The organism is Amycolatopsis orientalis DSM 40040 = KCTC 9412 (assembly GCF_000478275.1).
Taxonomy (GTDB): Bacteria; Actinomycetota; Actinomycetes; order Mycobacteriales; family Pseudonocardiaceae; genus Amycolatopsis; species Amycolatopsis orientalis.
Genome location: NZ_ASJB01000074.1, coordinates 1 through 56,526 on the forward strand (window position 1 = coordinate 1; position 56,526 = coordinate 56,526).

Annotated in this window: 53 protein-coding genes (1 of these 53 only partly in view); 21 read left to right on the forward strand and 32 right to left on the reverse strand. The window is 70.0% G+C overall.

All coding sequences use genetic code 11. The annotated features are described in order from the left end of the window. Window positions 1-70 precede the first annotated feature (70 nt). A complete protein-coding gene (locus L324_RS26375; RefSeq protein WP_037314260.1) occupies window positions 71-511 on the reverse strand; it encodes a hypothetical protein in 441 nt (146 codons plus the stop codon). 173 nt (window positions 512-684) lie between these two features. Between L324_RS26375 and L324_RS26380 the strand changes: the two genes are divergently transcribed. The 6 genes from L324_RS26380 to L324_RS26405 all read left to right on the forward strand — a co-directional run bounded on the left by L324_RS26380 (window position 685) and on the right by L324_RS26405 (window position 7,614). Beyond that, window positions 685-1,743, forward strand: a complete 1,059-nt coding sequence (locus L324_RS26380) for an RNA polymerase sigma-70 factor (RefSeq protein ID WP_235783656.1) — start codon at window positions 685-687, stop codon at window positions 1,741-1,743. An 85-nt stretch (window positions 1,744-1,828) separates the two neighbouring features. Beyond that, entirely contained in the window at window positions 1,829-3,013 is a 1,185-nt protein-coding gene (locus L324_RS26385; protein ID WP_037314264.1) for an NAD(P)/FAD-dependent oxidoreductase, read from the forward strand. 58 nt (window positions 3,014-3,071) lie between these two features. Next, window positions 3,072-3,914 (forward strand): NAD(P)H-binding protein, encoded by an 843-nt coding sequence (locus L324_RS26390; protein WP_037314267.1) that lies wholly within the window; start codon window positions 3,072-3,074, stop codon window positions 3,912-3,914. Window positions 3,915-4,302: 388 nt separating this feature from the next. Then, window positions 4,303-5,748 (forward strand): DUF4331 domain-containing protein, encoded by a 1,446-nt coding sequence (locus L324_RS26395; protein WP_037314270.1) that lies wholly within the window; start codon window positions 4,303-4,305, stop codon window positions 5,746-5,748. 157 nt (window positions 5,749-5,905) lie between these two features. Beyond that, window positions 5,906-7,186: a tetratricopeptide repeat protein gene (locus L324_RS26400; RefSeq protein ID WP_235783658.1), complete on the forward strand. Its 1,281-nt coding sequence runs from the start codon at window positions 5,906-5,908 to the stop codon at window positions 7,184-7,186. 92 nt (window positions 7,187-7,278) lie between these two features. Next, a complete protein-coding gene (locus tag L324_RS26405; protein WP_235783659.1) occupies window positions 7,279-7,614 on the forward strand; it encodes a hypothetical protein in 336 nt (111 codons plus the stop codon). Between the two features lie 17 nt (window positions 7,615-7,631). On the opposite strand, the gene L324_RS26410 is transcribed toward L324_RS26405, so the two are convergent. Together L324_RS26410 and L324_RS26415 are read right to left on the reverse strand one after the other, a co-directional pair. Further along, window positions 7,632-10,580 carry an AfsR/SARP family transcriptional regulator gene (locus L324_RS26410; protein WP_037314276.1) on the reverse strand — a complete coding sequence of 983 codons (2,949 nt, stop codon included), beginning with the start codon at window positions 10,578-10,580 and terminating at the stop codon, window positions 7,632-7,634. 147 nt (window positions 10,581-10,727) lie between these two features. Continuing rightward, window positions 10,728-12,311, reverse strand: a complete 1,584-nt coding sequence (locus L324_RS26415) for an FAD-dependent oxidoreductase (RefSeq protein WP_037314280.1) — start codon at window positions 12,309-12,311, stop codon at window positions 10,728-10,730. A 79-nt stretch (window positions 12,312-12,390) separates the two neighbouring features. Here L324_RS26415 and L324_RS26420 point away from each other — a divergent pair, with 79 nt between their 5' ends. Next, on the forward strand, window positions 12,391-12,798 hold the full coding sequence (locus L324_RS26420; RefSeq protein WP_051174108.1) for a MerR family transcriptional regulator: 408 nt from the start codon (window positions 12,391-12,393) through the stop codon (window positions 12,796-12,798). A gap of 27 nt (window positions 12,799-12,825) precedes the next feature. Here the strand turns inward: L324_RS26420 and L324_RS26425 are convergent, their stop codons facing one another. From L324_RS26425 to L324_RS26450, 6 genes are all read right to left on the reverse strand, one after another. Further along, window positions 12,826-14,031, reverse strand: a complete 1,206-nt coding sequence (locus L324_RS26425) for a PP2C family protein-serine/threonine phosphatase (RefSeq protein WP_037314282.1) — start codon at window positions 14,029-14,031, stop codon at window positions 12,826-12,828. Next, complete coding sequence (locus tag L324_RS26430) at window positions 14,031-15,032, reverse strand: SpoIIE family protein phosphatase (protein ID WP_235783660.1); 1,002 nt, start codon at window positions 15,030-15,032, stop codon at window positions 14,031-14,033. Before L324_RS26430 ends, L324_RS26425 begins: the two co-directional genes overlap by 1 nt. Window positions 15,033-15,040: 8 nt before the next feature. Next, window positions 15,041-15,478, reverse strand: coding sequence for an ATP-binding protein (locus L324_RS26435; protein ID WP_037314286.1), 438 nt, complete (start codon window positions 15,476-15,478; stop codon window positions 15,041-15,043). After that, window positions 15,468-15,866, reverse strand: a complete 399-nt coding sequence (locus tag L324_RS26440; protein ID WP_037314288.1) for an STAS domain-containing protein — start codon at window positions 15,864-15,866, stop codon at window positions 15,468-15,470. Before L324_RS26440 ends, L324_RS26435 begins: the two co-directional genes overlap by 11 nt. Next, window positions 15,863-16,732, reverse strand: a complete 870-nt coding sequence (locus tag L324_RS26445; RefSeq protein WP_037314290.1) for an STAS domain-containing protein — start codon at window positions 16,730-16,732, stop codon at window positions 15,863-15,865. Before L324_RS26445 ends, L324_RS26440 begins: the two co-directional genes overlap by 4 nt. 71 nt (window positions 16,733-16,803) lie before the next feature. Then, on the reverse strand, window positions 16,804-17,292 hold the full coding sequence (locus L324_RS26450) for a MarR family transcriptional regulator (RefSeq protein WP_081736476.1): 489 nt from the start codon (window positions 17,290-17,292) through the stop codon (window positions 16,804-16,806). 134 nt (window positions 17,293-17,426) lie between these two features. On the opposite strand from L324_RS26450, the gene L324_RS26455 reads away from it, so the two are divergent. Continuing rightward, the gene (locus tag L324_RS26455) at window positions 17,427-18,647 is read left to right on the forward strand and encodes a PP2C family protein-serine/threonine phosphatase (RefSeq protein ID WP_037314293.1); all 1,221 of its coding nucleotides are present in this window, start codon (window positions 17,427-17,429) and stop codon (window positions 18,645-18,647) included. 15 nt (window positions 18,648-18,662) lie between these two features. Here the strand turns inward: L324_RS26455 and L324_RS26460 are convergent, their stop codons facing one another. After that, entirely contained in the window at window positions 18,663-19,607 is a 945-nt protein-coding gene (locus L324_RS26460; RefSeq protein WP_037314296.1) for an anti-sigma factor RsbA family regulatory protein, read from the reverse strand. Window positions 19,608-19,958: 351 nt separating this feature from the next. Between L324_RS26460 and L324_RS26465 the strand changes: the two genes are divergently transcribed. Next, window positions 19,959-20,786: a class I SAM-dependent DNA methyltransferase gene (locus tag L324_RS26465; RefSeq protein ID WP_051174109.1), complete on the forward strand. Its 828-nt coding sequence runs from the start codon at window positions 19,959-19,961 to the stop codon at window positions 20,784-20,786. Here the strand turns inward: L324_RS26465 and L324_RS26470 are convergent. After that, entirely contained in the window at window positions 20,749-21,195 is a 447-nt protein-coding gene (locus tag L324_RS26470; protein WP_152547006.1) for an ANTAR domain-containing protein, read from the reverse strand. The two genes, L324_RS26465 and L324_RS26470, sit on opposite strands and share 38 nt — an antisense overlap. 561 nt (window positions 21,196-21,756) lie before the next feature. On the opposite strand from L324_RS26470, the gene L324_RS26475 reads away from it, so the two are divergent. Further along, on the forward strand, window positions 21,757-22,500 hold the full coding sequence (locus tag L324_RS26475; RefSeq protein WP_063624620.1) for a GAF and ANTAR domain-containing protein: 744 nt from the start codon (window positions 21,757-21,759) through the stop codon (window positions 22,498-22,500). A gap of 71 nt (window positions 22,501-22,571) precedes the next feature. Here the strand turns inward: L324_RS26475 and L324_RS26480 are convergent, their stop codons facing one another. The 3 genes from L324_RS26480 to L324_RS26490 all read right to left on the reverse strand — a co-directional run bounded on the left by L324_RS26480 (window position 22,572) and on the right by L324_RS26490 (window position 24,784). Next, window positions 22,572-23,003: an Hsp20/alpha crystallin family protein gene (locus L324_RS26480; RefSeq protein ID WP_037314298.1), complete on the reverse strand. Its 432-nt coding sequence runs from the start codon at window positions 23,001-23,003 to the stop codon at window positions 22,572-22,574. Window positions 23,004-23,126: 123 nt separating this feature from the next. Beyond that, the gene (locus L324_RS26485; protein ID WP_152547007.1) at window positions 23,127-23,474 is read right to left on the reverse strand and encodes a hypothetical protein; all 348 of its coding nucleotides are present in this window, start codon (window positions 23,472-23,474) and stop codon (window positions 23,127-23,129) included. A gap of 98 nt (window positions 23,475-23,572) precedes the next feature. Continuing rightward, complete coding sequence (locus L324_RS26490) at window positions 23,573-24,784, reverse strand: saccharopine dehydrogenase family protein (protein WP_037314306.1); 1,212 nt, start codon at window positions 24,782-24,784, stop codon at window positions 23,573-23,575. A 30-nt stretch (window positions 24,785-24,814) separates the two neighbouring features. On the opposite strand from L324_RS26490, the gene L324_RS26495 reads away from it, so the two are divergent. Continuing rightward, window positions 24,815-25,417 (forward strand): TetR/AcrR family transcriptional regulator, encoded by a 603-nt coding sequence (locus L324_RS26495; RefSeq protein WP_037314310.1) that lies wholly within the window; start codon window positions 24,815-24,817, stop codon window positions 25,415-25,417. 308 nt (window positions 25,418-25,725) lie between these two features. Here L324_RS26495 and L324_RS26500 read toward each other — a convergent pair whose 3' ends face one another. The 4 genes from L324_RS26500 to L324_RS26515 form a co-directional block, all read right to left on the reverse strand. Beyond that, window positions 25,726-26,631 (reverse strand): hypothetical protein, encoded by a 906-nt coding sequence (locus L324_RS26500; protein WP_235783661.1) that lies wholly within the window; start codon window positions 26,629-26,631, stop codon window positions 25,726-25,728. Between the two features lie 126 nt (window positions 26,632-26,757). Next, window positions 26,758-30,213, reverse strand: coding sequence for a thiol reductant ABC exporter subunit CydD (gene cydD, locus L324_RS26505; protein ID WP_037314315.1), 3,456 nt, complete (start codon window positions 30,211-30,213; stop codon window positions 26,758-26,760). Further along, window positions 30,210-31,229, reverse strand: a complete 1,020-nt coding sequence (cydB, locus tag L324_RS26510) for a cytochrome d ubiquinol oxidase subunit II (protein WP_037314318.1) — start codon at window positions 31,227-31,229, stop codon at window positions 30,210-30,212. Before cydB ends, cydD begins: the two co-directional genes overlap by 4 nt. A gap of 29 nt (window positions 31,230-31,258) precedes the next feature. Next, the gene (locus L324_RS26515) at window positions 31,259-32,662 is read right to left on the reverse strand and encodes a cytochrome ubiquinol oxidase subunit I (RefSeq protein WP_037314321.1); all 1,404 of its coding nucleotides are present in this window, start codon (window positions 32,660-32,662) and stop codon (window positions 31,259-31,261) included. A gap of 243 nt (window positions 32,663-32,905) precedes the next feature. Here L324_RS26515 and L324_RS26520 point away from each other — a divergent pair, with 243 nt between their 5' ends. The 5 genes from L324_RS26520 to L324_RS26540 all read left to right on the forward strand — a co-directional run bounded on the left by L324_RS26520 (window position 32,906) and on the right by L324_RS26540 (window position 38,971). Then, complete coding sequence (locus L324_RS26520) at window positions 32,906-33,877, forward strand: Acg family FMN-binding oxidoreductase (protein WP_037314324.1); 972 nt, start codon at window positions 32,906-32,908, stop codon at window positions 33,875-33,877. Further along, a complete protein-coding gene (locus L324_RS26525; RefSeq protein WP_051174112.1) occupies window positions 33,874-34,452 on the forward strand; it encodes an Rv1733c family protein in 579 nt (192 codons plus the stop codon). The genes L324_RS26520 and L324_RS26525 overlap by 4 nt, the downstream gene beginning before the upstream one ends. Before the next feature lie 78 nt (window positions 34,453-34,530). Continuing rightward, a complete protein-coding gene (locus L324_RS26530) occupies window positions 34,531-35,406 on the forward strand; it encodes a nitroreductase family protein (RefSeq protein ID WP_081736478.1) in 876 nt (291 codons plus the stop codon). A 122-nt stretch (window positions 35,407-35,528) separates the two neighbouring features. After that, window positions 35,529-36,437, forward strand: a complete 909-nt coding sequence (locus L324_RS26535; RefSeq protein WP_037314333.1) for a universal stress protein — start codon at window positions 35,529-35,531, stop codon at window positions 36,435-36,437. Next, window positions 36,434-38,971: a cation-translocating P-type ATPase gene (locus tag L324_RS26540; RefSeq protein WP_037314336.1), complete on the forward strand. Its 2,538-nt coding sequence runs from the start codon at window positions 36,434-36,436 to the stop codon at window positions 38,969-38,971. The genes L324_RS26535 and L324_RS26540 overlap by 4 nt, the downstream gene beginning before the upstream one ends. 179 nt (window positions 38,972-39,150) lie before the next feature. On the opposite strand, the gene L324_RS26545 is transcribed toward L324_RS26540, so the two are convergent. The 7 genes from L324_RS26545 to L324_RS26575 form a co-directional block, all read right to left on the reverse strand. Beyond that, complete coding sequence (locus L324_RS26545; protein ID WP_051174113.1) at window positions 39,151-40,389, reverse strand: MFS transporter; 1,239 nt, start codon at window positions 40,387-40,389, stop codon at window positions 39,151-39,153. Window positions 40,390-40,521: 132 nt separating this feature from the next. Then, on the reverse strand, window positions 40,522-41,301 hold the full coding sequence (locus L324_RS26550) for a YwiC-like family protein (protein ID WP_037314339.1): 780 nt from the start codon (window positions 41,299-41,301) through the stop codon (window positions 40,522-40,524). Next, complete coding sequence (locus L324_RS26555) at window positions 41,298-41,702, reverse strand: CBS domain-containing protein (RefSeq protein ID WP_037314342.1); 405 nt, start codon at window positions 41,700-41,702, stop codon at window positions 41,298-41,300. The genes L324_RS26550 and L324_RS26555 overlap by 4 nt, the downstream gene beginning before the upstream one ends. After that, window positions 41,695-42,441 (reverse strand): respiratory nitrate reductase subunit gamma, encoded by a 747-nt coding sequence (narI, locus tag L324_RS26560; protein WP_037314345.1) that lies wholly within the window; start codon window positions 42,439-42,441, stop codon window positions 41,695-41,697. The genes L324_RS26555 and narI overlap by 8 nt, the downstream gene beginning before the upstream one ends. Then, complete coding sequence (gene narJ, locus L324_RS26565; RefSeq protein ID WP_037314346.1) at window positions 42,438-43,145, reverse strand: nitrate reductase molybdenum cofactor assembly chaperone; 708 nt, start codon at window positions 43,143-43,145, stop codon at window positions 42,438-42,440. The genes narI and narJ overlap by 4 nt, the downstream gene beginning before the upstream one ends. Beyond that, window positions 43,142-44,770: a nitrate reductase subunit beta gene (gene narH, locus L324_RS26570; protein WP_037314349.1), complete on the reverse strand. Its 1,629-nt coding sequence runs from the start codon at window positions 44,768-44,770 to the stop codon at window positions 43,142-43,144. The genes narJ and narH overlap by 4 nt, the downstream gene beginning before the upstream one ends. Before the next feature lies 1 nt (window position 44,771). Next, on the reverse strand, window positions 44,772-48,482 hold the full coding sequence (locus tag L324_RS26575) for a nitrate reductase subunit alpha (protein WP_051174114.1): 3,711 nt from the start codon (window positions 48,480-48,482) through the stop codon (window positions 44,772-44,774). Window positions 48,483-48,711: 229 nt separating this feature from the next. Here L324_RS26575 and L324_RS26580 point away from each other — a divergent pair, with 229 nt between their 5' ends. Beyond that, window positions 48,712-49,344 carry a hypothetical protein gene (locus tag L324_RS26580; protein WP_201769690.1) on the forward strand — a complete coding sequence of 211 codons (633 nt, stop codon included), beginning with the start codon at window positions 48,712-48,714 and terminating at the stop codon, window positions 49,342-49,344. Window positions 49,345-49,359: 15 nt separating this feature from the next. On the opposite strand, the gene L324_RS26585 is transcribed toward L324_RS26580, so the two are convergent. The 4 genes from L324_RS26585 to L324_RS26600 all read right to left on the reverse strand — a co-directional run bounded on the left by L324_RS26585 (window position 49,360) and on the right by L324_RS26600 (window position 52,355). Further along, a complete protein-coding gene (locus tag L324_RS26585) occupies window positions 49,360-50,598 on the reverse strand; it encodes an acetyl-CoA hydrolase/transferase family protein (RefSeq protein ID WP_037314352.1) in 1,239 nt (412 codons plus the stop codon). A 124-nt stretch (window positions 50,599-50,722) separates the two neighbouring features. Continuing rightward, window positions 50,723-51,274, reverse strand: a complete 552-nt coding sequence (locus tag L324_RS26590) for a carboxymuconolactone decarboxylase family protein (protein WP_037314354.1) — start codon at window positions 51,272-51,274, stop codon at window positions 50,723-50,725. Window positions 51,275-51,290: 16 nt separating this feature from the next. Next, complete coding sequence (locus L324_RS26595; protein WP_037314493.1) at window positions 51,291-51,878, reverse strand: TetR/AcrR family transcriptional regulator; 588 nt, start codon at window positions 51,876-51,878, stop codon at window positions 51,291-51,293. A 75-nt stretch (window positions 51,879-51,953) separates the two neighbouring features. Beyond that, complete coding sequence (locus L324_RS26600; protein ID WP_235783662.1) at window positions 51,954-52,355, reverse strand: winged helix-turn-helix transcriptional regulator; 402 nt, start codon at window positions 52,353-52,355, stop codon at window positions 51,954-51,956. 28 nt (window positions 52,356-52,383) lie between these two features. Here L324_RS26600 and L324_RS26605 point away from each other — a divergent pair, with 28 nt between their 5' ends. Then, on the forward strand, window positions 52,384-52,965 hold the full coding sequence (locus tag L324_RS26605; RefSeq protein ID WP_235783663.1) for a hypothetical protein: 582 nt from the start codon (window positions 52,384-52,386) through the stop codon (window positions 52,963-52,965). Between the two features lies 1 nt (window position 52,966). Here L324_RS26605 and L324_RS26610 read toward each other — a convergent pair whose 3' ends face one another. After that, complete coding sequence (locus tag L324_RS26610) at window positions 52,967-53,860, reverse strand: LysR substrate-binding domain-containing protein (RefSeq protein ID WP_037314359.1); 894 nt, start codon at window positions 53,858-53,860, stop codon at window positions 52,967-52,969. Between the two features lie 146 nt (window positions 53,861-54,006). Beyond that, the gene (locus L324_RS26615) at window positions 54,007-54,357 is read right to left on the reverse strand and encodes a helix-turn-helix domain-containing protein (RefSeq protein WP_037314362.1); all 351 of its coding nucleotides are present in this window, start codon (window positions 54,355-54,357) and stop codon (window positions 54,007-54,009) included. Window positions 54,358-55,087: 730 nt separating this feature from the next. On the opposite strand from L324_RS26615, the gene L324_RS26620 reads away from it, so the two are divergent. Beyond that, on the forward strand, window positions 55,088-55,348 hold the full coding sequence (locus tag L324_RS26620; RefSeq protein ID WP_037314366.1) for a hypothetical protein: 261 nt from the start codon (window positions 55,088-55,090) through the stop codon (window positions 55,346-55,348). Window positions 55,349-55,379: 31 nt separating this feature from the next. On the opposite strand, the gene L324_RS26625 is transcribed toward L324_RS26620, so the two are convergent. Further along, window positions 55,380-55,790, reverse strand: a complete 411-nt coding sequence (locus tag L324_RS26625) for an ArsR/SmtB family transcription factor (protein WP_037314371.1) — start codon at window positions 55,788-55,790, stop codon at window positions 55,380-55,382. A 124-nt stretch (window positions 55,791-55,914) separates the two neighbouring features. Between L324_RS26625 and L324_RS26630 the strand changes: the two genes are divergently transcribed. Both L324_RS26630 and arsB read left to right on the forward strand, forming a co-directional pair. Then, the gene (locus L324_RS26630) at window positions 55,915-56,319 is read left to right on the forward strand and encodes an arsenate reductase ArsC (RefSeq protein ID WP_037314374.1); all 405 of its coding nucleotides are present in this window, start codon (window positions 55,915-55,917) and stop codon (window positions 56,317-56,319) included. 36 nt (window positions 56,320-56,355) lie between these two features. Further along, a protein-coding gene (gene arsB / locus L324_RS26635; RefSeq protein ID WP_037314376.1) for an ACR3 family arsenite efflux transporter crosses the window boundary here: on the forward strand, window positions 56,356-56,526 show its 5' portion. 915 nt of this gene lie beyond the right edge of the window; 171 of the gene's 1,086 nt are visible here — the first part of the coding sequence; its start codon is at window positions 56,356-56,358; the stop codon falls past the right edge of the window.

The following is a 56,526-nucleotide window of genomic DNA, read 5'->3' on the forward strand; positions in this document are numbered from 1 at the left end:
CCGAACAAAGTCAGGTGTTGCAACCACCACTAGAACCCAAGGGGAAGGGGGCCTTCACGCGCAAGCTCGGTCAGCGGCGGCCGGCGGCCAGGATGACGAGGAACTGGCCGCCACCGGGTTCGACACCGGCGGTCACCGGCAGTCCCGGTAGCAGCCGGGAGAACCGGTCCACCAGCCACTCCGCGGCCTCGCGGGCGTCCCGCTCGGTCGGGCAACGGGCCACCATCTCGCGGCCACCCTTGCGTTCCAGCCTCCCGGCGACCGTGATCAGCGGCGCGGGTTCGACCACGTGCAGGCGATCCGGCCAGGCGATGACCACCTTGACCGCGCCTTCGCGGGTGTTGCACCCGCGGTGCGCGAGCCGCTCGGGGATCTTGGCCTTCCGGTCGGCGGTGCGGCTGTCGACGCTGGGTCCGCGAGGGTCGTTCACCGACATGCCGGGGTCGACCGGTTCGTCGCACACCCAGCAGCGCCAGCCATCGCGCTCGGCCACGTCATCAAGGAGACTCACCCGGGCAAACTAGCCTGCCAGGGCGCCGCCCCGCGCATCGCACCCGCCCGTGCGTCGTCGAAGGCCGTGAAGGCCCCCTTACCTCGGCTCAGCCGAGGAAACTCGACCTTCACACCTTCCCCAAGTACATGATGGCCCCCTTCCTTGCGCTAGGCGCAAGGAAGGGGGCCATCATGTACTCGCCCGGGCCCGAGACGCCGGGCACGGCGGAGCGCGAACGGCAGTCCCTCAAGGAGTCCTTCACGGACTTCGACCACGGTCGCCGGCGAGGATGGTTAACTTCGACCATGCTGATCGGTGCGCGCGAGGTCGAGGTGTTCGAGGGGGCCAGGGGCAGACTGGAGGCGATCGCCTACCGCCTGCTGGGTTCGGCGAACGACGCCGAAGACGCCGTACAGGACACGTTCCTGCGCTGGCAGTCGGCCGACCGGGAGCTGATCGAGACGCCCGAGGCGTGGCTGACGAAGGTGCTCACCAACATCTGCCTCAACCGCCTCACCTCAGCGCGGGCCAGGCGGGAAACCTATGTGGGGCAATGGTTGCCCGAACCGGTCTTCGCCGGGGACCGGATGCTCGGCCCGTCGGACACCGTCGAGCAGCGTGAATCGGTCTCGATCGCGATGCTCGCGCTGATGGAGCGGCTTTCGGCCAAGGAACGCGTCGTGTACGTGCTGCGCGAGGCGTTCGGCTACTCGCACGGTGAGATCGCCGAGGTACTCGACCTCACCGAGTCGAACTGTCAGCAGATCTACCGGCGCGCCAAGCAACATCTGGCCGCGGACAGGCGCCGTGTGCCGGTCGACGCGGCCGCGGCTCGCAAGATCGTCGAGGAGTTCCTCGCCGCGGCGCTCAGCGGCAAGACCGACTCGCTGGTGAGGATGCTGACCGACGACGCGATCAGCGTGGGCGACGGCGGGGGCGTCTTGTTCTCGTTGCCGCACCCGGTCACCGGGGCGACGCGGGTGGCGAGGTTCCTGCAGGGACTGTTCAAGCCCAGTGCGGCGAAGTGGTCGCTCATCGGTGGCCGTCCCGTCCTGTTCGCCGCGGTCGTCAACGAGATGCCCGCGCTGGTGCTGGAGGTCGAAGGCCGGGTCGCCGGGGTCGTCACGCTGGACGTGACCGCCGACGGTATCGCGGCCGTCCACGCCCAGGTGAACCCCGCCAAGCTCGAACGCGCGGAGTTCCACTGGGCCGCTTCCGACCAGGGAGAACCGCTTCCCGACACCTGGTGACCCAGATCACATCATTCCGCTGTCAGGTTTCGCGCCGCTGTCCGGTTCAGGGAGCGACACCAGCCGGACAGGAATGAGGGAAGCCATGAAGCACCAGATCGTCGTCCTCGGGGCCGGATACGCCGGAACCAACGCCGCCGGCCGCCTCGCCAAGCGCCTGCACCCCGCCGACACCGAGATCACCCTCGTCAACGCCGACCCCGAGTTCGTCGAGCGCGTCCGCATGCACCAGCTCGCGACCGGTCAGGACCTGGAGCCGCGCGCGCTGACCGACGTCTTCGCGGGCACCGGTGTGCGAGTGCGGGTGGCGCGGGTGACCGCGGTCGACGCCGAACGCAAGACCGTCAGCCTCGAGGACGCCGACGGACCCGGCGAGATCTCCTACGACACGCTCGTCTACGCGCTGGGCAGCAGCGCCGCCGACTGCGGTGTCCCCGGCGTCGCCGAGCACGCCCACAGCGTCGCCGGCAAGCAGTCCGCGCTGCGGTTGCGCAAGAGCCTGGCCGACCTCGCCGCGGGCGGCACCGTGCTCGTCGTCGGCGGTGGCCTCACCGGCATCGAAGCCGTCACCGAGATCGCCGAGGCCCGACCGGACCTCGACGTCTCGCTCGCCGTCCGTGGCGAGCTCGGCGGCTGGCTGAGCGGGAAGGCCCAGAACCACTTGCGCCAGGCCGTCGACCGGCTCGGCATCACCCTGCACGAGCACACCGACGTCGTGGGCGTCGAGCCGGCGGGCGCGGTCATCGGCGACGGCCGGGCGATCCCGGCGCAGGTGACGGTCTGGACGGCCGGTTTCGCCGTCCACCCCCTCGCCGCAGCCACCACCTTGGAGGTCTCGGCGACCGGGCAGATCGTCGTCGACGAGACGATGCGGTCGGTCTCGCACGAGGACGTCTACGCCGTCGGTGACGCCGCGCTCGCACCGGGCGCGAACGGCACGCCGCTGCGGATGTCCTGCGCCTCGGGAGTTCCCACCGCGCACCAGGCGGCCGACGCCATCGCGGCCCGGCTGACCGGACGCCCGCTCCCCGTGAACAAGATCGGCTACAGCGGCCAGTGCGTCAGCCTCGGCCGCCGCGACGCGCTCGTGCAGTGGGTGACCCCGGACGACCAGCCCAAACCGTCCGCGCTCACCGGCAAGACCGCCGTGCGCGTCAAGGAGATGATCTGCAAGTCCGCGGCCTGGAGCATCTCCCACCCGACGATGCTGATGCCGGTCCGTCGTCGCCGTACCGTTCTGGCCGAACAGCGGCTCGCGCTCCCCGCCTGATCCCTCTCTTATTCCACAGTGGATAGATCTGTCCGCCGAGCAGAAGGACGAACCCATCATGATCCTGATCACCGGAGCCAACGGCGTCGTGGGACGTCGAGTGACGGATATGCTGCTACAGGAAGGTGCTGCCGTCGCCGCGGTCACTCGCGGCCTCGGCGAAGCCCCTTCACCCGACGGCGTGAAAGTCGTCAGCGGTGACCTGTTCAGTCCACAGTGGATCGAACCGGCGCTGGAAGAGGTCGAGGCGATCCAGCTCAGCCCGCGTGCCACCGGCCCTGGTCTCGCCGAGCTGGTGAAACTGGCCCAAAGACAAGGCGTACGGCGGCTGGTGCTGCTGTCGGCCACCACGGTGGAGTATCCGGCGGGAGAGGCCCGGTTCGCCGCGCAGTTCAAGTTCGCCGAGGACCTGGTCACCGGTTCCGGTCTCGAATGGACGGTCCTGCGGCTGGCCGACTTCGCCGCCAACGCGCTGGCCTGGGCGCCGCAGCTCAAGGCCGGTGACGTGGTGCGCGGCGCGTACGCCCAGGCCGCCACTTCGCCGATCCACGAGACCGACATCGCGGCGGTCGCCGTACAGGCCCTCACCGGCAGCGCCCATACGGGGATGGTCCACACGCTGACCGGCCCGCGGTCCTTGGACCAAGCCGAAAAGGTGCGGATCATCGGCTCCGCCGTCGGCCGGGCGTTGTCCTTCCAGGAACTCCCGCCCGACCGGGTGCGGCAGGGCATGCTCGCGCAAGGACTGCCCGAAGAAGTCCCTGCCCGGCTGCTCGGATCCCTGGCCGACTACGCCCTCCGCCCCGGCCCCACCACGAGGACCGTGGAAGACCTGCTGGGCAGGCCCGCGCTCACTTTCGACGACTGGGTACGGGACAACGCGTTCGCCTTCACTGGCTGATGCCCACGCCCTTCCGGAACCAGCTCGCGGGTCGTGAGTGGTAATGACGGTTCTAACCGTCATTACCACTCACGACTATCTGTACCGAAACCCCGCCGCACCGGGCACGTACTTCACCCCGCCACAACACTTCCACAACTTCGCCACTGGAGGTCGCGGGCACCATCGGCGTTCGACGGAGGACGGAAACCCGGCCTCCGCCCCGGAACCGCGGGGCCCGCCGTTCTTCGGTCCGGCGGACGACGCGTTCCGGCGGGGATGTCGTCGATGGTGAACCCGGATCGTGGTCCGGCGCCACAGCGGCCCGCGCCTCCGGTGGGCATCCCCATGATCGGGAACTTTTCGTCCGCGCGTCGCGGGCGAGGTTCTTCCCAGAAAGGGGAGGGAAATGGCACAACCCCATCCCGCTCGCCGTCGTGTCGTTCCACGGCGAAGGGCGGTGATCGCGGTCGCCGCGATCCTGGCGGGCACGGTGGCCGGATTGCCGGCCGACACGGCGCTCGCGTCGAGTCACCGGGAAGCTCCGCTGATCTCGGGCGACCCGCCGGTGGACAACACCGACGTGTACGCGTTCGTCAGCCCCGACAAGCCGGATACCGTGACGCTGATCGCGAACTGGTATCCGTTCTCGGAACCCAACGGGGGACCGAACTTCTATCCGTGGGCGACGGACGCCCACTACGACATCAACATCGACAACAACGGTGACGCGAAAGCGGATCTGACCTACCGGTGGGATTTCCGCACCGAAGACCGGCGGGGGAACAACACCTTCCTCTACAACGACGACCCGGTGACCTCACTGGACGACCCGGATCTGTTGTTCCGCCAGTCCTACACGTTGACGTTGATCGACCGGCCGAACGGGCGGGTCACCACCTTGGCCAGTTCCGCCAGGGTCGCGCCGTCGAACGTGGGCCCGGCTTCGATGCCGAACTACGGGACTCTTCGCGATCAGGCCATCACCGCCATTCCCGGCGGTGGGCGGAGTTTCGCCGGGCAGGCCGACGATCCGTTCTTCCTGGATCTGCGCATCTTCGACCTGCTCTACGGTGGCGATCTCTCCGAGGTCGGGCAGGACACGGTGGCCGGGTTCAACGTCAACACCATCGCGTTGCAGGTGCCCAAGAGCGTACTGACGCTCGCCGGAAATCCCGCCAGGAACCCCGTGATCGGGGTCTGGAGCGACACCGAGCGCTATTCGATCACGCTGCGTTCCCCCGGTGCACAGCAGTCGTTCGGCTCCGAGGTCCAGGTGTCGCGCCTCGGCAACCCGCTGGTGAACGAGGTCGTGGTGCCCGCGGCGTTGAAGGACCGGTTCAACTCGCTTCTGCCGGAGCAGGACCGGACGATACCCGCGCTGGTGAACAGGGTGACCAATCCGGAGGTGCCCGATCTGATCCAGCGGATCTACGGCATCCCCGCGCCCACCACGCCACGCAGCGACCTGGTGGAGATCTTCCTGGTCGGGATCACCAAGAAATTCGGTGACAAGCTCAACGCCGTCGATCTCAATTCGCAGCTCGTCAACGCCGACGTCGATCCGGCGAAATTCGCCCAGTCGGAACAACTGCGGTTGAACACGTCGATCCCGCCGTCCGCGCAGCCCAACCGGCTCGGGGTGCTCGGCGGCGACCTCCAAGGGTTCCCGAACGGCCGGAGGCCGGCCGACGACGCGCTCGACATCAGTGTCCAGGCGTTGGAGGGCGCCGCGGTCAGCGGCATCGTCCTGCCGCTCGCGGCGGGTGACCGGGTCGACCGGAACGACGTCCCCTTCGGCACGGCGTTCCCGTATGTCGCCCTGCCGAACAACAAGGCGGTCAACTCGAGGTAAGGGCGAGGCCGGTTGCTCCCGTGGTGGTCGCCGTCGACCGCGGCGATCACCACCCCCCGACTCCTGGAAGGCGTTTCCGATGTCAGCCGACAATTCCCGAAACGTGACCGATACCGGGCGCCGCCGTACCGGGCCACGTTCCGCTCGCGGTGCGCTCATGGCCGTTCTCGGCGCCGGCCTGCTCGTCGTCGGCGTCGCCGCGTTCCTCCCGCCCGCACCGGAGAGCCCGCCCGCCGTCGCGAGCGGGCCCGCCGGTGGTTCGAGCACCCTCGACCGGGCGATCAGGATGGCGCAGACCAAGTTGACGAAGCGGGACCACGATCCGCGGACCTGGGCCGAACTCGGCGCCGCCTATGTCGAAACGGCCCGGGTCAAGGCGGATCCCGCCTACTTCCCCAAAGCCGAAGTGGCGTTGCGCAAGTCACTGGCGCAGCAGCCCGACGGCAACGGGACCGCGTTGACCGGTATGGGCGCGCTCGCCAACGCGCGGCACGATTTCGGCGCCGCCCGCGACTGGGGCGAGAAGGCCAAGGCGGTACTCCCCGACAACGCGGAGGTCTACGGCGTGCTCAACGACGCCTACACCCAGCTCGGTGACACCGCGGCGGCCACCGCCGCGCTGCAGCGCATGCTGGACCTCAAACCCGGCGTCTCCTCGTTCACCCGCGCCGCGTACGAGTTCGAGATCCACGGCCGGGTCGACGACGCGCGGAAAGCGCTCGACCGCGCGCTCGCGGACGCCATCGACCCCGGCGACATCGCCTTCTGCCGCAACCTGCTCGGCGAACTCGCCTACGACAACGGGGACTTCGACGCCGCGGAGCGCCACTACGAGGCAGGTCTGCTCGCGGTACCGGACGACGGATCGCTGCGGCAAGGGAAAGCGAGGCTCGCGGCGGCGCGGGGACTGACCGAGAAGGCGCTCGCGGGCTACCAGGAACTCGTGTCCCACAAGCCGAGCCTCGGTGGCCTGCAGGAGTACGCCCTCCTGCTGAAGACCGCGGGCCGGCCGGAACTCGCCGCACAGCAGTACGCGCTTTTCGACGAACAGCAACGACTTGAAGCCGCGTCCGGCGCGACCATCGACCTGGAGGCGTCGACGGTCGCCGCCGACCGCGGGAAGGCCGCGCAGGCACTGACCTTCGCGCAGTCGGAGTGGTCACGCAGGCGGCCCGTGTTCGTCGCGGACGCACTGGCCTGGGCGTTGCATCTCAACGGCCGGGACACCGAGGCGCTCACCTACGCCGATCAGGCCGCGAGCACCGGCTGGCGCAACGCCACCTTTTCCTATCACCGCGGCATGATCCTCGCCCGTCTCGGCCGGAACACCGAGGCCGTCGCGGCGCTCACCGAGGCGCTGCGGATCAATCCGGCCTTCTCCGTCGTCGAGGCGCGGGCGGCGCGGGCCGCGCTGGCGAACCTGCGCGGTGCCGGATGAATCCACGCGGGCAGCACCCGATCAGAAGGGCAGCGGACACCATGCGCAATCTGCCGACCGAACCGGCACGGCCCCGGCTCCGGGGCGCCATCGTGAGTATTCTGCTTTTCGGTGCCGTCGCCACGGCGTGCGCCGTGACGGCCGCCGATTCCGGCCCTCGCTTCGACGACGAGTCGACCGACGGTGCGGCAGTCGAGCTGAGCTGCATGAAACACCAGCCACAGGCACCCGGGAGCCGCTATACCGACGCCTCGCACAGGCGGACCGACGAGCTGCTCGCCTTGCTCCGCTATTACACCGCCAACGGCGGCAAACCTTACTGTGACGGCAAGAGCGTCACCGACGTCGACCGGCAGTGGGTCGACCTCTACCTGCAGTTGGGCGCGGACAGGGGAAACGTCACCGCGCTGGTCGACGGGGCGAGATGAGACCCGGCGGGACGGGCTCAGTTCAGCGCCCGCCGTTCGGCTTTGGTGACTTCGGCGGTGGTGAGGTCGAGGCTGCGGTAGATCGCTATGGCCCGGTCGTAGTGCTCGCGCGCCACCTCGACGTCGGTGCCTGCCGCTCTGGCGAGGCCGCGATGAGCGCGGGCGATCTGTTCGCTGCTGCCGGTCCGGGTGGCGACGGCGAGTGCCTCGGCGTGGTTGGCGCGGGCGGTGGCGACCGAGCCGGTCGCCTGGCATGCCTCGCCGAGTCCGTTGAGCGCCCAGGATTCGCCCTCCCGGTCGCCGTGCTCCCGGAACAGGTCGAGGGCACGGCGGTGGTACGCGGCGGCGTCGGACGGATGACCGCCCAGCATTCCCGCCCTGCCGAGACCGTCGATGGCCCACGCCTCGCTGTCCCGGTGCCCGAGGACCCGGAACTGCTCGGCGGCTTCGGCGTGGAACCGGAGAGCCTCTGCCGGGCGGCCGTCGTTCGCCGCCAGTTCGCCGAGCCCGACTTTCACCCACGCTTCGCCGAAGTGATGCCCGGCCAGCTCGTGCAGGTCCATCGCCTGTCCCAGATGGTGGCGCCCCGCCTCGCCCCTGCCGATCCTCGCTTCGACCGTGCCGAGCCGGGTGAGCATATGGGCCTGGCCGGTCACGTCGCCGATCCGGCGGAACATCGCCCGCGCCCGGGTGAAGTAGGCGGCCGCGACCCGGTAACGTCCGGCGCTTTCCGCGAGCATGCCGAGATTGCCGAGTGATCTGGCCTGGCCGAGCAGATTCCCCGCCTGGCTGAACACGTGGTACGCCGTCAGGAAGTCCGATGTCGCGGCCTCGCGGCGTCCGGCCTGCATATGCGCCGCGCCGAGGGCGACGAGTGCCTCGGCCTCGGCCGTGCGGTCGTGGATACCCCGCGCGGCGTCCCGCGCGTGGCCGTGGATCACCAGCGCGGCCGTCCGGTGGTTCCCGTCGAGATAACGGAAGAGGAGAGCGGCCAGCGCCACGGCACGCTCCGGTCTCCCGCGGGTGGCCGCGTGCGCGGCGAGCGCCTGGATCATGCTCAGCTCGGCGTCGAGCCAGTCGCGTGCGCCATCGGCATCGGGCAGTTCCGGCAGCGGGCTCACCGGGGCCGCGACAAGCGGGCGCCGATGGGCTTCGCCGGGGTACAGCCGGTCCATCGCCGCCGCGACGGTGGCCAGGTAGTAGTCGTAGACGCGGTCGAGCGCGGCGGGCTCGCCGACGCTGCTTTCCGCCGCGTATGCCTTGAGCAGGTCGTGCATCCCGAACCGGTCGCCCACGGGCTGGATGAGGCTCGCGCGGGCCAGCGCGGCCAGCTCGGCCTCGGCTTCTTCGAGCGGCAGCGCGGCCAGCGCCGCCAGCACGTAGGCGTCGAACAGCGGAGCCGGGTGCCCGCCGAGGACGGCGAAGGCCCGGACGGTCCCCGGCGCCAGTTGCCGCAGCGACCAGGAGAACACCGCCCGTACGGCGGCCCGCTGATCGGCGCCGCCACTGAGCAGATCGAGCGCGCGCTGTGCCGCACGGAGTTCGTCCACCAGTCTGGACAACCGGGCGGCCGGCCGGGAAACGGCGAGTTCGGCGGCCAGGCGCAAGGTCAAGGGCAGCCGGACACAGCGTTCGGCCAGTTTGGCGGCGGCCTGGGGCTCGGCGTCCACCCGCTCGCCGACCAGCCGTCGCAGCAGGCCGACGGCGTCGGCGGCGGGCAGCTGGTCCACCGATACGCGCCGCGCGCCGTGCAGGGCCACGAGACCGGCGAGCGAATCGCGGCTGGTGACCACGACGACGCAGCCGTCGGTCCCGGGGAGCAGCGGACGGATCTGTTCGACGGTCGCCGCGTTGTCCAGCATGACGAGCATGCGCCTGGACGCGACCTCGGTGCGGAAGCGGGCCGCGCGTTCGGCGGCGCCGAGCGGGATCTCGGCGCCGGACGGCAGCAGCGCGGTGAGGAACGCGGCCAGTGCGTCGGCCGACGACAGCGGCTCGCCGGGATCGTATCCGCGCAGGTCGAGGTACAGCTGCCCGTCCGGGAACCGGTCGCGGGCCCGATGTCCCCAGTGCACGGCCGTGGCGGTCTTGCCCGCCCCCGCCGTGCCGGTGAGGCAGACGATCACCGGGCTGTCACCGGTTCCCGCCGCGAGCCGGTCCAGTTCGGCCAGTTCACCGGCCCGGCCGGTGAACGCGGCCACGTCGGCGGGTAGTTGCGCGGGTACGGGCGTGGGTGCCACGCCCGTAGCGGCCAGGTCGTGCCGCAGTACGGCGGTGTGCACGGCGGAAAGCTCCGGGCCGGGATCCGCGCCGAGTTCGTCCCGGAGTGCCCGGCGGGTCCGTTCGTAGCAGGCCAGCGCTTCGGCTCCCCGTCCGACGGCGTACAGGGCGTGCATCAACGTCGCCGCGGCGGTCTCGTGCAACGGCTGTTCGTCGGTGAGTTCGGTCAGCGGCGCGATCGTCGAGGCCGCGCCGCCGTCGCGGATTTCGGCGTCGGCCCAGGCCACGACGGCGGCCGCGTGTTCCCGGCTCAGTGCCCGGCGGGTGCGCTCCGCCCAGTCGCCGCGCAGACCCGCCAGGGGTTCACCGTGCCAGAGCCCGAGTGCCTCCCGCAGCGCCGCCGCGTCGGTGGAACGGTTCCGGAGCGTGTCGCGGAAACGGAACACGTCGACCTGCTCGGGCCGGACGACGAGGCGATAGCCACCGGGATCCCGCGTCACGTGGGTGCCATCGGGATCGGCTTCTTCGAGTGCGCGCCGGATGCGGGTTATGTGGGCCTGCAACGAACGCTTGGCCTGCTTCGGCGCCGATTCTCCCCAGACCCGGTCCACCAGCATGTCGATCCCGACGGTGTGCCCCGCCTCGAACAGCAGGACGGCCAGCACCGCCTGCCGTCGCGGCTCGCCGATCGCGATGTCCCGCCCGGCAGCCCGCAGCCGAATCGGCCCCAAGACCCGGAAATCCACGTCATCCCCTCACCGGTACGGACCACGTGCCCATACCGCTGACCGGCGAAGTATAAAGCCGGGCTTTCCGCCGTCTCAACAAGTTCGTGGTATATCCGGCCGTATTCTCCCTTTATGACAAGAAAACCGAAAGAAGCGCTACCGGGTTCACCCTTGACGGTAACGGTGTCCGAGCAGGCTGCGCAGGGCGGAGCGGACGGCGCGGTCCGGATCGGCGGGCAGGTCATGCGACCGCCAGGCGACGAAACCGTCCGGGCGAACCAAAAGGGCGCCGTCCGGGCCGGTGCCCGCCATCCGCGCGAAGGCGGCGCGGTCACCGTCGGCCATGGCCCCGGTGATCCGCCGTACGCGCAGCTCTTCCGTTCCCGCGGTGAGCCAGCCGGTACCGCCGTCGCCGGTGATCAAAGTCCATTGTGGACCTAGAAGGTCGAGTGTGGACAGTCGGCGGCCGTCGTCGGTGAGCCATCGGTGGGGCAGACGGTGGCCGGGTGCCGCCCGGTCGTCGAGGACGTCGGGTGGCTCGGCGTCGTCGGTGAGTACCGCGCGGGAGTCGTAGCGGTAGAACATCATCCCGCGCAGATAGTCGGCGGCGGCCTGCGCGTAGAGCTGTTCTGGGTCCTGGTGGGCCTGGTAGCCGCGGAGCAGCCGGCGGGACAGCGCCAGTGACGCCTCGGCGGCGGCGCGGCGTTCGGGCTCGTAGCTGTCCAGGAGGGCCTCGTCGGCCTGGCCGCGCAGCACGGCGGCGAGTTTCCAGGCGAGGTTGTGCCCGTCCTGGATACCGGTGTTCATCCCCAGCCCACCGGCGGAACTCTGCACATGGGCGGCGTCGCCCGCCAGGAACACCCGGCCGCGCCGGAGCGCCGAGGCGATGCCGGCCGCGGCCTCCCACGCGTTGCATTCGATCAGGTCGATCGGCACCGTGTCGTCGCCGATCGCCGCGCGCAGCAGGCTCAGGGTCCGCTCGGGCGACAGCCGGGCGAGTCCGGCGGGTTTGCCGGGGTAGTCCATGAGGTGCGAAGACCAGCGGTCACCGGCCGCATCCTTCGCGAAGAGCGTGCAATAGATCTGCTCGTTGCGGATGAAACAGGCGTGCGTGGCCGATTCCGGCAGCAGCTTCCGCAGGTCGGCCCGGAAGAAGGCGGTGTTGAGCCTGCCGTCGACCCGCCGGTCGGGCAGGTCGACGCCGAGCAGCTCCCGCACCCGGCTGCGGGCACCGTCGGCGCCGATCAGGTAATCGCCGGTCACCTGGTGTTCGCGGCCGGTGGCGACGTCGGCCAGTTCGACGCGCACGGCTTCGGCGTCGGCGGTGAAACCGGTCAACTCGGTGCCGAACCGGAGCTGCCCGCCGCGGCGCCGCAGCTCTTCCCCCGTGAACCGCTGCACCTCGTACTGCGTCATCACGAGGCGGGGATCGGTCGGGCCGCAGGTGTCCAGCCGCTCCGCGTAGCGCGGTGGCGGGGCCGACCGGTGCAGCACGGTCCCGGTGGCGCTGTCCTTGACGATCGAGCGCAACGGCGGCGGGCCTTCCCAGCCGACCCGATCCAGCGTCGGCCCCAGTCCGATGCCCCGGAACAACTCCAGGGTCCGCATCGACGTACCGGCACGCGGCGGGCGATCGAACGGGTCGCGCGCGTCCACCACCAGCACCCGCACCCCCCGGTCCGCCAAGAACAACGCCGTCGACAGCCCCACCGGCCCGGCGCCCGCCACCACTGCTTCGAATCGCTCCACCGTGTCTCCTCACTGATCACTTTCGCCGTCCACCGTGCTCGCTCAAGTGGACTTGAGCGCAACCTGCGATCCTGGTGACGTGGATTACTCGATCAGCGAGGTGGCGCGGTACTTCAAGATCTCCGTCTCCGCGCTGCGCTATTACGATCAGGTCGGCCTGCTTCATCCGGCCGGACGACGGGGGACCGTGCGTACCTACGGCCGCGACGAATTACGCAGGCTCGCGCTCGTCCAGTTGCTCCACCAGGACGGGATGATGAGCGTGGCGAGCACCGCCGCCGCGCTTTCCGGCGACTCGCCGGGTGGTGAGTCCAGGAGCGTCATGGCCGAGTCGATCCGCGTGATGCAGCACCAGATCGAACGGCTCCGCGCGGCACAAGAGGTGCTCGAGCACCTGCTCACCTGTCCTCGCGACGACCCGATCCGGGACTGCACCGTCCTGGGGGCACAGCTGGAGGCCACCGTCGACGCCGCCCTCCACGAGTAAGCCCAAGCAACGTCCTTTGTGGACGCTTCAGGAATTTCGCTTGCCGTGGCCCGGAATCCGGTGGACGGCGAGGGCGACGGTGTCGTCGGCGTGCAGGACGACGTCGTGCATCCTGGTGACCAGTTCGCGAGGGAGGTCCGCGGTGGCCAGGGTGGCGTGTGCGCGGGCGAGCGCGAGGAGCCGGGTTTGCCCTTCCTGGAAATCCTTGCGGCTTTCGACGAGACCGTCGGTGTAGAGCAGCAGGGTGTCACCCGCCGCCAGGACGCAGCGGGCGAGTTCGGGGGTGCCGGGGTCGGGAAAGCCGACCCCGCGGCCGACGACCGGGGACCGCAGCAGTCGTGGTTCACCGTCCGCGGTGAGGTGTACGGGGGCCGGATGGCTGCCGCTCGCGAACGTCGCGTCGCCGGTCGCCGGATCGATCCGCGCGAGGATCACCGTGGCCATCAGATCGGGCTCGATCGTCGCCAGGGTCCGGGCTGTCCTGGCGACGAGATCGCGGAAGGGATGGCCTTCGAGAGCGAGGGTGCGGATCGCGTGGGTCACGGTGAGGGCGTGGCGGGTCGAGGTGACGCCGTGCCCGACGGCGTCGACGAGGGTGATGTGCAGGTGACCGTCGGGAAGGACGAACCAGTCGTAGAGGTCGCCGCCGGTGGGGGAGTCCGGATCGGTCGGGGAGTAGTGGACGGCCAGTTCGAGGTTCGGGACGGCCGGTGGCGGCGGCCGGAGCGCGTCTTCCAGCTCGCGGAAGATGACGGCGTGCGCGCGGCGGAGTTGCTCGTCGCGCTGTTCGAGTTCGACGTACATCGCCAGTACGCCGCTGTTCGTCTCCGCGAGTTCGTGTTTGAGTTCCCGCTGTTCCTGGGCGAGTCCGTCGGCCCGCGCGATGAGCGCGAGCGTCTCCTCCCTGGTGGCCTCGGCGTCGTCGGCCGGAGCGGGCTGCCGGGCCGGAGTCGTGGGGAGATGCCAGGTGAGGCCGGTGCCGTCCCCCGCGTCGGGCAGCAGCGGGAGCCGGTCTCGCCGCGACTGCGCGACCGGACGCGGGAGCCGCAGGGTGACGGCGAGCAGGCCGTCCGCGGTGGAGGTTTCGAGCGTGACCTTCGCGCCCGCGTCGAGGGTGGGTTCGGCGAGCAGGGTCGCGGCGACGACGAGACGCGCTCGCTCGTACGCCGGGACACCGCCCTCGGCACAGGCGGCGCGCAGGAGACGGCGAAGCCGGGCGAGTTCCGGGTGCATCAGGTCAGCCTGTCCGGGTGGAGGGCGAGCATGGCGGCGTCGTCGCGGGGATTGCGGTGGTGGTGGGCAAGGCGGGCGGCGAGGGACAGCGCGTGCGACGGCAGGTCGGTGACGGCCGGGGCGCGCCAGGTGCGGTCGACGCCGTCGGTATGCAGCACGACGACGTCGCCTTCGGCCAGCACCGTGTGCCGGACCTGGACGGCGGGCAGGGTGAAGCCGACGACGCCGGGGATGCTGAGCAGCAGCTGCGACCGGCCGCCGGTGCCGATCGTCGTGCCGCTGACGTTGCCGACGCCGCAGAATTCGAGGCGGTGGGGCGCGATCCGGGCCAGCGCGACCGCCGCGCCGCGGGTGGTGCGCAGCGCCCGGTGCATGCTCGTGAGCTGCTGGGGGAGCGGCCGGTCCGGGTTCTGCCGGAACACCCGGATCGCCGCGTCGGCCGCTTCGGCGGCGTCCGGGCCGTGACCGAGGCCGTCGACTACGACGGCGGTCCAGCCGTCGGTCAGCTCGGCGACCGCGATGGCGTCGCCGCAGACGACCTCACCCTCGCGCGGCAGGCAGAAATGCCCGATCGCCGCGGCGCGGCCCGCCGGGGTACCCGGGACGAGAAGGCGCGCCGCCGCGATGGTGCCGTCCCGCGGCACGGAACGGATCCGGAAGACCGTCGCCATCCGGCTGACCGCGCCGAGACCGGTGCCGAGCGTGCCCGTGGTGGTGTTGCCGTCGAGAAGCCAATGGCCGACGTCGGCCATCCCGGGCCCGTCGTCGGCCGCCAGGACGTCGATCCCGAGGCCGATCGGGGACCGCTGCACGACCACCGACCCGTTGATCGCGTGCCGGTCGAGATTGCCTGCCAGTTCGGAGGTCACGACGGCCGCGCGTTCGGTGAGCACCTGCGGGAGCCCCGCCGCGCGGCCGGTCTCCCTGGCCGCCCTCGCGGCGGCGTAGACGGCGCTGACGTGGTCGACGCGCAGATGCCGCGAGGCCGGCGGGACCACCACGGAGCCGATCATGGTTTCCAGCGCGTGATCGTGACGGTCGTGCCCCGGCCAGGGGCGGTCTCGAGGTGGAATTCGTCGACGAGACGGCGGGTGCCGCCGAGTCCGTGACCGAGCCCGGCGCCGGTGCTGAACCCGTCGGTCATCGCCTGCTCGACGTCGGAGATGCCGGGGCCGTTGTCGCGGACTCGCAACCGCAGCCCGATCCGGCCGCGTTCGTCACGCGGCACGGTGATCGTCATGACCCCGCCGCCGCCGTGGATGTAGGCGTTGCGGACCAGCTCGCTGGCCGCGGTCACGATCTTGGTCTGGTCGACGATGGAGAAGCCCACCGCGACCGCGCCGGACCGCACGGCGTGCCGCGCGGTGAGCAGATCCTCTTCCACCTGCACGACGTGCTCGCGGGCCGGGACGGCGGGCGCGGCGCCGGTGAGTTCGTCAGGGAGCATGAGGCGCCTCTTCGGCGGCCTCGACCGGACGGCGCCAGCCCAGCAGCTCCATGGCCTGCTCGGCGTTGAGCGCGGTCCGGACGCCGGTGAGCTGCAGTCCGAGTTCGGACAGCGTGATCGCGACGGCGGGGCGCATCCCGGCGACGACCATCCGGGCGCCGAGCAGGCGACCGGTGTCGGCGAGCTGCATCAGCACCCGCGCGACGAAGGAGTCGATGATCTCCAGCCGGGAGATGTCGATGATCACGCCGCGGATGCCCTCGTCGGAGATGCGGGCGGTGAGTTCCTCGGTGAACCGGAGCGCGGTCTTGTCGTCCAGATCGCTGAGGAGCCCGGTGAGCAGGACGTCTCCGAGCCGGAGGATCGGCAGGCCCTCCTGGGCGTTCACCCGGTCACCGCGGCGGGACGGGCGTCGTCGCCGATCAGCCGCATCGCGGTGGCCAGCGCGTCGGCGAGGGTGCCGCGCGTGACGATATGCGACAGATCGATGCCCAGCTGCGTGATCGTCTGGGCGATCGACGGGCGGATACCGCTGATGACGCAGTCGGCGCCCATCAGCCGGACCGCGCTGACGGTCTGCAGCAGGTGCTGCGCCACCGCCGTGTCCACTGTGGACACCCCGGTGATGTCGATGATCGCGACGCGGGCCTCGTGGGCCTGGATCGCTTCCAGGAGGTTGTTCATCACCACCTGGGTGCGCGCGCTGTCGAGGGTCCCGATCAGGGGCACCGCGAGCACGTGCCGCCACAGCCGCACGACCGGCGTGGAGAGTTCGAGCATCTGGTCGTGCTGCTCCCGGATGATGTGCTCGCGTCCGTTGGCGTAGATCGCGAAGGCCAGCACCCCGGCGCTGTCGAGCAGGTCGGTGACGAGCAGCGCCGCCCGGTAACGCAGTTCGGCGTCGTCGGTGCGCCGTTCGATCGCGGACAGCATCAGTCGCTTCAGCGACAGGATCGCCATGGCGGTGGCCGAAGGTTCCGCGCCGGTGCGGGCCCGGTGCTCCGACAGCGAGGTCAGTGCGTCGCGGACCGCGTCGTCCCGCGCGACGATCCGGCCCGCGGCCACCGTCGTGTTCAGCGCGGCCCGCAACGCTTCGAGTAGTTCGGCCGCTTCACGGCGAAGATCCTGTTCGTTGTGTGGCGCGACGGCGGTGTCCAGCTGATGCCGGACCCAGTCGGCCACCAGCGTGGCGTGGTCTTCGTCGAGAGTCCGGCTCAGCAGTTCGCGTACTTGGGCGTCGTCCGTCCCCGGCACCGTGTCCTCCTGCGGTCGGGGCGCGCTCTGCTGTACGCCGATCAACAGTTGTCATATAACAACGATTGATCCTACTCGGGCAAGGCCGAACCTTCAGGATGGGCCGGTTCCCCCGCGGCGATCCCCTGGTATTCCCGCAGCCCCGCCGCCAGCGCGGCACGCCCCTCCGGGGTCATCTTCTCGAGCACCGACTGGACGTTCTCGCGTCGCTGGGCGCGAAGTTCCCGCAGGTAGGCGCGGCCACGCAGGCTCAGCCGCAGGGTCAGCTCCCGGCGGCTGCGGGAGCTGGGCAGGCGTTCGAGGAAGCCGACCGCTTCGAGCCGGTCGCAGAGGCGGCTCACCAGCGGAGGGGTCGAATCGAGCAGTTCGGCCAGCGCGCGCAGGTTCAGCCCATCGTGGTGGTCCAGCGCGACCACCGCACGCAGCTGGGCGGTGGACAACGGCCGCGGGGACACGTCCCGGACCTGCTCGACCACGAGTCCGAAGAGGTCGGGCAGGTCGAACTTCGCGGCCTCGCCTTCCGGCGCGGGCTGCTCGCGGGACCGATCCACAGGGTCCACTGTGGCATCCCTATGCTCATTCCTGCAGCACAGCTCACGCGAATCGCCGTAGACCGGCACGCCGGAGCGGCGCAGACTCAACAGAACCACCGTGCGCCGGACGGTGCGCGATCCGGGTGAGCGGGAGGCAGGCGTTGGACAGATCCCTGGCCGTGGAGCGTCTTTTGCGGGATGTCCCGCCCCATGACCTGCCCGCGGCCCTTCGCTCGGTCTTGGCCGAACATTTCGGCGCGCTGTCGGTCGAGCTACTGATGGCCGACTACGCGCTCACCGAACTGTGCCAGGTCAGCACGCTGCCCTACACCTGCGACCCGATCCCCGTCGACGGCACCGTTCCCGGTTCGGCCTTCGTCGCGCAGGCCGCCACGTTCGAACAGGATGGCGCGAAGGTGACCGGATACCTGCCGGTCAGCGTCCGCGGTGACCGGCTCGGCATCCTCGCGGTGACCCTTCCCCAGGAACCGGAACCGCCCGTCTGGGCCGAACTCGAGCGGTTCGCCGAAGCGCTGGCGCATGAGCTGTTCGTCGCCGACCGCGACACCGACCTCTACATTCAGGCCCGCCGTTCTTCGCGGCTGACGCTGGCCGCGGAGATGCAGTGGCAGCTGCTGCCCGGACGGGCCTGCACCCGCGCCGAGTTCGCGCTCGGCGGCCAGCTCGAACCCGCCTACGCGATCTACGGCGACTGCTTCGATTGGTCCGCCTCCGCCCACAAACTCGCCGTCACGCTCATCAACGGCATGGGTGAAGGCAGCGAAGCCGCGCTGCTGACGAACCTGGCCGTCAACGCGTTGCGCAACGCCCGCCGCGCCGGGGTCACGCTCGACGCCCAGGCCGAACTCGCCGACCAGGCGATCTACGCGCACTATCGCGGTTCCCAGCACGTCGCCGCGCTGCTGCTGGAATTCCACCTCGCCACCGGTTCGGTGGAAGTCGTCGACGCCGGCTCGCCGCGGCTGTGGCGGCTCCGGGACGGCAAGGCCGAGCGGGTCGAGTTCGAGGAGCAGTTGCCACTCGGCACCTTCGAGGACACCGCCTACGCGTCCCACCGGTTCCAGGCCGCCGACGGGGACAGGTTCGTGTTCGTCAGCGACGGCGTCTACAACGCTGTCGGTCCCCATGGCGAGCGGTACGGGGACCAAGAGTTCGGCGACGCGGTCGTCGCGACCGCCGATCTGCCCGCCGCGCACGTCCCGGGGTCCGTACTGCGGGAGCTGACCACCCGCCGCCACGGCAAACAGGCCGAGGACGACGCGATGGTGGTCTGCCTGGACTGGTTCGGGCCGACACCGCGGCCGGACTCCGCCGGGCCGTCGATGACGGTGGGACTGGCGGGTGCGCCGGGGCAGGACTGACCCGGGCCCCGGCGGTCAGTCCGCCAGGTAGGCGAAGCAGGCGCGGACGGTGGTGCCGAGCGGGCCGGTGTGGACGCGGACGAGGTCGGCCAGGTGGTTGACCAGCAGCAACCCACGGCCGCGCAGCTGCCCGACGGCGGCGGGCCGCCGTCCGGCCAGCGGGTCGGTCAGGTGCCCGGCGTCGCTGACCTCGCAGACGAGCTGGGTGGGCTCCGGCCAGATCCGCAGCCGTCCCCGCCCGCCTCCGTGGTCGACGCTGTTGGCCAGCAACTCGGCGACCACGAGTTCGACGTCGCCGCCCCGGTCCGGTGAGAAGCCCGCCTGCCGTGCCTGCGCACGGGTCACGGCGCGGGCGTGGGCCTGTGACGCCGCGTCGCCCGCGATGGAATCGAGTGTGGTGGATGTCGCCGGTTCGGGCAGCGGCGTGTTGTACTCGGCGATGACGCGCTGCGGGGCGTATCCGGCGCTGACGCGTTCGCCGGTGGCGTCGATCAGGACGGGATGGGTGACCTCGGCGTCGGCCAGGGCGCGGGCGTCCAGCCGTGCGGTGTCGTACGGGCAGAGAATGGTGACCTCGCGGCCGGTGAACGCGAAGTTGATCAGTGCCTCGTGCTGGGCGCAGGCCGGGTACTCCAGTTCGGAACGCCCGGCCCAGATCGGTTCGCCGATGATGCGGACCCGCCGTGCCGGATGGGCGTCGGCGAACGCGCGGAGGACGCCGGGGATGATCCGGCCGGGGTTGCGGCCTTCCTTGGTCATGTCCAGCAGCCGCACTCGCTCCGCGTCCCCGCCCAAGGCGGTACGCAGCAGCTCCAGGTTGGCGCCCGGCACCGACACCGCGACCGGATCGCTCGCCGCCAGGCCATCGAGGATGAACGGCACGGTGCCCGCCAGGTACTCCTCCGGATCGCGGTAGAACAGCGCCGGATGGACGAACGGGTCGGTGGTGGCCGCGCTCATCGCGACCCCGTTCTCGGTGTGCCCACGTCCGTCCCCCTGATCACCGGTTCCCCCGGTCTGCCCGGGTGGTTCGGGAGTACCCGCGACCCGGTCTCGTTATGCGCCACTCCACCGCGGCTGTGTCGAGGATCGTAGGGAGTGTGTCAGACAGCGGTCGAGGCGGTCGGCCGGATCGCCGATGGCGGCGCGACGGCAGTCGCTCCACATCGGTGAGGCCGATACGGGACGAGTGTTCGCGGAGGAAACGTTCAGGCCGATGGAGAGCGCGATGTATGTCCTTTGTGGACGTGAGTTCGCGTGACCGGAAAAGGGAATGCGGCGACGACGGTGCCGGGCGTAGCGTCCGGAACCATGCGCACGAACAGCTCCGAGACCGTGGAGCCGGGAGACGACCCGGCGGACGGCTGGTTCCCGGAAAGTGTGGCCGCGACCTACGACGATCCGGGCGGTGCGAACGCGCCCGAAGTGGTGACGCCCATGGTGGACGTCCTGGCGGAGCTGGCCGACGGGCCGGTACTGGAGTTCGCGGTCGGCACCGGGCGGATCGCCGCACCGCTCGCGGCGCGCGGGGTGCGGGTGAGCGGCATCGAGCTGAGCCGGGCCATGGCGGCCCGGATCGCCGACAAGCCGGGAGGCGACGCGGTCGACGTCACCATCGGCGACATGTCGACGACGCGGCTGCCCGGCCGGTTTTCGCTGGTCTATCTGGTGTTCAACACGATCGGCAACGTGACCACGCAGGACGCCCAGGTCGACGTCTTCCGGAACGCGGCCGCGCACCTGCGGCCGGGCGGCCTGTTCCTCATCGAGGTGGGGCTGCCGGGCGTGCGCGGCCTGCCGCCCGGGCAGGACATCGTGCCGTTCGCGGTGGCGCCCGGCCGCGACGGCGGCGGCTACGTCGGATTCGACCAGTACGACGTCGTGACGCAGGAGTTCACGTCGAACCACGTCACCGTGTCACCCGACGGGAAGGGGCGGTTTCGCCGTATTCCGTTCCGGTACGCCTGGCCCGCCGAGATGGACCTCATGGCGCGCATCGCCGGGATGACCCTGAAGTACCGCTGGGCGGGATGGGACCGCTCGGAGCTGACGGCCGACAGCACCAAGCACGTCTCCGTCTGGGAAAGGAGCGAGGACGGGCTCACTCCTGGTGCGGGTCGAACCGCGACTGCCGGATGATCACGGCCCGCGCGACCTCCGTGATCGGTAGCTGACGGCTGTAGGCGTGCGCGCGCAGGCGCATCAGCGCGTCCTGGAGGCTGATGTCGAGGCGGGCGGTGAGCATGCCGGTCGCCACGTGCACGTCGTCGTAGTGTCCGGCCGTGTCCTTGCGTGCCCACAGCGCGAGCTGATCGTCCTCGCCGGAACTGTCGGCGAGCAGCGCGGTCGTGGAGAGGTCGGCCAGTGCGAGCGCGTCGGTCAGCTCGTCCGGGCTCAGCGAGCCCGTCTTGCGCCGACAGAGGGTCAGGGTGCCGAGCCGGATCGCGCCGAGCCCGAGGGGGAACGCGAACGCGGCGTGCGCGCCGTTCGCCGAGGCGCTGTCCGCGAATCCCGGCCGGCGCTGCTCGTCGAACGTCAGATCGCTCACCAATATCGCCCCGCCGGCGCGGAAAGCCTCGACGCCGGGCCCGTCACCGGCGGTGAATTGCAGCTCCTCGAGTGATTCGGCCCAGTCGTCACTCGAGGCGATGAGTTCCTGTTCCTGGTCGGCCCTCCGCAGGGAAATGGCGGCACCGTCGACCTCGATCCAGCCCGAGCCCGGCTCGCGGTAGGGAATCGACGGGCGACAGGATCATTGGACTACCGCCGGGCGGCCTTCGCCATCCTGGCACGCCATGAGTTGCCCGCCGCCTATCTGCCGTCTCCGAGACCGTTCACTGGCGAAAGCGAAGTGTTTCGCTTTCGATTCACAGCGCCAACCGCGTGATTGCGCTTGCCGGGTCACACTGTCGATCCTTAGGATTTTTCGTCTGTGCCGCGGTTGAGCAGAAGCCGTTGCCACGTATGCGAGATCTGAGGTGCTGTGCCCGTGGCCATTCGACAATTCCGGGATGAATGTAAACGGTGACCCGGAATAGCGATCATGGGTGGTTCGGCAGCCGACGCGCCAGGCGCCTTACTTCGTCCTGTGCGGTGGAGAAAGGAATTCATGAGACGAGAACAGCGCTTGGCCGACGCCGTGGTCGAGCTCACCGACACACTGGTGAAGGACTTCGATGTCACCGATCAGGTCACCCTGTTGGCCGAGCGATGCACCGAATTCGTCGACGTCACCGCCGCCGCGGTGATGGTGGCTTCGGAGGAGGCCGGACGATGGACATCGGCGACGGCGGGCGCGTCCGCCGACCTGTTCGACGTGCTCACGCTGGCGCGCCTGGAAGGACCGGTTCTGGGCAGCTATCGCACGGGAGAGCCGGTCGGCCCGATGGGTTTGACCGGTGCGAGCCGCCGCTGGCCCGCCTTCGCGGCCGCTGTCCAGCGGGTCGGCTACCGGCAAGTGTGTTCGGTGCCGATCCGGCTGCGTGAAGAGGTTCTCGGTTCGGTGCTGCTCCTGCATTCGGAGGCCGACCTGATGCCGGCGTCCGAAGTCCGGTTGGTGCAGACGCTCGCCGCCGCGGCCGCCATCGGTCACGTGCACGAGCGTGAGGTCCGCGGCCAGTCCGTCGTGGTCACGCAACTGCAGACCGCGCTGCACGGCCGTGTCCTGATCGAACAGGCCAAGGGAATCCTGGCCTCGCGGCTCGATACCGACGTCAACGCCGCCTTCGAGCTCATGCGCGGTCACGCGCGCCGTCATCGGCGGCGGATCCTCGAAGTCGCCCGTCACGTCGTCGAAAACCGGGCGCTGCCGGACTTCCCCTCGAAGAAACCCGGGTGCTCCCACGCGCGCTGACCCGGAGACGGCGGGTCCCGGAGAACCATGCCCGTGGGGGTGTCTCCGGGACCGTGGTGGCTCGGTGAGGGTCAGGCGTTGATCTGTTTGGATTCGTCGGTGGCGTTGATGGTGATCTTGCGCGGCTTGGCGCGTTCGGCGACCGGGATCCGCAGGGTCAGTACCCCGGTTTCGTAGTCGGCCTCGATGCTGTCCGGGTCGAGTGTCTCGCCGAGGAACAGCTGCCTGCTGAACGTTCCGTGGGGCCGTTCGGCGACCTCGAACTCCGCGTTCTCGCCGGCGCCGCCGTGGCGTTCGGCCTTGACCGTCAGCACGTTCCGCTCGACGTTCAGTTCGATCGACTCCGGCCGCACGCCGGGCAGGTCGAACGCGACCACGTAGTCGTCGCCGGTGCGGTAGGCGTCCATCGGCATCGTCGCCAGGCGGGCCGCTGTCCCGGTGGCGCCGAGGAACTGCTGGGTCAGCCGGTCGAGCTCCCGGAACGGATCGGTACGCATCAACATCTCACAGTCTCCTTTCACACCGGTCAGAACTTCGGTCAGCCGGGATCGGCCCGCCTCCTGCCGATCCGGGACAGAGTGATGCCCGCCGCGGCGCGCGGGCCGCGGCGGGCGGGATCCGAGTCATCAGTCGAGGAAGGAATACGGGGGCGACCGTTCCCGGGCCGGTGCTCTGGCGGCTGTCGCCCGAATGCCAGGGTGGGCCCCGCGTCGCGGGCCTGGTCGGCGGGTGGCCCCGGCCGCGCGGTCGCCGCGTGCTTCCGAGTGGTGGTCCGGTGGACGGCGCGGGGGAACGCGGCGCGGTGCCGAGCGGTCGCCGAAGTTGGCGGCGACGATCGCGTCGAACTCCGTCCTCAGCCAGCCGGGATCGGCGCAGACCAGTTCGACGAAACCGGTCTGGCGCTCCACGGGCCGGCGGCCCGCGATGCGGAGAACAGCCGAATCGTGCATCTCGATCACTTCCCGAGTCCCCACCGCAAGGTCCTGATCGGATACTTTTCTTATAGCTCTAACCATAGATTGTGTCAAGAGATGAACGCAGACAATCTATGTCGTTCAGGTGAGCTTGCCGCTCAAGGAATCATCAGGGCGGTCAGTAGCGACGTGTCGAAGGCTTGCTTGTTCTCCAGCTCGCTTGCCCAGCTGGTCGTGGTGGCGGTCATCCGCGCGGGCGGCGGGCTCCCGATGCAGTGCGCGGCCAGCGCGGTGAAGAAGTCGTCGGGGTCGATGAGGGTTTCCTGGGTGTGCACCCCGGGACGGCGGGCGGAGGGGATGAGCAGTGCCGACACCGCCAGCGGAACACCGGTCGCGGCGGCCATGGTGAATCCCGGTGTGTTGGCCAGGATCGTGGCCGCGATGCCGGGACTCCCGTGCCGGATGCCGGTGGCCACCGCGAAAAGCGGCGGCGGAGTGCCTTGTTTGAAGATGTCGCTCGTGGTGGAGGACAGGAGTCTCTCCGCGCGTTCGAGTAGCCGCGCGGCGCGATCGAGGGTCAGCGCGCCGGCGTCGATGAACCGCCGCAGAGCCGCCAGGAGAGTGAGCGCGGCCTTGTCCCCGACGCACACGTTGGTGCTCTCGCGCAGGGTGGGGAAGGCGCGGTGCAGGGTCACGGCCTCGGGATGTCCGACGGTGCGCCCGGTCAGGGTGCCGAGCCCGGGGTGGATCCATTCGACCTTTTCGAGTGCGGGCCGCCTGACCAGCCGTCCCTCGCGCAGCATGGGGATGGTGCCGCTGATCTGTTCCATCATGTGCACGACCGCCGCGCTGGGGCCCGTTCCGCTGTGCGGGGTTTCCGGCGGCGCCGCGCCGATGTTCCAGCCGGTGAGAATCGTTTCGATCGTGTCGAGTTCCCGTGCCGCGCGCACCGCGAGCATGCTCGCGATCCCGGGGCTGGCGCCCGTGCCGATCAGGGCGCACACCCCGGCGGCCTCGGCTTGTTCGCCGAGTTCGAGCATGCGCAACGTCGGCTCCGGATCGTCGCAGATGTCGACGTAATCGCAGCCCGCCTCGATCGCCGCGGTCAGGATCGGTACGCCGAACCGGAAGAACGGGCCCACCGTGTTGACGACGAGGTCGAACCCCCTCATCGCGGTGACCAGCCCGGCGTGGTCCGTCGCGTCGGAGCGTCGTGCCGAAACCTTGGCGCCCAACGAGTCCGCTACCGCGGTCGCGCGCGACAGGTCACGGTCGGCGATGACCACTTCGGTCACGGAGTCCGCGGCGGCCAGGACCGCCGCCGCGGCCGCCCCCATCTCCCCGGCGCCCCCGAGCGCGAGAACTCGCATGCGATCACCCTCTCTGGTATATTTACTGTCATGACAGTAAATCAAGTCGGCCGTCCGAGCAAGGCGAAGGAGCGGATCCCGGAGATCCTTCGAGCGACGGCCGAAGTGGTGACGCGGGAAGGGCTGGCCGGGGTGACGTTCGCGAAGGTCGCCGAGGTGGCGGGAATGCAGCGCACGTTGGTACTGCACTACTTCGGGTCCCGTGACGAGCTGATCGGCGCGTTCATCGAACACGCCGTCGGGGCGATGGGAACGGAGATCTTCCGCCGTGATCCCGGTCTGCCGCTGCGCGAGCGGGTCGTCTCCCTCTTCGCGCCGGGGGCCTACCGCACCCACGAGGATTTGGTCGTGTGGACGGAACTGGTGGCCTTGGGCGCGCGCGACGAAGAGGTGCGCAGGCGCTTACGCGACCTGTGGGCCGAGCTGTGGCTGCCCGAGCTGGAAGCCTTGCTGGCCGCGCACTTTCCCGGCGCGTCCCGCGATGAGGTCGCGGACACGGTGTACGCGCTGGTGTGCCTTTTCGAAGCGCACTGGGCGTTCAGCATCCAGGGTGTCGTCGACGAGCGCCGCCGTCGTCAGGCCGAACGTGCGGCGCTGCTGATTCTGGACCAGCTGGCGACTCCGGAGCGCTGAGGTCGCGCTCCAGTCCTTTTTGTGTCCTTTGTGGACATAAAGTGGCGGGCGCTCTGGAAGGACCTGGTCGTGAGTGGTAAGTGTCGTTAGAACGACACTTACCACTCACGACCAGGTCCTCAATCCTCCACGCTCGCGCATGCCCCGTCCGTCTTGCCGAAGGGGCCTTTCGTCTCATCTCACGCGGCGAAGGGCGCTTTCCCTGCATGCGATGCGGGGAAAGCGCCCTTCAGCCCCGAGCCACGACCAGGTGGGAAAAGGCTCACGGTGGCGTACATACTTCGGGAGTTCGCCGGACAGGACCAGGGTCAAGCCGTGCAGTTCTTGGGTGAAGTCACACTGACCTTGGCGCCGGTGAACTCCTCGATGATCGCGATGTTTTCCGGCGCGTAGTTCTTGGCGACGATCTTGTCCACGTCCGCACTGCCGAGTTTTGCGGCGTAGGACGCGGATTGATCGAGCCAGTACGCCGACCGGAGGAATTCGATGAGCACCAGATCGCGCAATGCGGGTTCGGCCTTGATCTTGGTCCAGTAGTCGGCGTGCTTGGCCTTGGCCGTGCGCAGATAAAGCAGGAGATACCGGATGTTGGTGGCGACGATGTCCCGGGAATTGCTCGCTCCCACGCCCTGGATGTATTCGGCGACGACCGTCGCCGCGGGCAGTCCCATGAGCCCGGCGTTCAGTTCGGCGAGGACGCCTTGGAGACGATACGTTCCCTGCTGCGCGTCCCGCAGATAGATGTCATCCATGGACGAGGTGAGTTTGTCCGTGATCAGCGGCAGGATCTCGCGCCGGGGGAATCCGCCGTGCAGGGGGACCTTCATCGCCTTCTGGGTAGCGTTGATCCACGCGGACATGGAGACGTCCCAAGACGTTCTCGAAGGATCGAGGTCCCACATGTGGGTTTCTTCGTGGATCGCCACCATCAGGGATTCGGCCAGCGCGTTGAAACTCGTTTTGTCCACGAACTGGCTGAAATACTTGTCCTTGGCTTGGGCGATCGCGAGGCCTTCGCCGCTGGGCCACCGTCGCTGATAGACGGCCTGGATCGTCTGCAACCATTTCGAAGACTGGAAAGCGGCCTTGATGTCGCTGACATCGGCCGTGGGTCGCACGGGCTCCTGGTAGCAGAAGGGGGCACTCGGAGCGGGTTGCGCGGCGGCGGCGATGGGGGCCTGGACGAGGGACAAGGCGAGGCAGGCGGTCAGCAAGGAAACACGGTATTCGCGGCGCATGTGAACCTCGGTTCCCGGTAGGACTTCCGTGGTCGAGAACGGCAGTGTCCCCTACCCGGCGCCATCGCCTCAATGATATCGCTTCGCACGGGACTGGATGGCCTAGGTGTTACGGCGGCGTACGGGGGATTCCTCCGGTCGCGCGGAGCTGAAGGGCCCTTTCCCCTCATGCGATGCGACGAAAGGGCCCTTCGCCGCATGCGATGAGGGGAAAGCGTCCTTCAGCTCCACCGTCGGGAGCGTCGGGAACTCCGACGGCCGGTGGGAGACGATCAGCGCCGAGCGGCTTTCGGTCGCCGCCAGGAGATCCGCCGCCAGCACCGCCGCGGTGGGTGCGTCCAGATGGGCCGTCGGCTCGTCGAGCAGTAGGAACGGACGGTCCGACAGCAGGGCGCGGGCCACGCCGATGCGCTGCCGCTCTCCACCGGACACCGGCGTGCCGTGCGCACCGAGCGCCGTGTCCAGCCCGTCCGGCAGGGCGGCCAGCCAGGAGCCCAGCTGTGCGAGATCGAGCGCGACGCGCAGGTCCTCGTCGGCCGCGGACGGCCGGGCCAGCCGGAGGTTCTCGCGCAGTGTGCTGTCGAACAGGTGCGTTTCCGGTCCGCACCAGGCGATCTGGTCCCGGAGGGAGTCGCCGCTGTAGGCGCGGGTGTCCACGTCGTCGAGCAGGACGCGCCCGCTCGACGGGACGAGATACCGCATCAGCGCCGCGATCACGGTGCTCTTGCCCGCTCCCGATCGGCCCGTGAGCACGAGACGCCGTCCTTCGCCCACCACCAGATCGAGATTCCGGACCGCGTCGCGACGCGCGTGCGGCCACCGCACCGAGAGCCGGTCGGCCGCCAGTTTCGTCGAGGGCGGCGCGGTCGCGGCGGAACCGGATTCGGTGTGCGGCGCGGGAATCGTGTCCAGGTCGGCGAGCCGCCGGGCCGAGTGGCCCGCGCCGATCAGCCGCTGCGCCGCTTCCGGCAGGCCCGCCACCAGTTCGGCGGTCGCGAGCGGGGTCAGGGCCAGTACGGCCAGCGCGGGCCCGGGGATCGTCCCCGCGCGCACCGCCAGGATCCCGAGCGTGAGGCAGGCCAGGCAGGTGAGACCGACGCCGAGGGTCGCGAGTCCGGCACCGAGTCCTCGCCGCACCGCCGACCGGCGGGAGAGATCCGTCAGCGCGGCGTCGATCTCACGCAGGCGGAGATGACGGCGGACCGCGGCGTCATGGACGATCAGATCGGCCGAGGCCTGCAGCAGCTCGACCGTCCCCGCCGTCAAGTCGGCGCGCAGCCGCGCGGTCGTCCGCTCGGCGCGCCGGGCGAACCACGCGGTCGCCAGTGGGGCGAGGACGCCCGCGACGAACAGCCCGACGGCGGCCGCGGCACCGGCGCCGGGCAGGATCACGCCGAGGGTGATCGCCGTCCCGGTCAGGACGGCGAAGGTCGAGACCCCGGGGACCAGCCCGCGTACCAGGACATCCTGCTGACTGTCCACATCGGACACCAGGCGGTGCAGTAGATCGCCGCGGCGCAGCCTGGCGCTGCCCGCCGGGCCGATCCGGACGAGCTGAGTCCACACCCGCACCCGGAGTTCGGTCAAGGCACGCAGGGCGACGTCGTGCGACAGTAGCCGTTCGATGTAGCGAAGAACGCCCTTGGCGATGCCGAACGTCCGCACCGCGACGATCGCCACCATCAGGCTGAGCACCGGGGGATGCAGGGCGGCGCTCGCGATCAGCCAGGACGACGTCGCGGTCAGCGCGACCCCGCAGCCGAGTGCGGCCGTGGCGGCCAGGCAGGCCAGCGCGAGCCGCCATCGATGCGGCCGTACGGCGTCCAGCAGCGGCCTCCACTTCGGACCGGGACCGTCCACTGTGGCCGGTTCGTGGTCCGGGACGACGATGGCCTGGCGAGTCGTCGTGGGCTCTTTCGCCGGTGGTGTCCCGGTTGTCGCGGACCGGGCCGGGGTGCCCAGGGTGATGACCCGGTCGCAGCGGGCCAATACCGCCGGGTGGTGGCTCACGATCACCGCCGTCCGCCCGGCGAGCACCCGGGGCAGCCGGTCGAGGATCGCGGCCTCGGTTTCCGCGTCGACGCCTTCGGTGGGCTCGTCGAGCAGGATCAGCGGCCGGTCGAGCAGGACGGCCCTGGCGAGCGCCACGCGTCGCCGTTGCCCGGTGGACAGGCCGGCGCCGAGTTCGCCGACGACGGTGTCCAGCGGGACATCGAGCGCGGCGGAATGAGCCGCCGCGCGCACCGCGTCGTCCGTCGCGTCCGGAGAGCCGAGCCTGATGTTCCCCGCCACGGTCCCGGCGACCAGGCGGGGCCGCTGCGGCACCCACGCGAGACGCCGGTGCCAGGTCGCCCGCCCGATGTCGGCGAGGTCGACGTCGCCGGCCATGACCCTGCCTTCGTCGGGGCGCCGCCAGCCGAGCAGCAGGTCGAGCAGCGTCGACTTACCGGCTCCGCTCGGTCCCGTGATCCCGACGACCTCGCCCGGCCGCACGCGCAGGGTGAATCCGTCGAGGATCGGCCCGGACCGGCCCTCGACCGTGACGTTCTCGCAGCTGATGGGCAGGGTCGCGAGGTCGGGAGCGGGACGGGTACCGGTGTCGCCGGACCGGGTGCCGGCGAGCGCGATGATCTCTTCCGCGGCGGCGAGCCCCTCGGCGCTGTCGTGGAACCGGGCGCCCACCGCGCGCAGCGGCAGATAGACCTCGGGCGCGAGGATGAGGACGACCAGCCCGGTCCGCAGGTCCAGTTCACCCGCCAGCAGGCGGAGCCCGATCGAGACGGCGACGACCGCGACGGACAGCGTCGCCAGCAGTTCGAGCGCGAGCGCGGACAGGAACGCGACGCGCAAGGTGCGCAGGGTCTGGGTGCGGTACCGCTCGGTGATCTCCCGCAGCGAGCGGATCTGCGCGCGGGCCCTGCCGAACGCGGTCAGCTCGGCGAGTCCGGCGACGAGGTCGAGAAAGTGGTTCCCCAGCAGGGAAAGCGTCTTCCACTGCCGCCGGACGTCACGTTGGGTGTAGAGGCCGATGAGGATCATGAAGACCGGGATCAGCGGTACCGTGAGACCGACGATGGCCGCGGCGACCCAGTCGGCCGCCAGAATCCGCACGCCGATCACCAGCGGCACCACCGCCGCGATCAGCAACTGCGGCAGGTACCGCGAGAAGTAGCCGTCCAACCGGTCGACGCCGTGGGTGGCCAGCGCGGCGATCTCCGCGGGGGAGCGCTCCGCCCGCCGGGGCCCGATCCGCAGCGCGGCCGCGATCACGGTCTCCCGCAGCTGGGAGAGCGCGCGGGCGGCGGCCCGGTGCGCCGTCGTTTCGGAAAGCCAGGCGATGCCTGCCCTGGCGAGTACGACCAGCAGCAGCATCCCGAGCGGGATCAGCAGTGCCCGCGGCGAAACGCCGTCGAGGAACGCCCACGTGATCGTCTTCGACAGCAGCTCCGCCTGGGCGAGCACCAGCATGGCGGTGAGCACGCCCAGGACGGCGCAGGCGAGGACGAACGGCCGGACCGCGCTCGCGTGGCGGAGCAGCCGAGGGTCGAGTGGCCTCATCGGCGTGCCGTGGGAAGGCCGGAGTGGGCGGGGATCGAGGCCCGGCTGATGCGCTTGCGGAACACCCAGTACGTCCACGCCTGGTAGGCGAGCACGATCGGGGTGAACACGAGGGCGACCCAGGTCATGATCCCCAGCGTGTACGGCGTCGACGAGGCGTTGGTGGTGTTCAGGCTGAACGCGGGGTCCGTCGTCGACGGCAGCACGTTCGGGTAGAGCGACCAGAACAGCGTGAAGGTGACGGCGATGATCGCGCCCGAGGTGCAGCCGAACGCGAACCCGTCCCGTTCGGTGGTGGCGAAGAGGACGCTCGCCGCGAGGAGCACGGCCGCGACGGCCGAAGAGAGCCACGCCCATCCGCCGTGCTGCAGCGCGGTGAAACCGAGGAACCCGCCGCCGAAGACGATCGCGGCGGCGCCGAGCGCCCTGGCGAGGGTCCTGGCCCGGTCCCGGAGCGCGTCGGTCGTCTTGAGGGTCAGGTACACCGCGCCGTGGAAGGTGAACAGGGTCAGCGTGGCCAGTCCGCCGAGCAGCGCGTACGGGTTGAGGAGGGTGAAGAACGACCCGGTGAAGTGATGCTGGGCGTCGAGCGGGACACCGTGCACGATGTTGCCGAAGGCGACACCCCACAGCAGGGCCGGCAGCGCCGAACCGCCGACGATGACCCAGTCCCAGGTGGCACGCCAGCGCGCACTGTCGATCTTGCCGCGGAACTCGAACGCCACCACGCGCAGGATCAGCGCCACGAGCACCAGCAGGAGCGCCAGGTAGAAGCCGGAGAACAGACTCGAGTACCAGAGCGGGAAGGCGGCGAACGTCGCACCTCCCGCGACGAGCAGCCAGACCTCGTTGCCGTCCCAGACCGGGCCGATCGTGTTGATCAGCACGCGGCGCTCGGTGTCGTCGTGGCCGAGGACGCGCAGGAGCGTCCCGACGCCGAAGTCGAAACCTTCGAGGACGAAGTAGCCGGTCCAGAGGACCGCGATGAGCAGGAACCAGATGTCGGTGAGGGCCATGACGGGTCTCCAGTTTCGGTGCGGCGGCTTCAGTAGGCGAAGGCCGCCGGACGCGGCTCGTCGGAATCGGTGTCCTCGGTTTCCGGCGCGGCAGGCGGAGGAGGCCCGGCCTTGGCGTAGCGGACCATCAGGTAGCCGTCGACGACCGCGAGAAGGCCGTAGAGCACGGTGAAGACGATCAGCGAGGTCAGCACGGTGCCCGCGGAGACCGTCGGTGACACCGAGTCGGCGGTTTTGAGCACCCCGAACACCGACCATGGCTGCCTGCCCATTTCGGTGAAGATCCAGCCGACGCTGTTGGCCAGGAAGGGAAGGGCGATCGCGGCGGTCGCGGCCGGGAAGAACCAGCGTGCGCGCGGCATCCGGTCGCGGCGGAAGAGCCAGAGACCGACGATCGAGATGAGCAGGCAGAGGAAGCCGAAGCCGATCATCAGCCGGAAAGTCCAGTAGCTGACCGGGATGTCCGGCCGGTACTCGCCGGGCCCGTACTGCCGTTGCTCCGCGGCCTGGAGGTCGTTGATCCCTTCGACCTCGCCGTCGAAGCTGCCGGTGGCCATGAAGGAGAGCAGACCGGGCACGCGGATGCTGAACTTCTCCTGCGAGCCGTCGAGTGACCCGATGGTGAACAGCGAGAACGACGCGGGCGCCATCGTGTCGTAGAGCGCCTCGGCGGCGGCCATCTTCATCGGCTGCTGCTCGGTCATAAGCCGGGCCTGCAGGTCACCGGTGAGGATCACACCGACACTGGCGATCAGCACCGTGATCAGCCCGATCTTCATCGACGGCCGGTAGACGTCGGTGTCGCGCCGCCGCTTGAGCTGCCAGGCGCTGATCCCGACGACGAACATGCCGGCGGTGAGGAAGCACGCCGTGATGGTGTGCGCGAACGCGCCGACCGCGGTCGAGTTGGTGAGCACGGCGCCGAAGTCCTTCAGCTCCGCCCGCCCGGTGGCCTGGTTGATCTCGTAGCCGACCGGATGCTGCATCCACGAGTTCGCGGCCAGGATGAAGTAGGCCGAGAGCACCGTGCCGATCGAGGCGAGCCAGATGGTGGCCAGGTGCAGCTTCTTCGGCAGCTTGTCCCAGCCGAAGATCCACAGGCCGAGGAACGTCGACTCCATGAAGAACGCCAGCAGGCCCTCGATGGCCAGTGGCGCGCCGAAGATGTCGCCGACGAACGTGCTGTAGTCCGACCAGTTCATGCCGAACTGGAACTCCTGCACGATGCCGGTCGCCACGCCCATGGCGAAGTTGATGAGGAAGAGCTTCCCCCAGAACTTCGTCATCCGGCGGTAGCGCTCGTCGCCCGTGCGGACCCAGACCGTCTGCATCCCGGCGACCAGGAAGGACAGTCCGATGGTCAACGGGACGAAGATGAAGTGGTACACGGTGGTGATCCCGAACTGCCATCGGGCGATGTCCAGGGCGTTCATCCGGTTCTCCTCGCGCGGACGATGGTGACCAGGGCAGCATCCGGCCTCCCGGATACCCGGCGAGAGGGTCCTTGGTCCCGTCCGGGACGGCCACGGGTCCCGCCTGAGCCGGGAATCCACAGTGGACTTTCGAGCGGCCCGCCGCCGGGTGCCGAAGGTCCCGGGCAGACCGGGCCAACGGCCACTGCCGCGACACCTGCCCGGAGACGGAGGCTGGAAGCCTACGAAGGCAGGAGCGGTCCGATGGTCCTCACTCAGTCCCCGGCCGTCGCGGCGGCGCTGGACGCCGCGGTGCGCGCGCCGTCGCCGCACAACACCCAGCCGTGGATCTTCGAGCTGGCGCCGGACATGATCGACGTCGTACTCGACGAACACCGGGTACTGGACGCCTGCGACCCCGAAGCGCGGGAGGCGCGGCTGGCCTGCGGAGCGGCGGTTCTGAACCTGGAACTCGCCCTCGCGGTGGCCGGACGGGCCACCGAAACCGAGTTCGCGCCCGAGCGGGCCAGGCCGGCCCTGCTGGCCCGGGTGACCCTCGGTCACCGGCACCGGCCCACCGTGACCGAACGACGTCTCGCCGCGGCGATTCCGCGGCGCTACAGCAATCGCCGTCCCTTCGCCGATCAGGCGGTGCCACCCGGCGTGCGCACCGCCGTCCGGGAGGCGGCTCGCGAAGAAGGCTCGCACCTCGTCCTGCTGGACGAAATCGGTTCACTGGAAGCGGCCGCGGCTCTCATCCGCCGCGCCGACCATCTCCAGATTCACGACGGTGCCTTCCAGGACGAACTTCGCGCGTGGACCCGGCGGGCGACCGGGGAGGACGGGGTCCCCGCGTTCGCGGGCGGGCCGAGGTCGGCGGGCGGATTGCTCCCGACGCGGTACGTCAGCGAGGACGGGGCGGAACGCGCCTTCGAACGGGATCCACTGGTCGCGGTGCTGACCACGCCGAACGACGCGCCGATGTCCCAGGTCCGCGCGGGGCGTGCGATGCAACGGGTTCTGCTCACGGCGACGGATGCCGGGCTGAGTGCTTCGTTCTGTTCGCAGCCCATCGAGATCGCCTCCGCCCGCGCCGAACTGCGCGCGCTGCTCGGCGGCACCGATCACCCGCAGACCGTGTTCAGGCTCGGCTACGGCTATCCAGGGGTGCCGACCCCACGCCGTCCCGTCCACGCCGTCACCCGTCACGTTGGCACAGAACGGAAGACATCATGACAGTGCGCACGCGGTTGCTCTGCCTGAAGCGGAATCCGCTGATCCGGCGGTCAGACCGGCTTGAAGCCGTTTTGCTGATCGGCGCCGTTTTGCTGGCGCTCGTGGCGATCCCGTTCGCCGCCGCGGCGGGCTCCGAAGCCTACGCCGGAGGAGTCCGGCGTGCGGCCGAAGAGGCCGCGGCCCGTCAGGAGGTGACCGCCGTGCTGGTGGCGGACGCCCCGCCGGTACAGGTGCGGCTCGACGGGGTGCCCTTGACGGAGAAGGTCGAGGCCGTCGCCCGCTGGACCGTGCCCGGCGGGCCGGTCCGGGAGGGCGTGGTGACCGTGGAAGCCGGTTCGCCGGGCGGCGGCGAGGTGCGGATCTGGCTCGACGCGAAGGGGCACGCGGTCGAGGCGCCCGCGACGGTGGACGACGCCAAGACCTTCGGTGTCGGCGTCGGGACCGGCCTGTGGCTGGGATGGATCACCTTGCTGGCGACGGTCTTCTTGGCGTGCCGCTCGGCGCTCGGCCGCGGCCGAGCCGCGGCGTGGGAGCGTGAATGGCGCCGGGTGTCCCAGGACTGGACCGTCGCCTGACGACGAGATCCGTCGACGAGTGCCTGTGTCCGGCGCCGGCAGGCTCGGTGGGGGCGTGCTGTGGGAGAAGGTCCGCGAATGCCAGATCTGATCGAGCGAATGTGGTCCGACGGGGAAGTGGAGGTACTGGCGCGCGCGGTGATCCGCGCACCCTCGGTGCACGGTAGCCAGCCGTGGTCCCTGAACCTGCCGGAGCGGCGGGCGGAACTGAGCGAACGGACCGATCTCGGCCTGCCCGAAGGTGTCCTGTGCGGCCGTGATCGGCTCTTCTCCTGTGGAGCCGCGTTGGCGAACCTCATCCTGGGCGTCCGGGTGCTGGGCTGGGAAACCGACGTGCGCGTGCCGGCGGGGGAGGCGCCGCTCGTCGCCGTCGTCAGCGCCGCCGGGCGGGGAGCACCGTTGGACGGCGAACTGCACGCCTACACCGCGATCTCGCGCCGACGGAGTCACCGCCTTCCCTTCGCCTCGATCCCGGTCGCTCCCTCGACACTCGAGTCGGTCATCGGGCACCTGCCGCCGGGTGTCGCCTGCCGCGTCGTCCGGGCCGGTGAAACGGGAATCCTCGCGGCACTGCTGGAAAAGGCCTCCGTAACGGACCGGGACGACTGGGGTGCCGACGGACTCGCCCGGTCCGGTTACGGCGACGCGCGTCCACCGTGGGCCGGTCTGGTCCGGCGGACGATCGTGCTCCCGGATGCCCGCACCCTGGCGCACCGGCCGCCCGTCGAGACGATCGTGATCTTCTGCACCGAGCACGACGATCGGGTACGCCAGGTCCGGGCGGGCGCGGCGATGCAGCGGTCCTGGCTCACCGCCGTCGACCGGGGGCTGGCCGCGTCGGTACTGACCCGGCCGTTGCACGAGGAACCCGTCCGGGACCGGTTGACCGCGGAGCTGTCCTTGCCCGGGATTCCCCAGCTCGTCATGCGCCTCGGCTATCCGGCCGGGATCTGACTGTCCATAGTGGACGACGTAGGTCGAAGGTCCCGGCCGTCGGTTACCAACGCCGCTGCTCTCCTCGTCCGTTCGTTCGTAACGTGCGAAGTAGTTGCCGAAATCTGATGGGGTGAATCGCTATGCCGGAACATTCGGAGCACGGAGTGGTCGTCGGGGTCGACGGCTCGGAGGCCGCTTTGAGGGCGGTCCGCTGGGCCGCGAAGCAGGCACACCGTCGCCACGCGGAACTCACACTGGTGCACGCGATCGACGACGAGGCGCTCAGCCATCCGAGGCCGATACCCACGCGGGAGAACCTCACGGAGATGATCCGGCAGCGCGGCCACCGGCTTCTGCGGAAGGCCCGTGACGCCGCCAAGGAGGTCGCTCCGGACGTCCCCGTGTCGTCGGTACTGCTGCACGAACGACCGGTGATGGCGCTCAAGACGGCGTCCGAGAACGCGGATCTGCTGGTGCTGGGTACCGAGGGCTTACGTCCGCTGGGCAGGGTGCTGGTCGGGTCGGTGTCCATCGCGCTGGCGGCACGGGCGGCCTGTCCGGTCGCCCTCGTACGACCGCATGTCGCGGACGAGATGCCGCCGGAGACCGGGCCGGTCGTCGTCGGTGTCGACGGGACACGAGCGAGCGAAGCCGCGCTCGCGCTCGCCTTCGAAGAGGCGTCCTGGCGGCGGACCGGGTTGATCGCCCTGCATTGCTGGGACGACGCGTTCCTCTCGGCGGTGTTCGAGGAGACGCGCTGGACCCTGGATCGGTCCGACATCGAGGAGCGGGAGCAGGAGGTGCTCGCCGAACGGCTCGCCGGCTGGCAGGAGAAGTATCCCGACGTGCGCGTCGAGCGGGAGGTCGTGCGAGGCCGCCCTGCCGACGAACTGCTCAAGCACGCCGACCGGGCGCAGCTTCTGGTCGTGGGAAGCAGGGGACGCGGCGGGGTCGCCGGGATGCTGCTCGGCTCGACCAGCCAAGCGGTGATGTCCTACGCCCTATGCCCGGTGATCGTGGCCCGCGAGGCCGGGGACCGGGACCGGTGACCGACGCCGCCGTGGTCCGGGATTCCGAGGGCCTCACCACGGCCGAAGCGGCGGCGGCGTTGCGCCATGACGGGCCGAACACTCTGCCCGCCGCGAAAGGGCGGAATCCGTTGCTGACCCTGGCCGGGCAGATGGTGCATTTCTTCGCGCTCATGCTCTGGGCGGCGGCGGGGCTGGCCCTGGTGGCCGGGATGCCGGTGTTGTCGATCGCGATCGCGGTGGTCGTGGTGCTCAACGGCGCGTTCTCGTTCGCGCAGGAGTACCGGGCGGACCGGGCCGCGGAACGGTTGCGGGATCTGCTGCCGGTCCGGGCGACCGTCCGCCGGGACGGGCGCGCGGTCGTGGTGGACGCGGCCGAGCTGGTCGTGGGCGACGTGGTCCTGCTCGAGGCGGGGGACCGCGTCTGCGCGGACGGGCGGCTGGCGGAACACGGGCTGCTCGCGGTGGACGAGTCGATGCTGACCGGCGAGAGCCGTCCCGTGCACCCGGAGATGGGCGGCTCGGTCTTCGCGGGCACATATGTGACCGAGGGCCATGGGGTCGCTGTCGTGACCGCCACGGGTGCCCGGTCCCGGCTCGCCGGGATTTCGGCGGTGACCGCGAGCGCGGTGCGTCCGAAGAGTCCTTTGGCCACCCAGTTGCATCGTGTGGTGCGGCTCGTGGCGTTGATCGCGGTCGCGGTCGGCGTTGTCTTCTTCGCTGCCGCATTGGGTCTCGGCCGCACGGGCACCGAGAGCTTCCTGTTCGCGATCGGGGTCACGGTCGCGCTCGTTCCGGAAGGGCTCCTGCCGACCGTGACCTTGTCGCTGGCGCGGTCGGCGCAGAAGATGGCGCGCCGCAACGCTTTGGTGCGCAGGCTCGAATCGGTGGAGACCCTGGGCGCCACCACGTTCATCTGCACCGACAAGACCGGCACGCTGACCCGCAACGAGATGTCGGTCGTCCGGGTGTGGACCCCGGCCGGAACGGTCGAAGTCGCAGGGGAGGGCTACCGTCCCACCGGCGAGCTGACCGGCACTCCGGCCGCGGTGCGGGCGGCGGCGACCCTCGCGGACTCCGCCGCCCGGTGCTCACCGGACGCGCACGCCGTGGAGGAGGCAGGCGGCTGGCGGCCGGTGGGCGACCCGATGGAGGTGGCGCTGCACGTCCTCGCCACACGCGCCGGGGTCGCGCCGCCGCCGTCGCCGCTGGAACGCCGTCCCTTCGATCCGCACCGGCGCCGGTCGTCCGTCACCGACGCCGACGGGATCCATGTCTCAGGGGCGCCGGACACCGTTCTGCCCCTGTGCGGCGAGGTTCCCGGCGCGGCCGAGGCCGTCGCCACGTTCAGCCGCGCCGGGCTCCGGGTGCTGGCGGTGGCACGACGACGCCAAGCGTCCACAGAGGACGGTGAGCGTGATCTGGACCTGTTGGGCCTGGTGGGGCTGGAGGATCCGCCCCGGCCCGACGTCGGCGCCGCGATCGCGTCCTGCCGTCGTGCGGGGATCCGGCTGGCGATGGTGACCGGCGACCATCCCGGGACGGCCGAGGCCATCGCCGCGGAGGTCGGGCTGCTCGGGCCGGACCGGCTCGTGCTGGAAGGCAGGAACCTGCCCGCCGACGACGAAGAACTCGGCAGGCTGCTCGACGTCGACGGCGTGGTGATCGCCAGGGTCGCCCCGGAGGAGAAGCTCCGGATCGCGAAGGTCCTGCAGGCACGCGGGCACGTCGTCGCGATGACCGGCGACGGCGTCAACGACGGTCCGGCGCTGCGGACGGCCGACATCGGTGTCGCCATGGGCGCTTCGGGCAGCGACGTCGCCAGGGAGGCGGCCGACCTAGTTCTCCTCGACGATCATTTCGGCACCATCGTGGCCGCCGTGGAACTCGGGCGGGCGACGTTCGTGAACATCCGGCGGTTCCTGACCTATCACCTGACCGACAACGTCGCCGAGCTCACGCCGTTCGTCGTATGGGCGCTCGCGGGCGGGCAGATCCCGCTCGCCATCACCGTCTTGCAGGTGCTGGCGCTCGACATCGGCACCGATCTCCTGCCCGCCGTCGCGCTCGGCGCGGAACCGCCCAACCGGCGCACGATGGAGGGGCCCGCCAAGGGCGGTTCCTTGATCGACGGCAGGCTGGTGCGCCGGGCTTTCGGCGTACTCGGCCCCGCCGAGGCACTGGCGTCCATGGCGGCGTTCCTGCTGGCCCTGCTCGGCGGTGGCTGGTGGTTCGGCGAGACTCCGGACGCGGCCCTCCTCGCGACGGCGTCCGGCACCGCGTTCACCGCGATCGTTCTCGGCCAGCTCGCGAACGCGTTCGCCTGCCGGAGCGAAGCGCGCTGGATCGGCCGGATCGGTTTGCGGGGGAATCCCTTGCTGTGGCTCGCGATCGTGTTCGAACTCGCGATGCTGGCGGTGTTCCTCCTGCTGCCGCCGCTGCCGGGGCTCCTCGGGGGCACGGTGCCGAGCCCGCTCGGCTGGGTGCTGGCCTTCGCCGCCGTCCCGGTCGTCCTGCTGGCGGACACCGTGCACAAAGCAGTGCGTGCCCGGTGACGTCGGTCCGCAAAGTCTCGTGAGTGGTAATGACGGTTAGAACCGTCATTACCACTCACGAGACTTGACCTGGGCCTTCACGCGCATTGCTGGTGTCTGTGGGGGACGTGTGGGCGGCGATCGGATCGACCGCCGCCCACGTCATCCTCGCCGCTCGGCCCTTGCCGGCAGCGGACTCGTCACACCCGCCGCGGGGTCAGCCGCCGGTCGGCACCCTGGTGGGTACGCAGCGAGCGACGGGCGGCGGTGGCGGTGAACACGAGGGCCGCCGCGGCGACCGCGGCCAGCGCGGCGAGACCGAGCGCGTAGGAGCCATAGGTGCCGTAGAGGGCGCCCATGATCAGCGGCGGGATGAATCCGCCGAGGCCTCCCGCCGCGCCGACCACGCCGGTCACCGAGCCGACCTTGTTCGCCGGAGTGAGCAGCGCCACGAGCGCGAACACCGCGCCGCTGCCCGCGCCGAGCGCGGCCGCCATGGCCAGGAAGGCGATCGTCCCCAGCGGCATCAGGTCCGGCGCGAACGCCTGGACGGCGGCGCAGGCGCTGACCACCGCGAAGACCGCGCCCAGCACGCGCACCGGACCGAACCGGTCGGACAGCCAGCCGCCCACCGGACGCATCACGACGGCGAACAGCACGAACCCCGCCATACGGTTGGCGGCGTCGGCCTGGGCGAGGCCGTAGCCGGCCTTGAGGTAGGCGGGCAGGTAGACCGAAAAGGCGACGTAGCCGCCGAAAGCGATGGCGTAGAGCGCCGAAGCCTGCCAGGTCACGGAAAGCCGGAGAGTGTCACGCAGGCGGCGAGCCAGCGGCTCGGTGGGCACCGTCCGTCCCGGCGCGTCCCGCAGCAGTACTGCCGCGACGACCGCGTACAGGGCCAGGACAGCGGCGGTGACCAGGAACGGCGTCACCACCGCGCCCGCCTTCACCAGCGGTACGGTGGTCAGCGCGCTGATCGCGGTGCCGCCCATCCCGGCGCCGAAGACGCCGATCGCGAGCCCGCGTCGCTCGGGCGGGAACCAGGCGTTGACGAACGGGACACCGACCGCGAACGACGTGCCGCCGAGACCGAGGAAGAAGCCTCCGACGAGAAGCGCGGTCAGCGACGAGTGCCCGGCGAGGCCGAGGAACAGCACGGGCACGATCGTCAAAGCCGAGATCACCGGGAACATCACGCGTCCGCCGTACCGGTCGGTCAGCGCGCCGACGGGGATCCGCCCGAGCGAGCCGACCACCACCGGCACCGCGACCAGCAGAGCCTGCTGGAAAGCGCTCAGCCGCAGGGAATCCTTGAACAGGGGCCCGAGCGGGCTCAGCAGCGCCCACGCCCAGAAGTTGATCGCGAACCCGGCGGTGGCCATGCCCAGCATCAGCATCCGGCCGCCGGTCTTGACCGGATGGTCTTGTGTCGAGGTCATCGGCGTCTCATTCGTGTCGTGCGGTTTCGGCTTCGCCGGACGGCGAGCAAGTTCAGCGTCGCGGACCCGCCGTCGCCGCGAACTGAGCCGAGGTCCTTTCGACACGGGACCAAGGTCACCGTCCACTATGGACTAGAATGCCAGGAATCCTGACGCCGCAACGAGAATCAGTCCGGCGAGTTCCACCATGCCGATCCGTGCAGGACGCCAGGACGGATCGTGCCACCACAGCGCGCGGCAGGCCAGCACCACGAAAGCGGCCACCGGCCAAAACCGTCCGAGGGGAACGCAGACCGCCGTCACCGTCACCGCCGCGGCCACCGCGAAGACCTGCGCGGCGCGCCTGTAGCGGGGATCGGCACGTTCGCGGATCAGCGACTTCACGTGCAGGGTCGAGCCGACGAGCGTGAGGACGGTGAAGACCGTGGCGGCCAGGACAGGCGTGGTGGTCATCTCCGGCCACGGCGGGGCGAGTCCTCCTCCCGCGACCACCCCGGCCACGATCGGGACGACGAGAGAGCACTGCGCGATCAGGACGAGATCGTTGGTCAGGGACCGCTCGCGGCGCGCTCGTGCCTGCCGCAGGCTGAAGCAGAACAGCAGGAGATAGCCGAACAGGCACCAGACGAGCCAGAGGTGCGTGACCAGTACCGGCGCACCGGCGAGCACGCAGAGCGGTGTCCACACCAGCGCGGCCTTGCGGAACCGCTCCGGCCGACGGGCGGTGAGGAGCCCGGTCAGCGCCCAGCCACCCGGATAGGCGGCCACCCAGGCGAGGGCCAAGGGGGCCAGCCAAGGTGACCAGCCCGCCGCCGCGACCCCCAGGAAGAGCGGAAGGGCGAGGAAACCCCAAGCGCCATGCTGGGAAGGCGCCAGCGGCGAACGACGGCGCGTGGTCGTCCGCGTGCTCATACGCCACGCTCCACGGCTCGCGCGGCGACGTCGGCGTCGCTGCAGAAGCCGGTCAGGCGGCGCTTGAGACACAGCAAACCCACCAGGGTGCCGTCGTCGGCGACCACGGCGAGCCGCCGCTGCCCGCGGGCCAGCAGGAGCAGGCGCGCGTCCTCGGCGGGCAGGTCCGCCGGGATCGTCCGCCCCGCCATGCGCGAGTACGTCAGGGCGAGGCCCACCGCGTCCGCACCGAGGTCGCCGCGGACCAGGGTGCCCATGAGGTGCCCGGACTCGGTGAGCAGAAGCATGTGGACGTGGTCGTCGGCGAAGCAGTCCCGTGCTTGCTCGACGGAGCTGTCGACGGGCAGCGTCTTGGGCAGCCGTACCACCACGTCACCGACCGTCGGTCCGGTCTCACCCAAGGCTCTGCCGCTCCGGGGCGGGCCGGTCGCGTACGGCGGCCGGTGCCGGGCGCGGTGTGGCCGGTGCGCCGCGGCGGGCCCGGTACACGACGTACGGGCGCCACAGGTAGGCCAGGGGCGCCGACCACACGTGGACCAGCCGGGTGAACGGCCACAGCGCGAGGAACAGGAACCCGCCGATCGCGTGCAGCTGGTAGACCAGTGGCGCCTCGGCCATCAAGTGGCTGCGCGGGGAGAACCAGAAGACACTCCGGAACCACACGGCGATCGTTTCGCGGTAGTCATAGCCCTCGCCCAGCAGGTTGGTACCGACGGTGGCTGTCATCCCGAGCACCACCATCACGGCGAGCGCCGCGTAGAGGACCTTGTCCATCCTCGTCGTGGCGCGGCGGACGCGGCCCTTGACGAACCGGCGGGCGATCAACAGGACGAGGCCGACGACGAGGACGACGCCGGTGAGCGTGCCGCCCCACACCGCGGTGGCGTGGTAAAGCCCTTCGGGGACACCGAGTTCGTGCGTCAGTGAGGCCGGCACCAGCAGGCCCATGGCGTGGCCGGCGATGACCCCGAACGCGCCGAGGTGGAACAGCGGCGAGCCCCAGCGCAGGATGCGGCTTTCGAGCAGCTGGCTGGTGTGGGTGGTCCAGCCGAACTGGTCGTGGCGCCACCGCCAGACATGGCCGAGCACGAACACCGCGAGGCAGGCGTAGGGGACGACGATCCAGACGAACGTGCTCACAGCGCACTCTCCAGTGAAGATCCGGCGGGACGCGCCTGCGGGCAGGGCCCGGCGGTCGAATCGGTGCTGAGGTCCGGGCCGAAGCCGATCGCGTCGACGTCGACGCCGTAGGGCGCCAAGCCCACCGATTCCACCGGCGGACCGTCCACCGCGAGCGTCCGGATCGCCTCCCGGTCGGCTTCGGTCAAGGGCGGCAGCACCGCGACGATCGCTTCGAGCAGGTGCCGGTAGGGCGATCCGGTCTCCTCCAGCGCGGAACGCAGGAGTTCCAGGCCCTGGCGATGCTGCCGCAGCGGCGCCTCGCCGTCACCAGGACCGGCGACGGCGGCGAACTCCAGCACCACCGGCAGCAGATCGGGCAGCTCGCCCTCGGCCAGGCGCAGGCCGTGGGCGCGGTAGCGCTGTTTGAGGGTGAGCAGGGCGATACCGCGTTTGCGGGTGTCGCCGTGCAGGTAGTACGTCAGGTACAACCCGCACCTTCGGCGCAGGTCGAACGTGCGTACGTAGTGGGTTTCGACCGCGAGCGGGTCGGTGGTCAGGAACCAGTCGAGGAACGCCGTGAGCCGCTCGCGCGTCTCGGGGTGGGTGATCGCGCCGACCGCGGCACGCAGCTCCGGCCCGGCGCCGGACATCCGCTCGCCGGGATAGGTGAGCAGCACCGAGGCGAGGTCGAACAGCCGCGCCCGGTCCGGCCCGCCGGTCATGACCGGCCTCCTGCCGGGTCGATGGACAGGCCGAGCCTGCCGTCGCCGCGGCGGGCGAAGAGACTCCGGCGGCCAGGGTGGACCCGCTGGTCGTCGGCCACGAGGTGGAACCGCTCGCCGGTGGCGGCGACCGGCTCGGTCATCCCCGGCCCACCGGCGCAGTCGAGCGAACAGTCCGAAGTGGACACCGCCTGTGCCTCCAGCGCGGCGGCGTCCTTGCTGTAGGCGGTGGGAATGACGTAGCGCTCGTCGTACTTGGCGATCGCCAGCAGCCGGTACATCGCCTCGATCTCGTCGCCGGACATGCCGACGGCTTCGCATAGTTCCCCGGCGACGGTGCCGTCGAGGGTGCGGGCGCGCATGTAGGAGCGCATCGCGGCGAGCTTCATCAGCACGCCGGCCACCGCGTCGGCGTCGCCCGCGGTGAACAGCTCGGCCAAGTACTCCACGGGGATCCGCAGATCACGGATGGTGTGGAAGACGTCGTCGGCGTCGGTGTCGTCGCGTCCGGCGGCGCCGACCGCGTCCAGCACCGGCGAGAGCGGCGGGACGTACCAGACCATCGGCAGGGTGCGGTATTCCGGGTGCAGCGGCAGCGCGATCCGGTACTCGCTGATCAGCTTCCACACCGGCGAGGCCTGCGCGGCGAGCACCCACTCCTCGGGCAAGCCCGCTTCGGTGGCCAGGCGCACCGTCTCGGGATCGTGCGGGTCCAGGAACACGGCTCGTTGCGCGGCAAGGAGTTCCTGGTCGTTTTCGATCGAGGCGGCGGCGAGCACGGCATCCTCGTCGTAGAAGACCAGACCCAGATAACGCAACCGGCCGACGCAGGTCTCCGAGCAGATCGTGGGCTGACCCGCTTCGACGCGCGGGAAGCAGAAGGTGCACTTCTCGGCCTTGCCGGTGGCATGGTTGACGTAGACCTTCTTGTAGGGACAGGCACTCACGCACATGCGCCAGCCACGGCACCGGTCCTGATCGACCAGGACGATGCCGTCCTCCTCGCGTTTGTACATCGCACCCGACGGGCAGGCCGAGACGCACGCGGGATTGAGGCAGTGCTCGCAGATGCGCGGCAGGTGGAACATGAAGGTCTTCTCGAACTCGAACTGCACCCGCGCCGCGGCCTCGGGATCCATCGCGGTGATGTTCGGATCGGTGGCGGCGCGTTCGTGGGCACCGCCGAGGCCGTCTTCCCAGTTGGCGCCCCAATCCAGGCTCATCGGTTCGCCGGTGAGGGCCGAACGCGGCTGTTTGACCGGCGTGTCGGTCAGCCCGGCGGGGGCGTCGACGAGGACGTCCTTGTCGAAGGTGGCGGGCTCGTAGTAGTCGTCGAGGGTCGGCAGGTCGGGATTGGCGAAGATCCGCGAGAGCCGCTTCGCACGGCCGCCGGATCGCAGCACCAGCCGCCCCTTGGCGTCGAGCTTCCAGCCGCCCTTCCAGCGTTCCTGGTCCTCGTAGTGCTTCGGGTAGCCGATGCCCGGTTTCGTTTCGACGTTGTTGAACCAGACGTACTCGGTGCCCTCACGGTTGGTCCAGGTCTGCTTGCAGGTCACCGAACAGGTGTGGCAGCCGATGCACTTGTCGAGGTTCATCACCATCGCCACCTGGGCGCGGATACGCATGTCAGTACTCCACTTTCTGGCTGCGCCGCCGGATCACGGTGATCTCGTCACGCTGGCTGCCGATCGGGCCGTAGTAGTTGAAGGCGTAGGTCAGCTGGGCGTGCCCTCCCGCGAGATGCGTGGGCTTGACGAGCAGCCGTGTCATCGAATTGTGGTAGCCGCCGCGTTTTCCCTTGCCCTGGCCGTTTTTCTCGGTCTTCGGGACGTTCACGGTGCGTTCGGGGGAGTGGTACTGGAACACCGTGCCCTCGGGCATCCGGTGGCTGACCACCGCGCGCGCCACGATGATGCCGTTGCGGTTGACCGCCTCGACCCAGTCGTTGTCGGCGACGCCGATCTTGGCGGCGTCCTCGACACTCATCCAGATCACCGGCCCGCCCCGCGACAACGCCAGCATCAGCTCGTTGTCGTGGTACATCGAGTGGATCGACCACTTCGCGTGCGGGGTGAGGAACCGGACCGTGACGCCGCCGTCGGCGAGTTCGCCCGGTTCGCCGAAGTGCCGGGCCATGTTCAGCGGCGGCCGGTACCCGGGCAGATGCTCGCCCAGTTCGGCGACCCAGTCGTGCTCGACGAAGAAGTGCTGCCTGCCGGTGAGGGTGTGCCACGGCTTGCGCCGTTCGACGTTGATGGTGAACGGCGAGTAGCGGCGTCCGTCCTTCTCCGATCCCGACCACTCCGGGCTGGTGATCACCGGCTGCGGCGCCCGCTGGGTGGCCGCGTAGGTGACGTGGTCGGTTTCGTGGCCCTCGACCAGATCGGTGAACTGCCTACCGGTCCGCTTTTCCAGCTGCTGGAAGCCCTCGTGCGCCACCCGGCCGTTGGTCGTGCCGGAGAGCGCGAGGATCGCCTCGCACATCCGGTCCGCTGTGGACAGTGAAGGCCGTCCCGCGAAGGGGCCTTCGGTCACGACACCGTTCTGATGCCGCAGGTACTCCAGCTCCGGGGTGACGTCGACGGTGATGCCCTTGGTCGTCGTACCGAGCTTGTCCAGCAACGGCCCGACGGCGCGCATCTTGGCGCCGATGAGCGTGTAGTCGCGTTCGACCTCGACCAGCTTCGGCATGGTCACCCCGGGCACGGGCTCGCATTCGCCGTACTTCCAGTCGCGCACCCGGCCCGACGGCGTCGCCAGCTCGTCGGGGGTGTCGTGCTGCAGCGGCGCGGCCAGCACGTCGCGGCGGGTACCGAGGTGGGTGACGGCGAGTTCACTGACCTTGTCGGCGAGTGCCAGGAAGGCGTCGTAGTCGGTGCGCACCTCGGACGGCGGCGAGACGGCCGGGGAGAAGGCGTGCACGAAAGGATGCATGTCGGTGGTGGAGATGTCGTGCTTCTCGTACCAGGTGGCCGCGGGCAGCACGACGTCGCTGTGCAGCCCGGTGTTGGTCATCCGGAAGTCGATCGCGGTGAGCAGGTCGAGCTTTCCGGTGGGCGCCTCGTCCCGCCACGCCACGTCGCGGGGACGTTCGCCTGGCCCGCATTCCTCGGCCGAGGCCAGGGAGCGCACGCCGAGCAGGTGCTTCATGAAGAACTCGTTGCCCTTGCCGGACGAGCCGAGCAGGTTGGCCCGCCACAAGGTCAGGCAGCGCGGGAAGTTCGCCGGGTCGTCGGGGTCGTCGGCCACGGCCTTGAGCCGTCCCGCCCGCAGTTCGGCGACGATGTGTTCGGCGGTGCTCACGCCCGCGGCCGCGGCCTCGTCGGTCAGATCCAGCGGGTTGCGGTCGAACGCCGGGTGGCCGGGTGACCAGCCCATCCGCTGGGCGGCCGCGACGGTGTCGGCGAAGGTCATGCCCGCCAGCCGCCCTTGCCCCAGCGGGGACGCGAGTTCGTCGGCGGGCACCTTCTCGTAGCGCCACTGATCGGTGTGGAGATACCAGAACGGGGTGCTCGCCTGGTGACGCATCGGCCGCTGCCAGTCGAAGGCGAAGCTCAGATGCTGTTGCCCGGTGATCGGCCGCGCCTTCTCCTGGCCGACGTAGTGCGCCCAGCCGCCGCCGTTGACGCCCTGGCAGCCGGTGAGGGTGACCAGGGCGATCAGCGCGCGGTAGGTCATGTCGGAGTGGAACCACTGGTTGGCGCCCGCGCCGAGCGCGATCAGGGTACGGCCGCGGCTGCGCTCGGCGTTGCGGGCCAATTCGCGCCCGATCCTGACCGCCATCGCCGCGGGCACGCCGGTGATCCGCTCCTGCCACGCGGGGGTGTGCGGGGCCTCGGCGTCGTCGTACCCGGTCGGCCATTCACCGGGCAGATCGCCGCGGTGGACCCCGTACTGGGCCATGAGCAGGTCGAACACGCCGGTGACCAGGTGCTCGCCGATCCGCAGCACCGGAACGCCGCGGCGCATCGTGGTGCCACCCTCGGTCTCGCCGACGTCGAACCGCGCGAGGTCGACGGCGACCTGTCCGGTGGCGTGGCCGAGCACGCCGAGCGCGGGCACGACGTCACCGAGGTCGAGGTTCCACCGGCCCTCGCCCTCGGCGCCGTACCGGAACCCGAGCGATCCGTTGGGCACCACCGGTTCTCCGGAGGCGTCGTCGAGCAGGACGGTCTTGTGCTCCGCGCCGGGGTCTCGGTCGCCGAGGTCCGCGGCGGTGAGGAACCGGTCGGTGGCGTATACCCCCGGTTCGCGCTCGCGCAGCGTCACGAGGAACGGCAAGTCGGTGTTGGACCGCACGTAGCCGGTGAAGTAGGGAACCTGGCGGTCACGGAAGAACTCGGTCAGCACGACGTGCCCCATGGCCATCGCCAGCGCCCCGTCCGTGCCGGGATGCGGCGCCAGCCAGTCGTCGGCGAACTTCACGTTGTCGGCGTAGTCCGGGCTGACCGCGACCACCTTCGTGCCGCGGTACCGCGCCTCCGCGAGGAAGTGCGCGTCCGGGGTGCGGGTGACCGGGATGTTGGAGCCCCACATGACGAGGTAGGTCGAGTTCCACCAGTCGCCGGCCTCGGGGACGTCGGTCTGGTCGCCCCACACCTGCGGCGAGGCGACCGGAAGGTCGGCGTACCAGTCGTAGAACGACAGCAGCGTGCCGCCCATCAGCGCGTGATAGCGGGTGCCCGCCGCGAAGGAGGCCATCGACATCGCGGGGATGGGCGAGAAGCCGACCACGCGGTCGGGCCCGTAGGACTTGGTGGTGTGGACGTGGGCGGCGGCCACCATCGTGGCGGCCTCGTCGAAGGTGGCGCGCACGAAGCCGCCGCGGCCGCGCTGTCCTTTGTAGACTTCGGCTTTACGCGGATCCTCGACGATGTCCGCCCAGGCCGCGACCGGGTCGCCGAACCGCTTGAGGCCCGCCCGGAACATGGTGAGCAGCGAGCCGCGCACATACGGGTGCCGCACGCGAGAAGGCGAGTACTCGTACCACGAGAACGACGCGCCCCGGGGGCATCCGCGCGGCTCGTAGTCGGGGCTGTCCGGCCCGGTGGTCGGGTAGTCGGTCGCCTGGTGCTCCCAGGTGATCAGGTCGTCCTTCACGAACACGTTCCACGAGCAGGACCCGGTGCAGTTCACCCCGTGCGTCGAGCGCACGACACGGTCGTAACTCCAGCGGTCGCGGTAGAAGGACTCCCACGCGCCCCCGTCGATCTGGTGCAGGGTGCGGCCGTGGTCGCCGACGGTCTCCTTGGTCAGGAACCGGCGTACGCCGAGTAACGGGCCGTGGCCGGGAACGTGGTCGTTCGCGGGTGCCGGGTGATCTGGGCGGGTGGACACGATGACGCGGCTCCTTAGCGCTCCGGCACGGCGACACAGCTCGCCTCGACACCATCGCGGTGTCGGCCGCACGCTGACAAGCCTCGGCGAAAGCCGAACGGCGTTCATCGGTCGAATGACGCGGCTCCGGGGGACCTTGGTCCTTCGAGGACGGACCGGTGCCGAAAGGTCCTCGCTTCACGGTCATCCGGCCCTGTCCGCCGTCGCCGGACGGACTTGTACTGAGGGCATGACCCGTTCCGGCACGCGACCACGGCTCCCGACGCGGGGACGCGATCTCGCGTGGACCTGGTTCCTGGTGGTGACGCCCGCCGAATTCCTCGGTTTCGTCAGCCCGGCGGTCGCCGGAGCGGTCACCGCGGACCGCTCCGCGGCCGTCACACTGCCGGTCATGCTCGTGGCGGGCGCGATCGAAGGCGCGGCCCTCGGCGGTGGCCAGGCATGGGTGCTTCGGCGCGCCCTGCCGTCGGTGAGCACCTGGCGGTGGGTGGCGGCGACGGCCGCGGCCGCGATGTTCGCCTACTTCGCCGGCCTCGCCCCGAGTACCTGGGCCTCCGCTCTGCTCGGCACACCGCTCTTCTGGCCGGTGATCGCGGTCCTGGGCGTCGCCCTTCTCCTGTCCATCGGCTTCGCCCAGTGGCTGCTCCTCCGGCGCCACGTCGCCGATTCGGCCCGGTGGATCGTCACCACGGCCGGAGCGTGGCTGCTCGGGCTGGCGGTGTTCATGGGCGTCGTCACCCCGTTGTGGCAACCGGGCCAGAGCCTGACCACGACGATCCTCGTCGGTGTCCTCGGTGGTCTCCTCATGGCGGCGACCACCTCGGCCCTCACCGCGCTCGCCCTGCGCAGCCTGCTCGGCTGAAGCGGTTCTCCTTCGTCAGGAACCCGCGAGGGAAAAGCCGAGCCGGCGGCCCGCGTCGCGGAGTTCGTCGCGGGCGCGGGGGTGGGCGACGTGCTCGATGATCTGCCGGGCCTGTTCGCCCGCGTCGTGGCCCCAGATGGCGGCGGTGCCCTGTTCACTGACGAAGTAGCTGTGCTGGAAGGAGGTGACCGGCCCGGCCAGGCGGGGCACGACGGTCGACACGTCGGCCTTGGGATGCCAGGACGGGAGGGCGATGATCGCCCGGCCGCCGGGGGAGTGCAGCGCTCCGACCACGAAGTCGGTCTGTCCGCCGAACCCGGAGTAGATGACGTCGTTCACCCGGCTGGCGTTCGCCTGCGCGTACAGGTCGATCTGCAGGGCGCCGTTGATGGAGACCAGACGTGGCCGCCGGGCGATCAGGCCGGGGTCGTTGGTCTTTTCGGTGCGCAGGAGCCGGACTCGCGGATTACGGTCCACCCAGTCGTACAGTTCGGCGCCGCCGAACACGAACGACGCCGTCACCGGCGTGTCCGCGTCGAGCGCGCCGGCCTGCTCCAGGGCCAGCACGCCGTCGCTGAACATCTCCGACCACACGGCGAGGCCCCGGCGTGCGGTCAGCGCCGCGAGCACCGCGTCCGGGACCGCGCCGATGCCCAGCTGCAGGGTCGCGTCGGCGGGGACGAGGTCGGCGACGCGTTCACCGATAGTGTGGGAAACGTCGCTGATCGGGCGGAACACGGGGGAGGGCAGCGGCTCGTCGACCTCGATCGCGTAGTCGACCTCGTCGCAGGGCAGCACGCCGTCGCCGTAGGTGTAGGGCATCCGCGGGTTGAGCTGGGCGATCACCAGCCCGCCGCGGGCACGGACCGCTTCGATCGCCGCGGGCAGGATGTTGACCTCCGTGCCCAGCGACACGCAGCCGTCCACCGGGGTGGACGTGTGGATCAGCACGATGTCGGGCGGCAGGGCCTGCCGGAGCAGGCGGGGCACCAGCGACAGCCGGGAGGGGAAGTACCGCAGCGCGGACTTGCCGCGCATGCCCGATCCGACGAAAGGCGTCTCCAGGGTGACGCCGTCCCGGTCCGGGATGCCGGGCTGGGCGTTGAGCGCGAAGAGCCGGTACTCGGCCACCGACTTGTCCAGCAGGCCGAGGGCGTGATGAGGGGTGGCGAAGTTGCCGCTGACCACGACCCGCGGCGGGGTGGCGACGGCGGCCAGCACGGCGGCGAGGCGTGCCTCGGACAGGATGCGCATGCTTCCTGCATACCCGACCTGGCGGGAAGGGTGACTCGGCGGGGTTCGGTCGGGCTCGTCGAGGGGCCTCGTGAGTGGTAATGACGGTTAGAACCGTCATTACCACTCACGAGGGCCAGGGTGGTCAGGGGCGCTGCCACTCCTGTCCCTGCCACGCCGGGTCCAGCGGGGTATGCGCGACGTGGTTGGTGTAGTTCGACAAGGTCTTCATGCCGACACCGAGGATCACGTCCAGCACGTTGCGTTCGGTGTAGCCCGCGGCGAGGAAGTCCTCGACCTCCTTGTCGGTGATCCAGCCCTGATTGCCCACCATCGACGCGGTGAACCGGCGCACCGCGTCCAGCGCGTTGTCGGGCAGCGGTTTTCCTTCGCGCAGGGCCGTGACGACGTCACTGTCCACTCCGGACTTCAGGGCCAGGGTGGAATGCGCGGCCACGCAGTATTCGCATTCGTTCAGCACGCTGGCGGTGATCCACACGACGTGTTTTGCCTTGGCGGGTAAGGAAGACTTGCCGAAAAGTTCCGCGAGGGCGTTGTAGCCCGCGAGCAGTTCCGGGGATTCCGCCATCACCGCGTTGAGGGTGGTGATGAATCCCATGCGCCGCTTCGCCGACTTCAGATGAGGCCGGGATGCCTCGGGTGCGGTCGTTTCGTCGTGGAGGGTGAACGGGGTCATGTGGGAGGATCTCCTTTCAGGCGGCCAGCAATCCGATCGCCGCCGTGACGGACTTCTCGAGGGTTCCGGGATCCGCTCCGGCGCGGGAACGGAGGTTGACGCCGTAGGCCAGCAAAGCGAGCATGTCGGCGGCCGACGCGACGGAGACTTCCGGACGTAACTGTCCCGCGGCTTCGGCGCGTTCCAGGGCGCTGAACATCGCGGCGCGCAACCGATCGTGATGCAGGCTCAGGATTTCCCGGACATCGGGATCGTCGCCGTCGCCGTTCGCGTGGGCGTTGGAAATCAGGCAACCCCACCTGGCGTGTTCGCCCGAACAGCGTGTCTCGATCAGCTTGCGGAAGAACTCGGTGACGATGGCGAGACCGCTCGTGCCGTCGGTGAGCTTGCGCAAGACCGGCTCGGAGCGGCGCTCGACATAGTGGCGCAGCGCGGCGACGTAGAGCTCTTGCTTGCCACCGAAAGTGGAGTAAAGGCTGGACCTGTTGAGTCCGGTGGCGGAGACGATGTCCTGCACGCCGGTCGAGCCCACTCCTTGGCGCCAGAACAGTCGCACCACCGAGTCGAGCACCGTGTCCGGGTCGAAATGCTTGACGTCGGGCATGATCACCCCCGCTATCTTGAAACGTTCGTTCCAAGATAGCGCCGGAAGTCGAACGCGCGCAAGGCGTCGCTCGAATTACCCGATCGCGGTGGTGCAGCTCATCGCCGCGTCCGGCGCGGCCCTGCCGTGGGTGCGCTCCAGGTGGGCTTCACCCCAGACCCTCACACCCTCGACGACGGGAAGGACGGTGGTCCCGTAAGGAGTCAGCCGGTAGAGGACGCGTGCGGGAACCGGTCCGGTCTCCACGCGTTCGACGAGTCCATCGGCTTCGAGTTCACGCAGCTGTTCGGCCAGCACCTTGGAGGTGATCGGCGCGCCTCTGCGGCGGAGACCCGCGAAATGGGTCTCACCGTGCGCGAGCCAGTACACCAGGGTCAGCTTCCACTTCCCGCCGATCGCGGCGAACGCCGCGGCCATCGGACAGCCGGGCAACGGGTTGGGGCGCGAGAGGTTACCTGCAGGTGCCTTCTTGTCCATGGCCGTGCTCCACTCGGATAGTCGGACCATGACCGTGCCATACAAACGAATCCTGATCGCGGGCCTTTCGGTCCTCATGCTGATCGCGACGGCGGCGTCGGGGGACGCCACGACCTCTCCCGCCTCTTCGGCGGCCGCCGACGGCCAACGAGACTTCGACTGGGAGATCGGCACTTGGCGCTCCTCGGTGCGGGTGCTCGCCGAGCCGCTCTCGGACTCCGCCGACGTCTGGCTCCAGTTCGGGGGCACCAGCGTCGTGCGGCCGCTCTCGGAGGGGCGGGCGAACGTCCTCGAGTTCGCCGTCTCGGGGCCGAACGGGCGCATCGACGCCCTCAACCTGCGGCTGTACGAACCGCAGGCGCAGCGGTGGAGCCTGACCTTCATCAACATGCGCGACGGCCTGCTCACCCCGGCGGTGTACGGCGGATTCCGCGACGGCGTCGGCGAGTTCTACGGCGACGACAGGCTCGGAGACCGCCCGATCAAGGTGCGGTTCCGGATCGTCCGGCCGAATCCGGACGAGGCGAGGTTCGAGCAGGCGTTCTCGGCCGACGGCGGGACGACGTGGGAGACGAACTGGCTGGCCGTGGACTGCCGGATCCGCCGATGACTCAGTACTCGGCGTCCAGCGCGAGCAGTTCGTTCAGTACGGCCTCGAGGGCCGGGCCGTGGTCGTCGCGGCGCCAGGCCGCGCGGAGATCGACATCGTGCGGCGACGTGTCGAGCGGGACGAAGACGACGTGAGGGTCGTTGACGTTCCTGGCCACCGACGCGAGGGTCAGGTGACAGCCGACCTGGGCACTCACGAGGGCGAGCGCGGTCTGGGTGTCCGGGGCGATCTGGACGACGTCGGCGATGAATCCGGCCTGGTGGGCCAGCCGCCGTAGCCTGTCCGGCAATACGGCGCCTTCGTGCGGGGGCAGGGATACGAAGCCGTCGTCGGCCAGCTGCCCGAACTCGAGCCGCCGGGCTCCCGCCAGGGGGTGGGTGTCCGGGACGGCGACCACGAGCGCGTCGGGCATGACGACCCGGGCGACGACTTCGGCGGGGATGACGTCCCAGCGGCCGAGTGCGATGTCCGTTTCGCCTTGGACGAGTTTCTTCATGGCCGGTTGGGCGAAGTTCTGGCTCGACAGTTCCAGCCGGATCCCCGGGCGTTGCGCCCGCACGGCGCGCGCGAGGCGGGCGACGAGGTCGTGGGTCGACACCCCGGCGAACGCGATCCGGACGAGCCCGACCTCGCCGTCACCCGCCGAACGCACGGCCGCGTCGGCCCGGCGTAAGGCTTCGATGACGTCTTTCGCGGGGCCGACGAGGGCTTGCCCGCCCGCGGTCAGGTTCACCGACCGGGTGTTGCGATCGAAGAGCCGGATCCCGAGTTCCCGCTCCAGCTGCTTGATCGTGCGGCTCAACGGCGGCTGGGCGATGTGCAGCCGTTCGGCGGCCCGGCCGAAGTGCAGTTCCTCGGCGACGGCGAGGAAGGAACGGAGTTGCTGAACGTCCATAATTGCGTCGAAGGTATCACGGAGCGACGAATTAGGTCTCTTGTCGATCTGAATGGTTGATCGGCGGCAAGGGAAAGGCCCATTGACGCGGAACGGCACGCGGCGCTGGGGCCGCGTGCCGGATCGATCGGCGAGAAGTGGGCAGGTCAGTCGTGCGTGCCCTCGCTGGCGAGGCCTTGGGACCGGTTGAGGTTCTGGGCTTCGTGGAGCTGGTCTTCGAGGGTGACGATGCGGCAGGCGGCCTCGATCGCGGTGCCCTGGTCGACCATTTCCCGCACTCGGGCGGCCAGGCGCAGCTGATGCCGGGAGTAGCGGCGGTGCCCGCCGGCGGATCGCTGCGGGGTGATCAGTCCTGCCTCGTCGAGGCTGCGCAGGAATCCTTGCGTCGCGCCGAGCATGTCGGCGGCGCGGCCCATGGTGTAGGCGGGGTAGTGCTCATCGTCGAACTTGTTGTCGGCCCCGCTGGGCGTGGCCGGTCCTTCTTGGTCAGGGATCATTCCACCTCCATCACAAAGGGCCCCGGGTGCCAGAAACGGCACCCGGGGCCCTCAGGGTTGGGTTTCACCATTGTCAACCGGCGTGAACGCCGGCTTCCTGCACCCGCGTCCGGTGAAACACCGGACCGTGCGGGGATCGCTCATTCGTGACCGAGAACCACCTCCGAACTCGATGGAACCACGGCACCCGCGCGGCACTACCCGGCCGCCGCGGGCGATCCAATGATGACGCCTTTCCCTTCTTTCCTGTGTTTTCCACTTGCTGGGTACTGCTACTTCACCTGCTGCGAACGTCACCGCCGGGAACCCTTCCACTGATCGGTCCCAGCACGCTGACGCCGCTGGTCACTGCCCGGAGCCCTGTTCACCGATCGGCTCCGGCCACCTGACCGGTCCTGCAACTGCACTTGCCTACTGCGCTACTTACTACTGCGTTGTTCGACTATCGATATTGCCGCTCCAGGCCGGTACTACCTGGCAAACCTCTTCACAACCCCGGCCTGGAGTACTGCTCTCGGCCACCAGCCGGAACCTGTTCCTTGATCGGCTCCGTCCTGCCTGACCGTCCTGTCTCACCTCGCGGGTAGTTACGTTCTCTCCCGCGCCTGCTTGACGTTGTCTTTCTCGGTACAAGGAGAAGACTACACACACCCGTCGTTGAATGTCTACTCCGCTCGACATAGATTTTCTGCGGCGTGTCGGACGGAGTGTGGAAAAGAGGCTCACGGGCATGAGTGACGAGGTCCTGCGGGATCCGCTCGACGAGCGGTACGGCCTGGTCGGGGTGCGTGACCTGGAGGAGTACGCCGAAGCCCTGGCCCGGCTGCTGGAGCGGGGGCGGCGGGAGCGGTTCGCGGCGTTGCTGTCGGAGGCCGAGGCCTACGCGGCGGCGGAACTGCTCGGGCGGTTCGCGCAGCTCGAACCGCATGGCGCGCTGAACCAGCTGGCCGCGTCACTGGCGAGCCGTCTCTACAGCAGGCTGGGTGCCTGAACTTCCGGAAGATCGGTGACGCGGTGGGGGTTCAGCACCGCGTGCCGCGGTCGGCGCCGGACAGGCGGGCGGGCCGGTCGGCGAGCGGGCCGCCCGGGCGCAGCAGGCTTTCCAGCGTCTCCAGCGGTTCGGGGACGACGGTGTACCAGCTCCACGTGCCTCGCCGTTCGCGTTCGAGGATGCCGGCGGAGACCAGGACGCGGAGATGATGGCTCAGCGACGGCTGTGGCATGTCGAATTCCTCGGCCAGGTCGCAGAAACACGCCTCGCCTCCCGGTGAATACCGCACGAGTGACAGCAGTCGGACGCGCACCGGGTCCGCGAGGGCCTTGAACAGTTTCGCGGCCGTCTCGGCGTCGGCCGGGTCGACGACGGCGGCGGGTTCGGCCATCAGCAGGGTCACCGGGACCGGTGTCCTGACGTGACCGTTCTCGCTCGCCATATGCCCTCCCGTGCCGGTGGAACCCCGAGTGTACCGGCTGAATTGACAAAGTTCGATCCAAGCCCTTCAATTGCATCGAGATACTTCAATCCAGTGTCCGTGCCGTGAGGAAAGGGAACCGGGTATGACCCGCACGCCTGAGGTGTTGTTCGTCTGCGTGCACAACGCGGGCCGCTCGCAGATGGCCGCCGGACTGCTGCAGCACTACTCGCTGGGGCGCGTCGCCGTCCGCTCCGCCGGTTCCGAACCCGCGGAGAAGGTGAACCCGGCCGCCGCCGCGGCGCTCGCGGAGTGGGGACTGGACATCACCGCCGAGATCCCCGGCAAACTGTCCACAGAGGACGTCGAGGCCTCCGACGTGGTGATCACCATGGGCTGCGGCGACACCTGCCCGGTCTTTCCCGGCAAGCGTTACCTGGACTGGCCGCTGGCAGACCCGGCAGGTCAGGGCCTGGAGGCCGTCCGCCCGATCCGCGACGAGATCGACCGCCGCGTCCGTGGCCTGCTCGCCGAAATCCTCGACGCTTAGCCCCCGATCCCCACTGGATTCAGGAGAAGCACCCTCGTGACCCCTCTCGCCGACAAGGCGAGGTCGTCGGCCGACGCCGACGTCCTGCGCAAACTGTCCTTTTTGGATCGGTTCCTGCCCGTCTGGATCATCGCCGCGATGGCGGCCGGTCTCCTGCTGGGCAGCGTTGTCCCCGGCCTGCAGGGTGTGCTGGACGCGGTGAAGATC

What these genes read in the sequence shown, in the direction of transcription:
- L324_RS26610 (WP_037314359.1), bottom strand. Translation starts at nt 53,860, where the DNA reads ATGGACGTTCAGCAACTCCGTTCCTTCCTCGCCGTCGCCGAGGAACTG.
- L324_RS26535 (WP_037314333.1), top strand. Translation starts at nt 35,529, where the DNA reads ATGCCGGAACATTCGGAGCACGGAGTGGTCGTCGGGGTCGACGGCTCG.
- L324_RS26385 (WP_037314264.1), top strand. Translation starts at nt 1,829, where the DNA reads ATGAAGCACCAGATCGTCGTCCTCGGGGCCGGATACGCCGGAACCAAC.
- L324_RS26550 (WP_037314339.1), bottom strand. Translation starts at nt 41,301, where the DNA reads ATGAGCACGCGGACGACCACGCGCCGTCGTTCGCCGCTGGCGCCTTCC.
- L324_RS26615 (WP_037314362.1), bottom strand. Translation starts at nt 54,357, where the DNA reads ATGATCCCTGACCAAGAAGGACCGGCCACGCCCAGCGGGGCCGACAAC.
- L324_RS26580 (WP_201769690.1), top strand. Translation starts at nt 48,712, where the DNA reads ATGACCCGTTCCGGCACGCGACCACGGCTCCCGACGCGGGGACGCGAT.
- L324_RS26545 (WP_051174113.1), bottom strand. Translation starts at nt 40,389, where the DNA reads ATGACCTCGACACAAGACCATCCGGTCAAGACCGGCGGCCGGATGCTG.
- cydB (WP_037314318.1), bottom strand. Translation starts at nt 31,229, where the DNA reads ATGGCCCTCACCGACATCTGGTTCCTGCTCATCGCGGTCCTCTGGACC.
- L324_RS26620 (WP_037314366.1), top strand. Translation starts at nt 55,088, where the DNA reads ATGAGTGACGAGGTCCTGCGGGATCCGCTCGACGAGCGGTACGGCCTG.
- L324_RS26530 (WP_081736478.1), top strand. Translation starts at nt 34,531, where the DNA reads ATGCCAGATCTGATCGAGCGAATGTGGTCCGACGGGGAAGTGGAGGTA.
- L324_RS26400 (WP_235783658.1), top strand. Translation starts at nt 5,906, where the DNA reads ATGGCCGTTCTCGGCGCCGGCCTGCTCGTCGTCGGCGTCGCCGCGTTC.
- L324_RS26435 (WP_037314286.1), bottom strand. Translation starts at nt 15,478, where the DNA reads ATGCTCCCTGACGAACTCACCGGCGCCGCGCCCGCCGTCCCGGCCCGC.
- L324_RS26490 (WP_037314306.1), bottom strand. Translation starts at nt 24,784, where the DNA reads ATGCGAGTTCTCGCGCTCGGGGGCGCCGGGGAGATGGGGGCGGCCGCG.
- L324_RS26525 (WP_051174112.1), top strand. Translation starts at nt 33,874, where the DNA reads ATGACAGTGCGCACGCGGTTGCTCTGCCTGAAGCGGAATCCGCTGATC.
- narJ (WP_037314346.1), bottom strand. Translation starts at nt 43,145, where the DNA reads ATGACCGGCGGGCCGGACCGGGCGCGGCTGTTCGACCTCGCCTCGGTG.
- L324_RS26475 (WP_063624620.1), top strand. Translation starts at nt 21,757, where the DNA reads ATGAGACGAGAACAGCGCTTGGCCGACGCCGTGGTCGAGCTCACCGAC.
- L324_RS26495 (WP_037314310.1), top strand. Translation starts at nt 24,815, where the DNA reads ATGACAGTAAATCAAGTCGGCCGTCCGAGCAAGGCGAAGGAGCGGATC.
- L324_RS26380 (WP_235783656.1), top strand. Translation starts at nt 685, where the DNA reads ATGTACTCGCCCGGGCCCGAGACGCCGGGCACGGCGGAGCGCGAACGG.
- L324_RS26600 (WP_235783662.1), bottom strand. Translation starts at nt 52,355, where the DNA reads ATGGACAAGAAGGCACCTGCAGGTAACCTCTCGCGCCCCAACCCGTTG.
- L324_RS26585 (WP_037314352.1), bottom strand. Translation starts at nt 50,598, where the DNA reads ATGCGCATCCTGTCCGAGGCACGCCTCGCCGCCGTGCTGGCCGCCGTC.
- narH (WP_037314349.1), bottom strand. Translation starts at nt 44,770, where the DNA reads ATGCGTATCCGCGCCCAGGTGGCGATGGTGATGAACCTCGACAAGTGC.
- L324_RS26395 (WP_037314270.1), top strand. Translation starts at nt 4,303, where the DNA reads ATGGCACAACCCCATCCCGCTCGCCGTCGTGTCGTTCCACGGCGAAGG.
- L324_RS26390 (WP_037314267.1), top strand. Translation starts at nt 3,072, where the DNA reads ATGATCCTGATCACCGGAGCCAACGGCGTCGTGGGACGTCGAGTGACG.
- L324_RS26425 (WP_037314282.1), bottom strand. Translation starts at nt 14,031, where the DNA reads ATGCACCCGGAACTCGCCCGGCTTCGCCGTCTCCTGCGCGCCGCCTGT.
- L324_RS26460 (WP_037314296.1), bottom strand. Translation starts at nt 19,607, where the DNA reads ATGAGCGCGGCCACCACCGACCCGTTCGTCCATCCGGCGCTGTTCTAC.
- L324_RS26590 (WP_037314354.1), bottom strand. Translation starts at nt 51,274, where the DNA reads ATGACCCCGTTCACCCTCCACGACGAAACGACCGCACCCGAGGCATCC.
- L324_RS26605 (WP_235783663.1), top strand. Translation starts at nt 52,384, where the DNA reads ATGACCGTGCCATACAAACGAATCCTGATCGCGGGCCTTTCGGTCCTC.
- L324_RS26515 (WP_037314321.1), bottom strand. Translation starts at nt 32,662, where the DNA reads ATGAACGCCCTGGACATCGCCCGATGGCAGTTCGGGATCACCACCGTG.
- L324_RS26480 (WP_037314298.1), bottom strand. Translation starts at nt 23,003, where the DNA reads ATGTTGATGCGTACCGATCCGTTCCGGGAGCTCGACCGGCTGACCCAG.
- cydD (WP_037314315.1), bottom strand. Translation starts at nt 30,213, where the DNA reads ATGAGGCCACTCGACCCTCGGCTGCTCCGCCACGCGAGCGCGGTCCGG.
- L324_RS26630 (WP_037314374.1), top strand. Translation starts at nt 55,915, where the DNA reads ATGACCCGCACGCCTGAGGTGTTGTTCGTCTGCGTGCACAACGCGGGC.
- L324_RS26625 (WP_037314371.1), bottom strand. Translation starts at nt 55,790, where the DNA reads ATGGCGAGCGAGAACGGTCACGTCAGGACACCGGTCCCGGTGACCCTG.
- L324_RS26595 (WP_037314493.1), bottom strand. Translation starts at nt 51,878, where the DNA reads ATGCCCGACGTCAAGCATTTCGACCCGGACACGGTGCTCGACTCGGTG.
- L324_RS26465 (WP_051174109.1), top strand. Translation starts at nt 19,959, where the DNA reads ATGCGCACGAACAGCTCCGAGACCGTGGAGCCGGGAGACGACCCGGCG.
- L324_RS26520 (WP_037314324.1), top strand. Translation starts at nt 32,906, where the DNA reads ATGGTCCTCACTCAGTCCCCGGCCGTCGCGGCGGCGCTGGACGCCGCG.